The organism is Arthrobacter sp. ISL-65, from assembly GCF_018613795.1.
Classification (GTDB): domain Bacteria; phylum Actinomycetota; class Actinomycetes; order Actinomycetales; family Micrococcaceae; genus Arthrobacter.
In genome coordinates this window covers 1-56,662 of record NZ_JAGGPN010000061.1, presented here as the reverse complement: position 1 = coordinate 56,662, position 56,662 = coordinate 1, and the positions used below count along the sequence as shown (strand labels likewise).

Annotated in this window: 52 protein-coding genes and 2 pseudogenes; 38 read left to right on the top strand and 16 right to left on the bottom strand. The window is 67.4% G+C overall.

All coding sequences use genetic code 11. The features are described from left to right. Positions 1-40 precede the first annotated feature (40 nt). A complete protein-coding gene (locus J7I85_RS23020) occupies positions 41-589 on the top strand; it encodes a hypothetical protein (protein ID WP_214857751.1) in 549 nt (182 codons plus the stop codon). A gap of 147 nt (positions 590-736) precedes the next feature. Here the strand turns inward: J7I85_RS23020 and J7I85_RS23015 are convergent, their stop codons facing one another. After that, the gene (locus J7I85_RS23015; RefSeq protein WP_214857749.1) at positions 737-2,089 is read right to left on the bottom strand and encodes a uracil-xanthine permease family protein; all 1,353 of its coding nucleotides are present in this window, start codon (positions 2,087-2,089) and stop codon (positions 737-739) included. 266 nt (positions 2,090-2,355) lie between these two features. On the opposite strand from J7I85_RS23015, the gene J7I85_RS23010 reads away from it, so the two are divergent. After that, positions 2,356-2,961, top strand: a complete 606-nt coding sequence (locus J7I85_RS23010; protein WP_214857747.1) for a malonic semialdehyde reductase — start codon at positions 2,356-2,358, stop codon at positions 2,959-2,961. 267 nt (positions 2,962-3,228) lie between these two features. Here J7I85_RS23010 and pgm read toward each other — a convergent pair whose 3' ends face one another. Continuing rightward, complete coding sequence (gene pgm / locus J7I85_RS23005) at positions 3,229-4,878, bottom strand: phosphoglucomutase (alpha-D-glucose-1,6-bisphosphate-dependent) (RefSeq protein WP_214857745.1); 1,650 nt, start codon at positions 4,876-4,878, stop codon at positions 3,229-3,231. A 403-nt stretch (positions 4,879-5,281) separates the two neighbouring features. Here pgm and J7I85_RS23000 point away from each other — a divergent pair, with 403 nt between their 5' ends. After that, positions 5,282-6,247 carry an NERD domain-containing protein gene (locus J7I85_RS23000; protein WP_214857743.1) on the top strand — a complete coding sequence of 322 codons (966 nt, stop codon included), beginning with the start codon at positions 5,282-5,284 and terminating at the stop codon, positions 6,245-6,247. An 89-nt stretch (positions 6,248-6,336) separates the two neighbouring features. Continuing rightward, positions 6,337-6,891 carry a DUF4190 domain-containing protein gene (locus J7I85_RS22995; RefSeq protein WP_214857741.1) on the top strand — a complete coding sequence of 185 codons (555 nt, stop codon included), beginning with the start codon at positions 6,337-6,339 and terminating at the stop codon, positions 6,889-6,891. Between the two features lie 39 nt (positions 6,892-6,930). Here J7I85_RS22995 and J7I85_RS22990 read toward each other — a convergent pair whose 3' ends face one another. Then, positions 6,931-8,376 (bottom strand): amidase, encoded by a 1,446-nt coding sequence (locus J7I85_RS22990; protein ID WP_214857785.1) that lies wholly within the window; start codon positions 8,374-8,376, stop codon positions 6,931-6,933. Between the two features lie 140 nt (positions 8,377-8,516). On the opposite strand from J7I85_RS22990, the gene J7I85_RS22985 reads away from it, so the two are divergent. The 3 genes from J7I85_RS22985 to J7I85_RS22975 all read left to right on the top strand — a co-directional run bounded on the left by J7I85_RS22985 (position 8,517) and on the right by J7I85_RS22975 (position 10,188). Further along, on the top strand, positions 8,517-8,843 hold the full coding sequence (locus tag J7I85_RS22985) for a rhodanese-like domain-containing protein (protein ID WP_214857737.1): 327 nt from the start codon (positions 8,517-8,519) through the stop codon (positions 8,841-8,843). Positions 8,844-8,899: 56 nt separating this feature from the next. Continuing rightward, positions 8,900-9,880 (top strand): prephenate dehydratase, encoded by a 981-nt coding sequence (gene pheA, locus J7I85_RS22980; RefSeq protein WP_214857735.1) that lies wholly within the window; start codon positions 8,900-8,902, stop codon positions 9,878-9,880. A gap of 92 nt (positions 9,881-9,972) precedes the next feature. Further along, positions 9,973-10,188, top strand: a complete 216-nt coding sequence (locus J7I85_RS22975) for a hypothetical protein (RefSeq protein WP_214857733.1) — start codon at positions 9,973-9,975, stop codon at positions 10,186-10,188. On the opposite strand, the pseudogene J7I85_RS26065 reads toward J7I85_RS22975, so the two are convergent. Then, a pseudogene (locus J7I85_RS26065) lies at positions 10,185-10,244 on the bottom strand (hypothetical protein); the annotation flags it as partial. The gene J7I85_RS22975 and the pseudogene J7I85_RS26065 overlap by 4 nt on opposite strands. Then, a pseudogene (locus J7I85_RS22970) lies at positions 10,231-11,277 on the bottom strand (diacylglycerol kinase family protein); the annotation flags it as partial. The pseudogenes J7I85_RS26065 and J7I85_RS22970, both read right to left, overlap by 14 nt. A gap of 55 nt (positions 11,278-11,332) precedes the next feature. On the opposite strand from J7I85_RS22970, the gene serS reads away from it, so the two are divergent. Both serS and J7I85_RS22960 read left to right on the top strand, forming a co-directional pair. Next, positions 11,333-12,613, top strand: coding sequence for a serine--tRNA ligase (gene serS / locus J7I85_RS22965; RefSeq protein WP_214857729.1), 1,281 nt, complete (start codon positions 11,333-11,335; stop codon positions 12,611-12,613). A 125-nt stretch (positions 12,614-12,738) separates the two neighbouring features. After that, positions 12,739-13,584, top strand: coding sequence for an HAD family hydrolase (locus J7I85_RS22960; RefSeq protein ID WP_214857727.1), 846 nt, complete (start codon positions 12,739-12,741; stop codon positions 13,582-13,584). 76 nt (positions 13,585-13,660) lie between these two features. On the opposite strand, the gene J7I85_RS22955 is transcribed toward J7I85_RS22960, so the two are convergent. Together J7I85_RS22955 and J7I85_RS22950 are read right to left on the bottom strand one after the other, a co-directional pair. Continuing rightward, positions 13,661-14,260, bottom strand: a complete 600-nt coding sequence (locus tag J7I85_RS22955) for a hypothetical protein (protein WP_214857725.1) — start codon at positions 14,258-14,260, stop codon at positions 13,661-13,663. A 207-nt stretch (positions 14,261-14,467) separates the two neighbouring features. After that, complete coding sequence (locus J7I85_RS22950; protein WP_078027434.1) at positions 14,468-14,956, bottom strand: inorganic diphosphatase; 489 nt, start codon at positions 14,954-14,956, stop codon at positions 14,468-14,470. Between the two features lie 154 nt (positions 14,957-15,110). On the opposite strand from J7I85_RS22950, the gene dacB reads away from it, so the two are divergent. The 15 genes from dacB (at position 15,111) to J7I85_RS22875 (ending at position 30,783) form a co-directional block, all read left to right on the top strand. Continuing rightward, positions 15,111-16,616 (top strand): D-alanyl-D-alanine carboxypeptidase/D-alanyl-D-alanine-endopeptidase, encoded by a 1,506-nt coding sequence (gene dacB / locus J7I85_RS22945; protein ID WP_214857723.1) that lies wholly within the window; start codon positions 15,111-15,113, stop codon positions 16,614-16,616. A gap of 92 nt (positions 16,617-16,708) precedes the next feature. Further along, positions 16,709-17,827: a zinc-dependent metalloprotease gene (locus tag J7I85_RS22940; RefSeq protein WP_214857721.1), complete on the top strand. Its 1,119-nt coding sequence runs from the start codon at positions 16,709-16,711 to the stop codon at positions 17,825-17,827. Between the two features lie 144 nt (positions 17,828-17,971). Beyond that, on the top strand, positions 17,972-19,021 hold the full coding sequence (tilS, locus tag J7I85_RS22935; RefSeq protein ID WP_214857783.1) for a tRNA lysidine(34) synthetase TilS: 1,050 nt from the start codon (positions 17,972-17,974) through the stop codon (positions 19,019-19,021). A gap of 29 nt (positions 19,022-19,050) precedes the next feature. After that, positions 19,051-19,602, top strand: coding sequence for a hypoxanthine phosphoribosyltransferase (gene hpt, locus J7I85_RS22930; protein ID WP_190605665.1), 552 nt, complete (start codon positions 19,051-19,053; stop codon positions 19,600-19,602). Between the two features lie 457 nt (positions 19,603-20,059). After that, positions 20,060-22,126 (top strand): ATP-dependent zinc metalloprotease FtsH, encoded by a 2,067-nt coding sequence (ftsH, locus tag J7I85_RS22925; RefSeq protein ID WP_214857719.1) that lies wholly within the window; start codon positions 20,060-20,062, stop codon positions 22,124-22,126. A gap of 10 nt (positions 22,127-22,136) precedes the next feature. Further along, positions 22,137-22,775: a GTP cyclohydrolase I FolE gene (gene folE, locus J7I85_RS22920; protein WP_214857717.1), complete on the top strand. Its 639-nt coding sequence runs from the start codon at positions 22,137-22,139 to the stop codon at positions 22,773-22,775. 10 nt (positions 22,776-22,785) lie between these two features. Next, complete coding sequence (folP, locus tag J7I85_RS22915; protein WP_214857715.1) at positions 22,786-23,706, top strand: dihydropteroate synthase; 921 nt, start codon at positions 22,786-22,788, stop codon at positions 23,704-23,706. Positions 23,707-23,731: 25 nt separating this feature from the next. Next, positions 23,732-24,091: a dihydroneopterin aldolase gene (gene folB / locus J7I85_RS22910; protein ID WP_102973367.1), complete on the top strand. Its 360-nt coding sequence runs from the start codon at positions 23,732-23,734 to the stop codon at positions 24,089-24,091. Next, positions 24,088-24,687, top strand: a complete 600-nt coding sequence (gene folK, locus J7I85_RS22905) for a 2-amino-4-hydroxy-6-hydroxymethyldihydropteridine diphosphokinase (protein WP_251024734.1) — start codon at positions 24,088-24,090, stop codon at positions 24,685-24,687. The genes folB and folK overlap by 4 nt, the downstream gene beginning before the upstream one ends. Then, a complete protein-coding gene (locus J7I85_RS22900) occupies positions 24,684-25,211 on the top strand; it encodes a DUF3180 domain-containing protein (protein WP_214857707.1) in 528 nt (175 codons plus the stop codon). Before folK ends, J7I85_RS22900 begins: the two co-directional genes overlap by 4 nt. After that, positions 25,192-25,704 (top strand): PH domain-containing protein, encoded by a 513-nt coding sequence (locus J7I85_RS22895; protein ID WP_214857705.1) that lies wholly within the window; start codon positions 25,192-25,194, stop codon positions 25,702-25,704. Before J7I85_RS22900 ends, J7I85_RS22895 begins: the two co-directional genes overlap by 20 nt. Then, on the top strand, positions 25,701-27,239 hold the full coding sequence (locus J7I85_RS22890; protein ID WP_214857703.1) for a PH domain-containing protein: 1,539 nt from the start codon (positions 25,701-25,703) through the stop codon (positions 27,237-27,239). The genes J7I85_RS22895 and J7I85_RS22890 overlap by 4 nt, the downstream gene beginning before the upstream one ends. Next, positions 27,232-28,152, top strand: a complete 921-nt coding sequence (locus tag J7I85_RS22885; protein WP_214857700.1) for a Rossmann-like and DUF2520 domain-containing protein — start codon at positions 27,232-27,234, stop codon at positions 28,150-28,152. Before J7I85_RS22890 ends, J7I85_RS22885 begins: the two co-directional genes overlap by 8 nt. Positions 28,153-28,185: 33 nt before the next feature. Next, entirely contained in the window at positions 28,186-29,115 is a 930-nt protein-coding gene (locus J7I85_RS22880; RefSeq protein ID WP_214857698.1) for a pantoate--beta-alanine ligase, read from the top strand. A gap of 150 nt (positions 29,116-29,265) precedes the next feature. Continuing rightward, entirely contained in the window at positions 29,266-30,783 is a 1,518-nt protein-coding gene (locus tag J7I85_RS22875) for a DHA2 family efflux MFS transporter permease subunit (RefSeq protein ID WP_214857696.1), read from the top strand. A 48-nt stretch (positions 30,784-30,831) separates the two neighbouring features. Here the strand turns inward: J7I85_RS22875 and J7I85_RS22870 are convergent, their stop codons facing one another. Further along, positions 30,832-31,668 (bottom strand): alpha/beta fold hydrolase, encoded by an 837-nt coding sequence (locus J7I85_RS22870; protein WP_214857694.1) that lies wholly within the window; start codon positions 31,666-31,668, stop codon positions 30,832-30,834. A 60-nt stretch (positions 31,669-31,728) separates the two neighbouring features. Next, positions 31,729-32,682 carry an alpha/beta fold hydrolase gene (locus J7I85_RS22865; protein WP_214857692.1) on the bottom strand — a complete coding sequence of 318 codons (954 nt, stop codon included), beginning with the start codon at positions 32,680-32,682 and terminating at the stop codon, positions 31,729-31,731. 138 nt (positions 32,683-32,820) lie between these two features. Between J7I85_RS22865 and lysS the strand changes: the two genes are divergently transcribed. The 9 genes from lysS (at position 32,821) to dhaM (ending at position 43,467) form a co-directional block, all read left to right on the top strand. Next, complete coding sequence (gene lysS, locus J7I85_RS22860) at positions 32,821-34,359, top strand: lysine--tRNA ligase (RefSeq protein ID WP_214857690.1); 1,539 nt, start codon at positions 32,821-32,823, stop codon at positions 34,357-34,359. Between the two features lie 2 nt (positions 34,360-34,361). Next, positions 34,362-34,547 carry a hypothetical protein gene (locus J7I85_RS22855; RefSeq protein WP_214857686.1) on the top strand — a complete coding sequence of 62 codons (186 nt, stop codon included), beginning with the start codon at positions 34,362-34,364 and terminating at the stop codon, positions 34,545-34,547. Positions 34,548-34,684: 137 nt separating this feature from the next. After that, on the top strand, positions 34,685-35,011 hold the full coding sequence (locus tag J7I85_RS22850; protein ID WP_214857685.1) for an Lsr2 family protein: 327 nt from the start codon (positions 34,685-34,687) through the stop codon (positions 35,009-35,011). 492 nt (positions 35,012-35,503) lie between these two features. Then, positions 35,504-37,996, top strand: coding sequence for an ATP-dependent Clp protease ATP-binding subunit (locus tag J7I85_RS22845; RefSeq protein WP_214857683.1), 2,493 nt, complete (start codon positions 35,504-35,506; stop codon positions 37,994-37,996). Between the two features lie 199 nt (positions 37,997-38,195). Beyond that, positions 38,196-40,316, top strand: coding sequence for a prolyl oligopeptidase family serine peptidase (locus J7I85_RS22840; RefSeq protein WP_214857681.1), 2,121 nt, complete (start codon positions 38,196-38,198; stop codon positions 40,314-40,316). A gap of 46 nt (positions 40,317-40,362) precedes the next feature. Continuing rightward, positions 40,363-40,872, top strand: coding sequence for an amino-acid N-acetyltransferase (locus tag J7I85_RS22835; protein WP_102973408.1), 510 nt, complete (start codon positions 40,363-40,365; stop codon positions 40,870-40,872). Positions 40,873-41,108: 236 nt separating this feature from the next. After that, positions 41,109-42,110, top strand: a complete 1,002-nt coding sequence (dhaK, locus tag J7I85_RS22830; protein ID WP_214857679.1) for a dihydroxyacetone kinase subunit DhaK — start codon at positions 41,109-41,111, stop codon at positions 42,108-42,110. Between the two features lie 2 nt (positions 42,111-42,112). Then, positions 42,113-42,739 carry a dihydroxyacetone kinase subunit DhaL gene (gene dhaL, locus J7I85_RS22825; RefSeq protein ID WP_214857779.1) on the top strand — a complete coding sequence of 209 codons (627 nt, stop codon included), beginning with the start codon at positions 42,113-42,115 and terminating at the stop codon, positions 42,737-42,739. Next, entirely contained in the window at positions 42,736-43,467 is a 732-nt protein-coding gene (gene dhaM / locus J7I85_RS22820; protein WP_214857677.1) for a dihydroxyacetone kinase phosphoryl donor subunit DhaM, read from the top strand. The genes dhaL and dhaM overlap by 4 nt, the downstream gene beginning before the upstream one ends. 16 nt (positions 43,468-43,483) lie before the next feature. On the opposite strand, the gene J7I85_RS22815 is transcribed toward dhaM, so the two are convergent. The 3 genes from J7I85_RS22815 to J7I85_RS22805 all read right to left on the bottom strand — a co-directional run bounded on the left by J7I85_RS22815 (position 43,484) and on the right by J7I85_RS22805 (position 45,567). After that, positions 43,484-43,981, bottom strand: a complete 498-nt coding sequence (locus tag J7I85_RS22815; protein ID WP_214857675.1) for a hypothetical protein — start codon at positions 43,979-43,981, stop codon at positions 43,484-43,486. Positions 43,982-44,114: 133 nt separating this feature from the next. Further along, positions 44,115-44,933: an A/G-specific adenine glycosylase gene (locus J7I85_RS22810; RefSeq protein WP_251024732.1), complete on the bottom strand. Its 819-nt coding sequence runs from the start codon at positions 44,931-44,933 to the stop codon at positions 44,115-44,117. 184 nt (positions 44,934-45,117) lie between these two features. Then, positions 45,118-45,567, bottom strand: coding sequence for a hypothetical protein (locus J7I85_RS22805; protein WP_214857666.1), 450 nt, complete (start codon positions 45,565-45,567; stop codon positions 45,118-45,120). Between the two features lie 161 nt (positions 45,568-45,728). Between J7I85_RS22805 and J7I85_RS22800 the strand changes: the two genes are divergently transcribed. Then, positions 45,729-46,454 carry a hypothetical protein gene (locus tag J7I85_RS22800; RefSeq protein WP_214857664.1) on the top strand — a complete coding sequence of 242 codons (726 nt, stop codon included), beginning with the start codon at positions 45,729-45,731 and terminating at the stop codon, positions 46,452-46,454. Between the two features lie 13 nt (positions 46,455-46,467). Here J7I85_RS22800 and disA read toward each other — a convergent pair whose 3' ends face one another. Continuing rightward, a complete protein-coding gene (gene disA, locus J7I85_RS22795; protein WP_214857662.1) occupies positions 46,468-47,544 on the bottom strand; it encodes a DNA integrity scanning diadenylate cyclase DisA in 1,077 nt (358 codons plus the stop codon). A gap of 398 nt (positions 47,545-47,942) precedes the next feature. Between disA and J7I85_RS22790 the strand changes: the two genes are divergently transcribed. Together J7I85_RS22790 and J7I85_RS22785 are read left to right on the top strand one after the other, a co-directional pair. Further along, positions 47,943-49,556, top strand: a complete 1,614-nt coding sequence (locus tag J7I85_RS22790; protein ID WP_214857660.1) for a peptide chain release factor 3 — start codon at positions 47,943-47,945, stop codon at positions 49,554-49,556. A gap of 128 nt (positions 49,557-49,684) precedes the next feature. Continuing rightward, on the top strand, positions 49,685-50,869 hold the full coding sequence (locus tag J7I85_RS22785) for a beta-ketoacyl-[acyl-carrier-protein] synthase family protein (protein ID WP_251024741.1): 1,185 nt from the start codon (positions 49,685-49,687) through the stop codon (positions 50,867-50,869). A 3-nt stretch (positions 50,870-50,872) separates the two neighbouring features. Here J7I85_RS22785 and J7I85_RS22780 read toward each other — a convergent pair whose 3' ends face one another. Next, entirely contained in the window at positions 50,873-51,664 is a 792-nt protein-coding gene (locus tag J7I85_RS22780) for a YcnI family protein (RefSeq protein WP_214857658.1), read from the bottom strand. Positions 51,665-52,315: 651 nt separating this feature from the next. Between J7I85_RS22780 and J7I85_RS22775 the strand changes: the two genes are divergently transcribed. Beyond that, positions 52,316-52,957, top strand: coding sequence for a hypothetical protein (locus J7I85_RS22775; protein WP_214857656.1), 642 nt, complete (start codon positions 52,316-52,318; stop codon positions 52,955-52,957). Positions 52,958-53,098: 141 nt separating this feature from the next. Then, positions 53,099-53,872, top strand: a complete 774-nt coding sequence (locus J7I85_RS22770) for a YcnI family protein (RefSeq protein ID WP_214857654.1) — start codon at positions 53,099-53,101, stop codon at positions 53,870-53,872. Positions 53,873-53,981: 109 nt separating this feature from the next. Here J7I85_RS22770 and radA read toward each other — a convergent pair whose 3' ends face one another. After that, positions 53,982-55,361 carry a DNA repair protein RadA gene (radA, locus tag J7I85_RS22765; RefSeq protein WP_214857652.1) on the bottom strand — a complete coding sequence of 460 codons (1,380 nt, stop codon included), beginning with the start codon at positions 55,359-55,361 and terminating at the stop codon, positions 53,982-53,984. 48 nt (positions 55,362-55,409) lie between these two features. Beyond that, positions 55,410-56,534, bottom strand: coding sequence for an aromatic acid exporter family protein (locus J7I85_RS22760; RefSeq protein ID WP_214857643.1), 1,125 nt, complete (start codon positions 56,532-56,534; stop codon positions 55,410-55,412). Positions 56,535-56,662 lie beyond the last annotated feature (128 nt).

Sequence of the window (56,662 nt, the reverse complement as noted above, 5' to 3'; positions counted from 1 at the left end):
ACTTCCCAGCCAAACAATTCCCACCAAGCAGGAGGAACAGATGAGCCAGGACAACCAGCACGCAGCCCCTGAAGAGGAAGCGGGAGGCTACGGCACCCCCACCGCGGAGCAGGAAGCCGGCGGCCAGCAGTTTGCCCAGCCCCGCGAGGAGGAAGACTTCGACGCTGCGGGCCTGAACCAGAACAGCCCCGAGGGAGAGACCTTCCAGACCGGCACGCCGAACCTCAGCCACTTCGCCGAGGAGGACCAGGACAGCTCGGGCGAACCCGGGGCCGGTCGCTTCGGCGGAACCGACGACCAGCTCCACGCCGAGGGTGAAAGCGGCGTGGCAGGCTTTGACCCGCTCCCCGGTGAGTCACCGCTGCCGCGCGATCCGGACGCCTCACCCGGGGCCGGCGCGGAGGACGGGGACACGGCCGTGCCCTCGGCGGACGCCGAGATAGACGAAGGCAACGCTGACGAATCCGGCGCCGGGCAGTTTTCCTCGGAGCCCGGGCAGGAGGCGGCGGGCATTCCGGACGGCAGCGGCAACGACCTGCCGAAGGAAAAGTCACCCAACGACGACGACGAAACCTTCGACGCCGGGTAAGCCCGCGGTCTTTCCCCCGGAGTGCGCGCGCATATTTGCACCACTATGGAGACGGCAAGGCCCTGGCGCCCCTGGAAATCCGGGGAGCCAGGGCCTTTTGCCTGCCCGAAGCGGAGCAGAATGCGCCGGGTGGGGCCGGCGGGAGCGCTAACGCTTCTTGGGCTGCCTCTTTGCTGCGGCATTGATGGCTGCCTTGGCGGCGGGCGGCAGGCCCTGCTGCTCGGTCTCGGGCTCGGCAGCGGTGCCGCGGGCCTTCGCGATGGCCTTCATGCCGTGGTAGATCACGAGGGCCGCGGCGGACCCGAGCGCGATGCCCGTGAACTTCAGGTCCCCCACGGTCCAGGTGTAGTCCGCGATGCCGATGATGAGGGAAACTGCGGCCGTGGTCAGGTTGACCGGGTTCGAAAAGTTAACCTTGTTCTGGACCCAGATCTTCACGCCGAGGATGCCGATCATGCCGTAAAGCATGGTTGCGGCGCCGCCCAGCACGCCCGGCGGTACAGTGGCGATCAGTTCGCCGAACTTCGGCGAGAAGCTCAGCAGGATGGCGAAGATGCCGGCCACCCAGTAGGCCGCAGTGGAGTAGACCTTGGTGGCCGCCATGACGCCGATGTTTTCCGCATACGTCGTTGTGCCCGAACCGCCGCCGAAGCCGGCGAGCACCGTGGCGGCACCGTCGGCCAACAGGGCGCGGCCGGAAACCCCGTCCAGGTTCTGGCCGGTCATGGCGGACACCGACTTCACGTGGCCGATATTCTCGGCCACCAGCACCAGGACCACCGGCACGAACAGGCCCAGCACGCCAATGTGGAACTCTGGCGTCTGGAACTGCGGCAGGCCCACCCAGGCGGCGGCGTCCACCTTGTCGTAGCTCACCTCGCCGCGGAGCATGGCCACCAGGTAGCCCACCAGCACGCCCACCAGGATGCTGAGGCGGCCAATGATCCCGCGGAACAGGACGCTCACCACGATGATGGTCGCCAGCGTGATCACTGCCGTCACGGGGGCGGCGTCGAAGTTGTTCTTGGCGGCAGGAGCCAGGTTAAGCCCGATCAGGGCCACGATGGCGCCCGTGACAATCGGCGGCATCAGTCGGTTGATCCAGCCGGCGCCGAACTTCTGCACGATCGCGCCGATCACGGCGAGGCCGGCTCCGGCCAGCACCACGCCGCCCAACGCCCCGGGCACACCGAACTGCTGCTGGGACGCCGTGATGGGTGCGATGAACGCAAAGCTCGAGCCAAGGTAGCTGGGAACGCGGCCCTGGGTGATCACGAGGAACAGGAGTGTGCCGATGCCGGAGAAGAAGAGCGTGGTGGCCGGCGGCATTCCGGTGATGATCGGCACCAGGAATGTGGCGCCGAACATGGCCACAACGTGCTGCATGCCCACGCCGATCGTAATGGGCCACGCGAGCCGTTCGCCGGGAGCGACCACCTCGCCCGGACGTACGGCCTTGCCGTTGCCGTGCAGCTTCCATTTGATTCCGAGCATGCTCATTGGCGGGGCCTTTCGGAGGGGGAGTTTGCCCGCTCGTCGGGCTGGATCTTCAGGAGCAAGAATACCCCGCCGGACGCGGGCGCGAGAGGGCTTCCGGCCAACAGCCGGTGCAGCCAGGATTGGACGCCGTCGTGTGTCAAACGTCACGACGCCGATTTGGCCGTTCCGGGAAGAGCAGGCCTCTGAATCCGGTTGAACCCAAACGAAAGCAAGCAGGATTACCCGACGCCGCCCGCAGGGATCTCGGCCTAGTGAAAGGGGCGCGAATGACAATCGCCCATGAAGAAGCAGTCATCGATTCCGCCGCCGTGGATGCCATCTTTGCCGAAGCCCGCACCGCCAACGCGTTCACCGGCGAGGTGAGCGAGCAGCAGGCCCGCGCCATCTACGAACTGACCAAGTTCGGCCCCACGGCCTTCAACTCCCAGCCGCTGCGCGTCACCTACGTGCGCTCGGAGGAGGCCCGCGCCAAGCTCGTGGCCACGCTGTCCTCGGGGAACCGGGCCAAGACGGCCTCGGCACCCCTGGTGGCAATCCTTAGCTACGACACGGCCTGGCAGGAGCACTGGGACAACTTCCTCCCCGGCTACAACGCCCCCAAGGCCATGTACGACGCCGCACCGGACTTGGCCACCTCCACGGGCAACAACAACGCCCACCTGCAGGCCGGTTACTTCATCCTGGCCGTCCGCTCGCTCGGTTTCGCCGCCGGCCCGATGACCGGCGCAGACTTCCCCGCCATCGACGCGGAGTTCTTCCCGGCAGGCGACCAGAAGAGTTTCCTGGTGGTGAACATCGGCCAGCCCGGCCCCGAGGCCTGGGGTGACGCGAAGCCAAAGTTCGCCTACGAGGACGTGGTCCGCACGGTCTAACGGCCGGGTTGCGGACAGCCTCCGGACACGGAATGCCTCCGGCAATATGGGGGACATTCCGGAGGCATTCTGGACAGTATTTCTGCAGTCAAAAACTGCAAGGCATGCATCCGGGCCACTTCCAATGTTAGTCCTGTTTGGACTTCTTGAGCCCGCCGCTTTGAGCCGGTCCGTCTTGCCGCAACATGCGCCTGACAGCAGCAAGAAAGCGCCGGATGGCCAACAGCCATCCGGCGCTTTCTTGTTCCTCGGGAATCCAGTAAATTCCTAGGAGATGACCCCGTCCACCAGCGCCTTGGCTTCGGCCTGGACCTGCTTGAGGTGGTCGGCGCCCTTGAAGGACTCCGCGTAGATCTTGTAGACGTCCTCGGTGCCGGAGGGGCGGGCCGCAAACCACGCGTTCTCGGTGACCACCTTCAGGCCGCCGATGGATGCGCCGTTGCCCGGCGCCTCGGTCAGCTTCGCCGTGATTGCTTCGCCCGCCAGCTCCGTCGCAGTGACGTCCGACGACGACAACTTGCCCAGCGCCGCCTTCTGGTCCCGCGTCGCTGCGGCGTCGATCCGTGCATAGACCGGCGCACCGAACTGGTCCGTGAGGCCTTTGTAGAGCTGCGACGGCGACTTGCCGGTGACAGCGGTGATCTCCGAGGCCAGCAGCGCCAGCAGGATGCCGTCCTTGTCCGTGGTCCAGACGCTGCCGTCGCGCTTGTTGAACGAGGCGCCGGCGGATTCCTCGCCGCCGAATGCACCCTCGCCGGAGAGCAGACCGGGGACGAACCACTTGAAGCCCACGGGCACCTCCACGAGCTTGCGGCCCAGGCCGCCCGCCACGCGGTCGATGATCGAGGAGGACACCAAGGTCTTGCCCACAACGGAGTTCGGGTTCCAGCCGCTGCGGTTGCGGTACAGGTAGTCGATGGCCACCGCGAGGTAGTGGTTGGGGTTCATCAGGCCGCCGTCAGGGGTAACGATGCCGTGCCGGTCGGCGTCGGCGTCATTCCCGGTGGCGACATCGAACGAGGCGCCTTCGGACATCCGGTTGATGAGCGAGGCCATGGCCGACGGCGAAGAGCAGTCCATCCGGATCTTCTCGTCCCAGTCCAGGGTCATGAAGGCCCACTGCGGGTCCACGGTGGGGTTGACCACCGTGAGGTTCAGCTGGTGGCGTTCGCCGATCTCACCCCAGTAATCCACGGACGCGCCGCCCATGGGGTCGGCCCCGATCCGGACGCCGGCGTCGCGGATGGCGTCCAAGTCCAGGACCGAGGGCAGATCGTCCACATAGCTGCTCAGGAAATCGAACTTTCCGGTGGTTTCGGCCTCGAGGGCCTGGGCCAGCGGAATCCGCTTCACGCCACGGAGCCCATTCTCCAACAGTTCGTTGGCGCGGTTGGCGATCCAGCCCGTGGCGTCGGTGTCGGCCGGGCCGCCGTGCGGAGGGTTGTACTTGAAGCCGCCGTCGCCCGGGGGGTTGTGGCTAGGGGTGACAACAATGCCGTCAGCCTGCGGTGCTCCGGCGGGGGCGTTGCGGTTGTACGTAAGGATGGCGTGGCTCAGCGCCGGGGTGGGGGTGTAGCCGTGCCGCGCGTCGATGAGGACGTTCACGCCGTTTGCGGCCAGCACCTCAAGGGCGGAGTTCTGCGCCGGTTCGCTCAGTCCGTGGGTGTCCTTGGCCAGGAACAGCGGGCCGGTGATGCCCTGTCCGGCGCGGTACTCCACGATCGCCTGCGTGATCGCCACGATGTGACCCTCGTTGAAGGACGCCTTCAAGCTTGAGCCGCGGTGCCCGGAGGTTCCGAATGCCACGCGCTGGCCGGGATCCCCCAGGTCAGGCTCGACGTCGTAGTACGCGTCCAGCAGTGCGGTCAGGTCAACAAGGTCTTGGGGTTGGGCAACTGTGCCCGCTCGGCTAGCCATGGCACCAGCATGCCAGACGACAGCGAAGGGAAACACGGAGTGTCCGGAATCCGGCCCCTGTGACGCAAAATGTCACCAATTTTCCGGGCTACTTGCATTTATCCGGAACAAAAAACTGAGTAGTGCGGGAAAAGTACTTATATACCCGCCCCTGAGGGGGCTGTTACGTTCAAACGGCAGGACCACCCGGTGTCATGTACGACGCCGGGCGTCCGGACCAGCGGAAACGTCCCGGAAGCCTGTGGCTGAATTCCAGCCGTGCCACTGCGGGAGGGGAATTCCGCCCGTTGGGGCCGGCAATTTGTCCGGCTTTTGGGCCGGGAAAAATTTACGGCCGGGTGATTTGGTTCGATTGAATTGGGCCGGTCATTTGGAAGACGAGCGAGCAATGCAGAGGTGAACAATGGGGGCTGGAGATGCAGCATTCGAACGGACGAGGCTCGCCTCCGAACGGATCGCGCGACTGAAGCGCGACCTCGCGCCCCGCGGCGGGGGCTCCGTTGAGGGCGCGGGCTTCGGTCCCGCCGGCCAGTTTGGAGCGGTCCCGGTTGGTGCTGGCTCTCTTGGTGCCGGCCCTCTTGGTGCCGGCCCTCTTGGTGCGGGCGCTGTGGGTGCGGAGCAAAGCAGCCACCTGATGGCCGAAAGGCTTGCCCAGCTGGGGCCTTACGGCTGGTTTCTCCTGCACGACGTTCATTGGCCCGGCCGCCCGCTGGCCCGGCTGGAGCATGTCCTGGTGGGGCCCGGCGGTGTGGTGGTGGTCAGCGCCAAGACCTGGTCCGGGCACGTCGACGTCGTGGATGGCGCGCTCCGGCAGAACGGTCATGACCGGTTCCCGGCGGTGGAGACGGCGCTGGCGCAGGCAGCCGCGGTGGCCGCGGTCCTGCCGGCACCGTGGCGGAGGCTGGTCCGCTCGCTGATCTGTCTGACAGCCCAGCCGGAACTGCGGGGCACCACCGGTTCGGGCATCGAGGTGCGGGGGATCGACTGCATGGCGGCCGCCGTAACCAGCCTGCCGGACGTGCTGGATGCACCTTCGGCCCTGTTGCTCTACGCACAACTCGGGCAACTCCTCACCCGTCCGCAGGTGCTGGAGGCCGGCACCGTTCGGAACCCTGCGTACCGCCCAGCCACGGGCGGCCCCGGCACCCGGGGAACGGAGGACCCGAACACGTCCAGGGCAGCGCTTCGGCGCCCGGCCCACAAGCGGCCGGCCCACAAGCGTCCGGCCCCAACGCACTACCGGTATGGCATGGATCGCCGGCCGGTTACCGTGCTGCGGGTGGTGGGAAGGTCGCTCGTCGCGGGTCTCGTTTCAGCGGCACTGCTGGCGCCGCCCCTGTGGCTGTTGTGGGAGCTGCTGCCCAAGTAAGGCCACGAGTGCCCGGGATCAGAAATCCCCGGCATAAATGTCCGGGGACAGCGGTAATGTTCTGTTGAGGACAGGATGAGGGGATTTCCATGACAGAGCAGCGTCCCGGAACCGGCGACGAGCCGAAACCGGACACCCACCAGCAACCGCCGTTCGGTCAACAGCAGGGTTCGGACATTCCGGCCCCGCCGTTGTACAACCCGCCGCTGTATACCCCGCCTGGCCAGCAGGTTGGCGGGCAGCACAGTGACGCGGGCGCCGGCGGTGCCTACGGCCAGCCGGTGAGCCCCTACAGCCAGCAGTATGGCCAGCAGTACGGGCAACAATATGGCCAGCAATATAATCAGCAGTATTCCAGCCCGTACGGCCAGCCGTCGTACTACGGTGCAGCGCCCCAGCCGAAGGGCCTCAGCATTGCCAGCCTGTGCTGTGGCATCGCCGTTTACCTCGGCTTCGGGGTCTTCTTACTGCCGCAGTTGGCCGCCGTGATCCTGGGCCACATGGCGCTGCGGCGTGAACCGTCAGGCCGCGGCTTCGCCATTGCCGGTCTGGTGATGGGGTATCTCGGCCTCGCCCTGACGGTCCTTGCGATTGTGGGGCTGGCCATCCTGGCGAGCGTCGCGAGCACGTCCAGCACTATCTGAACGAAGGCTAGCGCGGGCAACGGGAGCCCGAGGATGCGCTCAGAACCCCAGCTGGGCTGCCACCTGCAGGAGCAGCGACTCCGAGCCGGGCCGGCCAATCAGCTGGATGCCCATCGGCAGCCCCTCTCCCGGAATGCCCCCGGTCCAGTGCACGGGGATACTGACGGCCGGAAGGCCGCACACGTTGACCATGGATGACCATGGCGCGAACTCGCACTGCCTGCGGTAGTCGCCGTCGGCGTCGCCCGCCCATTCCGGGGAGGGCCACCGGCCGTCCCCGTGCCCCGACCCGGTGAACCAGCCCACCGGGCGCGGTGTCTGGGCCAGTGCAGGCGTCAGGATCAGGTCCCAGGCTGAGTACTGCGCCAGAGTGTCGCGCTCGAATTGCCGCAGGAACGCGAGGCATTCGTTGAGTTTGGCGGCGCTCCGCTGCTGCGCGCGCCGCCGGAATGTGCGCGTCAGCGGCGTTAGCAGGGCCTCGCGGTGCGGCGCGATCCGGGCCGCACCCACTCCTGCCGTCCAAGCGGTGGTGAACGCGTCGGGGTAACGGTTGTCGTACCGGATCTCAGCCTCGGCGACGTCGTGCCCGGCACCGGTGAGCAGCCGGACGCCGGCGTCCAGCGCGTCCAGTGCCTCCGGATCCGGAGTGAACGGGAAGATCCCGCCCCATGGGCTGTCCAGGCTGACACCGATCCGCAGCGAAGCAGGCGCTCGGTCCACGGCATCCAGGTAACCCGCTCCGTCCGGGTTTCCCGCGCTGTTCGGGGCCGGGCCGTTAGGGGCCAGGACATCCAGCAGCAGCGCGGCATCGGCCGCAGAGCGCGCCAGCGGTCCGGCCACCACCAGCCCCGCGGGATCCCCGCTGCTTTCACCCGCGCGGACAACGCCCCTGCCGGGTTTCAGGCCAAGAAGGCCGCATGCCGCCGCCGGGATCCGGATCGACCCGCCGCCGTCGGTCCCGGGCACGAACGGCACCAGTCCCGCCGCCACGGCAGCGGCGCTGCCGCCGGAGGAACCGCCCGAGCTCCTGCTCAGAGCGTACGGATTGCGCGACGGCGGTGCGATGCGGTTTTCGCTGTAGGCCGTCAGCCCGAACTCAGGAACCTGCGTCTTGCCGAGGGAGATGGCACCGGCGCCCCGGAGAGCCGCGGCGAGGGCGCCGTCGGCCGGTGCCGGACGGCGGTCCAGCGCTGCGCTGCCGTGGGTGGTGACCACCCCGGCAACATCGGTGAGGTCCTTGAAGGCGACCGGCATCCCGTGCAGCGGCGGGAGCGGCTGGTCCGGGTGACGCCGGGCGAACAGAGCGTCTGCGGCGGCGGCCTCGGCCATCGCCCTCGGCCCGGTCGCGGTGATGAAGGCCCCCAGCCTCGGGTTCGATTCCTCGATCCGCGCCAGGAAATGGGCCGTGACTTCGCGGGCGGAGAGCTCTCCGGAACGCAGCGCTGCCCTCAGTTGCACTGCCGGCAGGTGGTGGATGTCAGCCAGGCGGTTTGGGGCGGACACTGTGCTCCTTTGCGGCGGCTCGCGGGCTTCGGACCAGCGTAACCTGTGCCGGCCGAAGGGTACGGGGTGCTGCGCTGGCGATACGCTGGAACTGAGAGCTTGAGGCCAAGGAGAGGACTCCCATGAGCGACTTCGATACCGTCACCGTGAAGAACGTCCCCGCGGACGCCACCATCCTGGACGTGCGGGAGGACTACGAATGGGTAGCCGGGCACGCTGAAGGTGCCCTGCACATCCCCCTAGACCAGCTGCCCGGCAAGCTGGACGACCTCAACCCGGACGAGGACCTGTATGTCATCTGCCGGACCGGCGGGCGTTCCTTCCGCGCAGCCCAGTGGCTAGTGGGCCAGGGCTACACGGCGGTCAACGTGGCCGGCGGCATGGACCAGTGGCTGGAATCCGGCAAGCCACTGGTGTCCGACAACGGCCTCAAGCCCGTGGTTCTGTAGGCCGGTCCGCCGACCCGCCGTCGCTCTGCCCTTCCCATACCCGCAAAGGAATACCCATGCCCGCCGCCCGCCGCACCTACACCTTCCTCGGCCCCGAGGGCACGTTCACGGAGGCGGCGCTCCTGCAGGTTCCGGATGCTGCCGAAGCCGTGCGCATCCCGTCCTCCAACGTCAACGCGGCGCTGGACAGGGTGCGGGACGGATCGGCCGATGCTGCGATGGTGCCCATCGAGAACTCGGTGGAGGGCGGCGTCACGGCCACCCTGGACGCCATTGCCACCGGACAGGAACTGCGGATCATCCGGGAGGCCCTCGTGCCCATCAGCTTCGTGCTGGTAGCGAGGCCCGGCGTCGAACTTTCCCAGATCCGCCGGATCTCCACTCACGGGCACGCCTGGGCACAGTGCCGGCTTTGGGTGGACGATCATATTCCCGGCGCCGAATACATTCCCGGTTCCTCCACGGCCGCTGCTGCCATGGGGCTGCTGGAGGACGACGCGCACTACGACGCCGCCATCTGCGCGCCCATAGTCGCCGCGGAGCAGCCGGGGCTGCACGTGCTGGCCGAGAACATCGGTGACAATCCCGGCGCCGTGACCCGGTTCATCCTGGTCAGCCGTCCGGGCATCCTGCCGGCCCCGACCGGCGCGGACAAGACGACGGTCGTGGTGCCACTTCCCGAGGACCGGCCGGGTGCCCTGATGGAAATCCTGGACCAGTTCGCCACCCGCGGCGTCAACCTGAGCCGCATCGAGTCCCGGCCCACCGGGCAGTACCTGGGGCACTACTTCTTCAGCATCGACGCCGACGGACACGTGGGCGATGCGCGGGTGGCCGACGCCCTCGCCGGCCTGCACCGCATCAGCCCCGCCACGCGGTTCCTCGGTTCCTATGGCCGTGCCGATGCGCAGGCGCCCGTGGTGCCGGAGCACACGTCCGACGAGGCATTCCAGGCTGCGCATGCATGGGTCAAAGGGATACTCGGCGGCGGACCCCTGGGCTCGGAGTTGCCGGTGGCAGCTTCGCCGTCAGCGTAGATAAATGCCCCTCGGGGCACTTCCCTGCCTCTGTTGCTGTGCGTATGCTTGCTTGATCAACAAAGGGATGGCCCCAACGAAAGGAGCGGGTCATGTCGGACAAGAATGACAATGACGGCCAGGGAATGATCGTCAATCCCAAGCCCACGGCTGAGAACCAGGACTGGGACGGGGACGAGGCCGACCGTGCGGACCGCCTGCGCTTTGAAGAGGAGCAGGCCATGATCCGCGAACAGTCCGAGGCCCGGGCAGCCGCTAAGGCCGCTGCCGAGGCCGCCAAGCACGCCGGCTCCGCGCAGTCAGCCTAGGGCGCAGTCAGCCTAGCCGGGCGTTCCCAGGCGCGCGGTTTCTTCCCTGACCCGCACCAGCAGAGATCCTGGCTCCACCTGGACCGTCACCTTCGTGGCGTTCCCCGACGTGTCGCCGTCGAGCTGGGTGGGCATGGGTTCCGGGCACCTGATGACCACCTTGCCGGAGCGGTACACGCTCATGACGGGCAGATGCCGCTTGTGCTTGAACAGGATCTTGGCGTACATCGCCAGCCAGCCCACGGCGCTGCGGGGGCTCATGACCACCACGTCCAGCATCCCGTCGTCGATCATGGCCTGCGGGATGAGATCGATGCCGCCCGGCACCAGGCCGCAATTGGCAAACAGGACGCTGCGGATCTTCCTCGACTGGTCAGGCTGGTCATCCAGGGAGATGGCCACCTTCTTCCTGCGCCCGGGAAGATGGCGGACTCCTGCTTCCGTGTAGGCAAGCCAGCCGACCGCGCGCTTGAGGCCATCGTTCGTGTCACCCACCACCTCGGCGTCCATGCCGATGCCGGCCATGACGAGGAACGAGTGGCTTGAGGAGTGGCCGGTTATCGAGTTCTCGATTTCCATCCGCGCCGTGTCGATGAACCGCTGGTGGCCGAAAAGCGCCGTCTGGACGTTGCCGTGCAGGTCGTAGACGTTCAGGTCCACGTTGCGGGCCAGCAGGTTGCCGGTGCCGAGGGGGATCAGGCCCATGGCCACCCCGGTGTGCGCAAGGGCCTCAGCCGCCACGCGCACGGTACCGTCGCCGCCGCCCACAAGAACGACGTCGGCCCCGTACTCCAGCGCAGCCCGGACCTGCGAGTGGCCCGGGTCCTCCACCGTCGTTTCGAAGAAGCGGGGTTCCTCCCAGCCGGCAGTCAGGCAGGCGCGCTGGATGGTGGCGCGGGCTTCATCGGCCTTGGCCTTGATGGGGTTGAGGATGACGGCGACGCGCTGGCGTTCCAGGCCGTGTTCGTGGGCCACTTCCCCCACGGCGCTGCGGACATGCAGGGCCTTCAGCTTGCGCACGCCCCACCAGCTGGAGACGGCGAAGGCCAGGGCTGCAGCGATCAGGACGTAAAGAAGCAGGTCGCTCATGGTGCTCCAACACTATCCCGCCCGGAGTGTCCCGCAGATTCGATACCCTTGTCTGGTGATCGACGTAAAAGACCTCAGCGAAAATCCGGACAAGTTCCGCGCCAGCCAGCGCGCCCGCGGTGCGGACGAAACCCTGGTGGACGCGATCATCGACGCAGACGCCGCGCGCCGCACAGCACTCATCAGCTTCGAGAACCTCCGCGCCGAACAGAACGTGTTCGGCAAGAAGGTGGCGCAGGCCAAGGGCGAGGAAAAGCAGGCGTTGCTCGCCGAAGTCCGCGAACTTGCGGGTGCGGTGAAGGCTGCCTCGGCCGAGGCCGACGCAGCGCAGGCCAAGCAGGAAGAACTGCTGCGCACCATCCCCAACCTCATTGAAGACGGCGTGCCGGCAGGGGGCGAGGACGACTACGTTGTGGTCAAGACCGTGGGCACGCCGCGCGAATTCCCTGACTTCGAGCCCCGCGACCACCTCGAAATCGGCGAGCTGATCGGCGCGATAGACATGGAGCGCGGCGCGAAGGTCTCTGGGGCACGCTTCTACTTCCTCCGCGGCGTGGGTGCCCGGCTGGAAATGGCCCTGCTGCAGATGGCCATGGAACAGGCCATCGAGGCCGGTTTCATCCCCATGATCACCCCCACGCTTGTCCGCCCCGAGACCATGCAGGGCACCGGATTCGACGTAAAGCACGACGCCGAGATCTACCGTCTCGCCGAGGACGACCTTTACCTGGTGGGCACCTCCGAGGTGCCGCTCGCCGGGTACCACGCGGACGAGATCCTGGATCTCTCCACCGGCCCCATCCGTTTCGCCGGCCAAAGCTCCTGCTACCGCCGTGAGGCCGGCTCGCACGGCAAGGACACCCGCGGGATCATCCGCGTCCACCAGTTCAACAAGGTGGAGATGTTCATCTACACCACGGCGGAAGAGGCCGCAGCCGAACATGAGCGCCTGCTGGCCTGGGAAGAGCAGATGCTGGCCAAGTGCGAGCTGCCCTACCGTGTGATCGACACCGCCGCCGGCGACCTCGGCATGTCCGCGGCCCGCAAGTTCGACTGCGAAGCCTGGGTCCCTACCCAGGGCGCGTACCGCGAGCTGACCTCCACGTCCAACTGCACCACCTTCCAGGCGCGCCGCCTCAACATCCGTGAGCGCGTGTTCACCGAGGACGGCAGCCCCAAGGGCACCCGCGCTGTGGCCACACTCAACGGCACGCTGGCAACCACGCGCTGGATCGTCGCCCTCCTGGAACACCACCAGAACGCCGACGGCTCGGTCAACGTGCCCGCGGCCCTGCAGAAGTACCTCGGCGGACTCCAGGTTTTCCCGGTTCTCTAACCGGAACTCCGCCCAGCGGGTAAATACTCACACGGGGGATAACCTGTGGGTATTTACCCGCTGTTCATACGCTGCTGTGGTCTGCGTCCTAGCTGGTATCAGGGGCGTCTGGTCTACTAGGAAGCATGACTACACTGACTGAATCCTCAGCCGCCGGCACCGATGACCGGCCAAAACCGCAACAGAAACTCATGATCGCCCTGGACGTGGACGGCACTCTGGTCGACCACGATGGCCACATGTCCGCTCCAGTCCGCGAGGCCGCACAAGCGGTGGTCGCGGTCGGGCACGAGGTAATGATCGCCACCGGGCGTTCGCTCAACGCCACGCTCCCGATCATCGAACAGATCGGCCTGGACCGCGGTTACGCCGTCTGCTGCAACGGCGGCGTGACACTGCGCCTGGACCCCGGGCTGCCCAACGGCTACGACATCATCCACAAGGCCACCTTTGATCCCGGCCCGGCGCTCCGCGCCCTCCGCAAGCGCCTGCCGGCAGCGAAATATGCGCTGGAGGATGAGGACGGGAACTTCCTCTCCACCGAGCGCTTCCAGGACGCAAGCTTCGGTGTCGAGGCCATAGGCGTTGACTTCCAGACCATGCTCGAGGCCACGGCCGTCCGCGTCGTCGTCTTCAGCGCGGAGAACACGCCGGAGGAGTTCAATGAAGCCATCGAACACATCGGCCTTGCCGGTGTGACCTATTCCGTCGGCTGGACCGCGTGGCTGGATATCGCCGCGGCCGGCGTCACCAAGGCCAGCGCACTGGAGAATCTCCGCAGCCGCCTCGGCGTCGATCCGGCCGCCACGGTTGCCATCGGCGACGGCCGCAACGACATCGAGATGCTCACCTGGGCGGGCCGCGGGGTGGCCATGGGACAGGCTCCGGAGGAAGTGGTCGCCGCCGCGGACGAGGTCACCAAATCGGTATACGACGACGGCGCAGCCCACGTGCTGCGCGGCCTTTTGTAAGGAGTTCCCTGTAACGGCCGGCCCCCTGTCGGGGCCGGTTTAATCGCACTGGGCCGGGTTATCGCACTGGGCCGGTTTACCGTACGTCGAGGATCATCGAGAGGAGCCTGGCCGCTGCCGGCCGGGCTGCGTGCTCCTCGTTCCACTGCGACCTCGCCACAGCCTTGCTGACCGCCTGGGACGTGATGCCGAGTTCGGCGGCCACGGTCTTCTGCTGGCCGCGTACCCCCGGGGTCATCAGGTCAAGCACGCGCCACTCGGCGTCGCTCCTGTCCCGGACTATGTGGCCGAGCAGGCGAAGAACCGACTCGGACTCCGCCGCGACCTCCGTCAGGGGACCCTCCACGGCCACAGGGATGCGCTCTTTGCTGTTGCGGAGGCGATCCACGGCACGGCGGGCGTAGATGAGGCCGTGCCCGCTGGCGTCCTTGATCTGGTTCGGCAGCGGCTCGTTTACCGGGCCCACGCCGATCCCCACATACCAGCTCCCGCAGCGAAGCGCGATCAGGGCGGCATCCACCGCCTGATGCGGGCAATCCACGATGCCCTGCACCTCGTCCTCCACAGAGCGGTCAAAGTCCAGTCGCGCAGGGATATGCCGTAGGTCCTTGAGGAGATGCGGGACCCGGTCGCCGTCGCGCCGGCTGTCTGTTTGATTGATAGTCAGCGTGAACATGGTGGACATCAGACTACCGGGTGGCAAGCCCGAGGCAAGCTGGGAGCCTACGGGACGTTACGGATCTCACGGTGGGGCGAACAGTAGAAAACAACGACGGCTGGGCCCACGCCGCCAGGGTTCCCTGGGCGAGCGCAGCGAGGCTAGGGAGGCGGTGGGGCTGGTGCCGTTCGCTAGGAACCGCACCGACCGCCGTCGGAAGTAAAGTCAGTGTGCTGCGGGCACGTAACGCTTGATGGAAGCCTCAAGTTCGGCTTCGGCAGCGGCGCGGTCGGCCCAACCTTCGGCCTTGACCCACTTGCCGGGCTCCAGGTCCTTGTAACGGGTGAAGAAGTGCTCGATCTCCTTGATCAGGAACTCGCTGACATCGCTGATTTCCTGGATGTGGTCGAACCGCGGGTCGGCCGGAACGCAGAGGACCTTGGCGTCTCCGCCGCCGTCGTCGGTCATGTTGAAGACGCCGATCGGACGGGCTTCGACGATGACGCCCGGGTGCAGATCGAAGTCCTGCAGGAGCACCAGTGCGTCCAGCGGGTCGCCGTCTTCGCCGAGCGTGTTCTCGAAGAAGCCGTAGTGGGTGGGGTACTGCATGGAAGTGAAGAGGACACGGTCCAGGCGGACTCGGCCGGTCTCGTGGTCGACTTCGTACTTGACGCGCGATCCCTTGGGGATCTCGATGGTCACGTCATGCTTCATGGAATGCTCCTCGACGATTGCTTGGTGTTCGCGGCACACGCGATGATCAACCAAAAATGGACTGTCGGTGCCGCCGACTACTATTGAGGATATAGCGAGAGGCCCAGGTTTCAGGAACTAATGGGGTAATTTCAGGACTTTGAGGACCAGCAGCATGAGCGGCACCAGGGGCACGGCGAGCGGCCGCGGCAGGCTTTCCACAGTGGTCCGGAACTGGCCTACGCTCCTGCTCACGGTGCTCCTCCTGGCGCTGGCCCTTCCCGCGGGGCTGCTCATTTCGCCCGCGCTGACCGGCCCGGCCCGGTCCACGGCCCAGCCTGCCCAGACCCCCGCCTGGCAGCTGGTCCCGGAACGCCTGTCCGTGCCGCAGGGCATCGACCCGCTCAGCTACGCGGCGCCGGTGCCGGTTCCCGCAGGCGTGGCGGCCCGGCTGGATCCCGTCCTCAAGACCGACGGCGGTGGCTCCTTCACGGCCGTGGTCCAGGACGCCGCCACCGGCAAGGTCCTCTATGACCGGGAAGGCGCCGCCACTAGGATCCCCGCCTCCAACATGAAGCTCCTCACCGCCGTGGCCGCTTTGCGGGGGATCGGCCCCGAGGAACGGTTCAGCACCAGGGTGGTCGCCGAACCGGCTGCAGCGGCAACACCGGGTGCTGCTGCCGCCACGAGGTCCGTGGTGCTGGTGGGCGGCGGCGACGTCCTGCTCGGTGCCGGCGAATCTGCCGAGGACAAAGTCCTGGGCCATGCCGGGCTCGGCACGCTGGCCAAACTGACTGCGGACTCACTGCGGAAGGGCGGTTTCAAGGGGCAGGTCCAAGTGCTTGTGGATGATTCCCTCTTCACCGGGCCGGCGCTGAACCCGGCCTGGAGCCCGGATGACGTTGCCGCCGGCGAGACTGCCCCGCTGTTTCCGCTCGCCCTGAACGCGGCACGGTTTGATCCTGCAGACACCACGGCACCCCGGCCGCAGGACTCCGCCATCGCCGCGGGGGAGGCGTTCGCTGCCAGCCTTAAAGCGGCCGGTGCGGCCGCGGGCCTCACGGTGGCACCCGCCGTCGTACGTCTTGACGGAAAGCCGACGGCGGACGCGAAAGTCCTCGCCGAAGTGCAGTCTGCGACGGTCAGCCAGCAGGTGGACCTCATGCTCCAGACCTCGGACAACTACCTCGCCGAAACCCTTGGCCGCATGACCGCGGTGGCGGGTGGCCAGCCGGCGACCAATGACTCCGCCAGGGCCGCCGTTCTGGGGCAGCTCTCCGGCCTGGGCATTCCCACGGAAGGGATGGTCGCGGCCGACGTTTCCGGCCTGGCCCTTGCCAACCAGGTATCCGCCCGCCAGTTCTCGGAAGTGGTGCGCGCCATCACCAACGGCACCGACACCCGGCTCAGGGCCGCGCTGGCGGGGTTCCCGGTGGCGGGGCTGACGGGCACGCTCGGCGACAGATATATCGACGAGTCAACGGCCGAGGGCGCCGGCCTGGTGCGGGCCAAAACGGGAACCCTGAACACTGTCATCGCGCTGAGCGGGTACGTGGTGGACGCCGACGGCCGGCTCCTGGTGTTCTCCTTCATTGGCAACGGGCTGACACCGGGAGCCGAGGGCAACAAGCCGGCCCTGGACACGGCGGCCACGGCGCTGGCTGGCTGCGGCTGCAGCTAGGGCTGCCTCCGGCTTCCGCGGCAGTCCCGTGCCGGTTCGCCGGTCAGCGAACTTAAGGCGCGCTGACGGGCGTGTATGTTCTGATGGAGCGTATGGAGTCCACTGCAAGCCAGTCATCCGCCCCGGCCCAGGCCCTCATCAACTGGGACCTTGCCGCGTCCGCCGCAGCACGGCTGGCTCCGCCGGGTCCGTCGCTGACTGCCGCCGAGATCGGGGACGCCGTCTCCCAGCTGCGCGAGCTGGCGGATGCCTCCGTTGCACACGTTCACAAGATCACCGGGCTGGAAGCCGCACGCGATCTCCGTGACTCATCAGTCCTGGTGGTGGACCGCGCCTCCTGGGCAAAGGCCAACACGCAGAGCTTCGCGGTGATGCTGAAGCCCGCCATCGAAAAGATGCTGGAGAGCCGCCGCGGCACCGTCAGCCCCGGAGCCGCCACCGTCAGCGGCGCCATCACCGGCGGCCAGCTCGGCGCCGTGCTGGCATTCCTCTCCAGCAAGGTCCTGGGCCAGTACGATCCTTTCGCTGCCCTCGCCGAAGGATCGCACGCGCCGTCGGGCGGCCGCCTGCTGCTCGTCGCGCCCAACATCATCGCCGTAGAGCGTGAGCTTAATGTCAATCCCACGGATTTCCGGCTCTGGGTGTGCCTGCATGAGCAGACGCACCGGGTGCAGTTCGCCGCGGCACCCTGGCTCCGGCACCACATGCTGAACGAGATCGACAACCTCAGTGGGCACCTGCTGGGCAACGTGGACTCCCTGATGGAACGCGCTTCAGCAGCCGCACGCTCGCTTAAGGACCGCGCCGCCTCCGGGTCCACTCCGGGCCGCGGCGCCATCCTTGATCTCCTGCAGGACCCCGAGGAGAAGGCCTCGCTGTCCCACCTCACGGCGGTCATGAGCCTGCTCGAAGGCCACGCCAACGTGGTGATGGACGCCGTGGACGCCAGCATCGTCCCGTCCGTGAAGACCATCCGGCAGCGGTTCAACGCCCGCGGCAAGGACCGGGGAGTCATCGAGAAATTTATCCGCAGCCTGCTGGGCCTCGACGCCAAGATGAAGCAGTACAGCGACGGCGCCAAGTTCGTCCGGGCCGTGGTGGACGTGGCCGGGATGGACGGCTTTAACCGGGTCTGGGAGGCTCCGGCGAACCTGCCCACCGAGGAGGAGATCCACAACTCCAGGATCTGGCTCGACAGGATGGGTTTCTAGGTTTCCGTGCAGCACCTCCCCAACACTGCTGGCGGCCCTGTTCCCGGCGGACCTGTTCCCAGCGGCCCTCCCGCCGAAAAGCCGGTTCCCCGCGGCAGGCGGCGGCCGGGCCGGCTGGCTCCGGTTCTCGGCACGGCACGGAGAATGCTGCAGGCTGCCCTGGCTGAAGCGGGTTACCCGGAACGGGTCCTGGTGGCCTGCAGCGGGGGCCCCGATTCCCTGGCCCTGGCCGCTGTGGCCGCCTACTTCGCCCGGCGCGGCCACGTTGACGGCCGGCCGGTTGCCGTCGGCGCGGTGGTCGTGGACCACCAACTGCAGGCCGGTTCCTCCGATGTTGCCGCTAGAACCGCTGAGGCCCTGCGGGAGCTCGGCCTGGACCCGGTGCAGATCCGCACGGTCGATGTCGCCTCCACCGGTTTCGGACCGGAAGCCGCAGCCCGCGATGCCCGCCACGCCGCGCTCGACGCGGCGGCGGGGGAGTGGGGGGCCGGTGCCGTCCTCCTGGGGCACACGCTCGACGACCAGGCGGAGCAGGTGCTGCTGGGCCTGGCCCGCGGCTCGGGCACACGGTCCCTGGCCGGGATGCGCCCTTCGCGGGGGAAGCTGCTCCGGCCGTTCCTTGGCCTGCGCAGGGCAGACACCCTGGACATTTGCCGTGCAGAGGAGCTAGACGCTTGGCACGACCCCAGCAACGCCGATCCCGCCTTCGCCCGCTCGCGGACCAGGGTGGAGGTCATGCCGGTGCTGGAGGAAAAACTCGGCCCGGGGGTGGCCGAATCCCTGGCACGCACGGCCGCCATCCTGCAGCTGGATGCCGACTATCTGGAGGACGTGGCCAACAGCACGTACACCTCGCTCGTTGAGCACGACGGCCCGGACGCCAGCCTCCCGGAGGCTGCCCTGACTGAACTGGCCCCGGCCATCAGGTTCCGGGTGATCGCAAAGGCGGCTGCCGGCGTCGGCGGCCAACAGCCCAGTTATCAGCGCCTTTTGGCGGCGGAAGCACTGCTGCGGCGGAAGGGCTCGGCCGGTCCCGTGGAACTGCCCGGCGGGGTCAGCGTGTTCCGTCTTTCGCTTGCCGAGCTGCAGGACCGGGAGCGCGCCCGGGGGCAGGGCGGGGCGGAGGGCGTTCCCCGCGAGGCCGCCCGCTGTGGGAAGCTTGTATTCTGGCTTCATAAACCGTCCCGCAAATAGTCGCACCCGCATCTACACAGGAGCAATTGGTGGATTCATCCGACGTCCAGGCAGACCTCAAGCACGTTCTCTACACCAAGGAACAGATCCAGCAGCGCATCACCGAGCTCGCGGCCCAGATCGACAAGGACTACGAAGGGCGCGACCTGCTCATCGTCGGTGTGCTGAAGGGCGCTGTCATGGTGATGGCTGACCTCGCGCGGGCACTCCACAGCCACGTTTCCATGGACTGGATGGCTGTTTCCTCCTATGGCTCCGGCACGCAGTCCTCCGGCGTGGTGCGTATCCTCAAGGACCTCGACACGGACCTGATGGGCAAGGACGTGCTCATCGTTGAGGACATCATCGACTCCGGCCTCACGCTGTCCTGGCTGAAGACCAACCTCGAATCCCGCGGCACCGCCTCGGTGGAAATCTGCGCCGCCTTCCGCAAGCCCACCGCCGCCAAGGTGGAGATCGACGTCAAGTACGTCGGCTACGACATCCCCAACGAGTTCGTGGTGGGCTATGGCCTGGACTACGCCGAAAAGTACCGCAACCTGGACTTTGTGGGCACCCTCGCCCCGCACGTCTACGAGTAAACGCCTGCCGCGCAAGCCGGCCCGCATTCCTGTACCGCTTTCGCCGACCGCGCCGCCGTCGAGCCCTGAACCCACGGGCTCGACGGCGGCGCGTGCTGCTTAAAGCGGTGCAGAAAAGTCCGCCGGGCCGATTAGCAGGGCGTCCGCGGGCGCGTGGCAAGGGTCCATCTTGCAGGCATTTCTGCGCCACTTTCGCGGCACAATGCGTGGCCTGGACCGGCAATGCCGCGGGGGCGTTTTCCGGGCAGGCCTGAAAGCGGTGCAGAAATGCCGACGGCCGGTCCAATAGCGACGCGACCCCGGCCCCACCAGCCACTACGCCCAGAGGGAACTTTTGTATTACACCGTGCGTGAATTACTCCTGACGGTGTATAGCTAGAAACGACGCAGCACCACACGCGCGCAGTCCTCGCGCCGTGCAGCACTACCAGGAGGGACGGGGCCAGCCCCCGAACAGATGAAAGCTAAGAGTTTCTTCAAGGGCCCGGGCATTTGGATCATTGTGGTGGTCGGCATGCTCCTGCTGGCCTTTGCAACGTTGGCTCCGGGTGGCTCGACGCGCATCGACACGCAGCCGGGCCTCGAGCTCCTCGCCCAGAGCGGCAAGGTGGAACAGGCCAAGATCTTCGACGGCGAAAACCGCGTCGACCTGGTGCTGAAAGACAACCTCGTCGTCGATGGCCAGGACAAGGGCAAGAACGTCCAGTTCTTCTTCGTCAATGACCGCGGCCCGGACGTCGTCAAGGCAGTGACCGCTGCCAACCCCTCCAAGGGCTACACGGACCAGCCGATCGAGAGTAACTGGCTCTCGGGGCTCTTCTCGCTGCTGGTGCCGGTGCTGCTGCTCGGCGTCCTGTTCTGGTTCCTGCTCTCCCGCATGCAGGGCGGCGGCTCCAAGGTCATGCAGTTCGGCAAGTCCAAGGCCAAGATGGTCAGCAAGGACATGCCGCAGGTAACCTTCGCGGACGTCGCTGGCGCTGACGAAGCCGTCGAGGAGCTCCAGGAGATCAAGGAATTCCTTGCAGAGCCGGCAAAGTTCCAGGCCGTAGGCGCCAAGATCCCCAAGGGGGTGCTGCTCTACGGCCCTCCGGGCACCGGCAAAACCCTGCTGGCGCGCGCCGTCGCAGGCGAGGCCGGCGTCCCGTTCTTCTCCATCTCCGGCTCCGACTTCGTGGAAATGTTCGTCGGTGTGGGTGCTTCCCGCGTCCGCGACCTGTTCGAGCAGGCCAAGTCCAACGCACCCGCCATCATCTTTGTCGACGAAATCGACGCCGTCGGCCGCCACCGTGGTGCCGGCATCGGCGGCGGCAACGATGAACGCGAGCAGACCCTCAACCAGCTCCTGGTCGAGATGGACGGCTTCGATGTCAAGACCAACGTCATCCTGATCGCGGCCACCAACCGGCCCGACGTGCTGGACCCGGCGCTGCTGCGCCCAGGGCGCTTCGACCGCCAGGTTTCCGTGGAAGCCCCGGACCTGATCGGGCGCGACCAGATCCTCCAGGTCCACGCCAAGGGCAAGCCGATCGCGCAGGGCGTGGACCTCAAGGCCGTGGCCAAGAAGACCCCCGGCTACACCGGTGCTGACCTGGCCAACGTGCTGAACGAAGCTGCGCTGCTGACAGCCCGCTCCAACGCCAACCTGATCGACGACCGCGCACTGGACGAAGCCATTGACCGCGTCATGGCCGGCCCGCAAAAGCGCAGCCGCGTCATGAAGGAGCACGAGCGCAAGATCACGGCCTACCACGAAGGCGGCCACGCCCTGGTTGCCGCGGCGCTGCGTAACTCCGCCCCGGTCACCAAGATCACCATCCTCCCCCGCGGCCGCGCACTGGGCTACACAATGGTGGTCCCGGAGAACGACAAGTACTCCATCACCCGCAACGAGCTCCTGGACCAGATGGCGTACGCCATGGGCGGCCGCGTGGCCGAGGAAATCGTCTTCCACGATCCGTCCACGGGCGCCTCCAACGACATCGAAAAGGCCACCTCCACGGCCCGCCAGATGGTCACGCAGTACGGTATGAGCGAGCGTGTGGGCGCCGTGCGCCTGGGCCAGGGCGGTGGCGAGCCGTTCCTCGGCCGGGATGCGAGCCACGAGCGGAACTACTCCGACCAGATCGCCTACATCGTGGATGAGGAGGTCCGCCGCCTGATCGATCAGGCCCACGACGAGGCCTACGCCATCCTCACCGAAAACCGGGACGTCCTGGACCGGTTGGCTCTGGAACTCCTGGAACGGGAAACGCTGAATCAGTCGGAGATCGCCGACATCTTCCGCGACATCCGCAAGCGCGACTTCCGCGAGGTCTGGCTGTCCAAGGAAACCCGTCCGGTGCAGTCTGCCGGTCCTGTGGAGTCCCGTCAGGAACGTGCCGAACGCGAGGCCCAGGAAGAAGCCAAGGAAGCCCGCCTCGAGGAACCGCTGGACGCGATTCCGCCGCACCCTCAGGGAGTTCCGGAGGATGCCTCCTTCCAGGGCGGAGTAACGGAAGCGGGATCAGACGGCCACCACGGCTAAGCTCTTTGGTGTGACTCACTTCGACGACGACGACCTCACCGCCACCGCCGACCATTCGGCGGTGGGCGGATCAGGCCACCACCACAAGGTGGACAGGCCCCGGATTGAAGCAGCCGTGCGGGAAATCCTGCTGGCCATAGGCGAGGACCCGGACCGCGGCGGGCTGCTGGACACGCCCAAGCGCGTGGCCAAGGCGTATGCCGAGATGTTTGCCGGCCTGCACCAGGATCCGGGCAGCGTGCTCGGCACCACGTTCGAGCTCGACCACGAGGAACTCGTGCTGGTGAAGGACATCCCGTTCTACTCCACCTGCGAGCACCACCTGGTGCCGTTCCACGGCGTCGCGCACGTGGGGTACATCCCCTCGCACGACGGCAGGGTGACAGGCCTGAGCAAGCTGGCACGCCTGGTGGACATCTATGCCCGCCGCCCGCAGGTGCAGGAGCGCCTCACAACCCAGATCGTCGAAGCGCTGGTCACATTCCTCAAGCCGCGCGGAGCCATCGTGGTGGTGGAATGCGAACACATGTGCATGTCCATGCGCGGCATCCGCAAGCCCGGAGCCAAAACCGTCACAAGCGCGGTTCGCGGGCAACTTCATGACCCGGCCACCCGTGCCGAGGCCATGAGCCTCATACTCGGAAGGTAAAAAACAGACTATGGATTCCCTAGCTGCAGCACCTGGAACCGGACCCGCAACATCACCCCTGCCCATCCTGCGCAAACCGCGGCCGGCAGCCAAGTTCGACGACCTGCCCACCGACCGCACGCTCGTCATGGGCATCCTCAACGTCACCCCCGATTCGTTCAGCGACGGCGGCAAGCACGCGACGGCAGACACCGCCATCGCCGCGGGCCTCCGGATGTTCTACGCGGGAGCCGACATCATCGACGTCGGCGGCGAATCCACCCGCCCCGGCGCGGAGGAGGTCAGCCCGGAGGAGGAGCAGCGGCGGGTGGTGCCTGTCATCGCAGCCCTCGTGAAGGCCGGTGCGCTGGTCAGCATCGACACCACCCACGTCTCCACCGCCGAGGCCGCGCTGAATGCCGGCGCGAAGATCATCAATGACATCTCCGGCCTAACCATCGAACCCGGCATGGCCGAGCTCGTGGCGAAGACCAAGGTGCCGTATGTCCTGACCCACCGCCGCGGCGATGCCAAGACCATGACTTCCCTGACGGAGTATGAGGACGTCGCGAACGACGTCGTCTCCGAGCTGAACGGCGTCCGCGACAAGCTGTATGCGGCCGGCGTCCTGCCCGAGCAGATCATCGTGGACCCGGGCATCGGGTTCTCGAAAACTGATGTGCAGAACTGGGAACTGCTGCGGAACCTGGACCGGCTCGATGCCATGGGCCACAAGGTGCTGGTGGGCGCGTCCCGCAAGCGCTTCCTGGGCACGCTCCTGACGGTTGCCGGCAAGTCGGCGCTCCCGGAAGAGCGCGACGGCGCCACGGCCGCCATTACCGCCATCAGCGCCGCCCGCGGCGCCTGGGCTGTGCGCGTGCACGACGTCGGACCCAGCCTTGACGCCGTCAAGGTGGCCGCCCGCATGGCGGCCCCGGACCACTGCCGCTGACCAGGAAGGGCCGAGCAGAACCGCCATGGACAGGATCTCGCTGACCGGTGTCACCGCCACCGGCTACCACGGGGTGTTCGATTTTGAGCGCCGCGAAGGCCAGCCGTTTGTTGTGGACGCCGTGCTGCACCTGGATTTCAGCCAGGCTGCGGCGTCGGACGATGTCCGCGACACCGCCCACTACGGCGAGGTGGCCGGACGGATCACCGACTGGATCACCGGCGAGCCCCTGAACCTGATAGAAGGACTGGCGGTGCGGATGGCCGAGGGCCTGCTCCAGGAATTCAAAATCCAGGCCGTGGAGATCACGGTGCACAAGCCGAAAGCTCCCATCGAGGTTCCCTTCGGCGACGTCGCCGTCAGCGTCTACCGGGAGCGGACATGAATCCGGCACCCGCACTGCATGAGAATCCGGTCCATGAGAAGCCAGCACCGGCGAAGACCAGCTATTCGCGCGCGGTACTGGCCCTGGGCAGTAACCTCGGGGCGCGGAACGAGACGCTGTCCGAGGCCGTGGCGGACCTTGTGGACCGCCCGGAGGTGCGGCTCCTGGCCGTCTCGCCGATAGTGCAGACCAAGGCCGTCGGCGGCCCCGCCGGGCAGCCGGACTTCCTCAACATGGTGATTTCGGTCGAAACATCGCTGGAACCGCTCGACCTGCTCCGGCACTGCCAGTCGGTGGAGAACAAGCACCACCGAGTTCGTGAGATCCACTGGGGTCCGCGCACGCTCGACGTCGATGTGATCGTCTACGGGGACATCGAAAGTTCCGATCCTGTGCTGACCCTGCCTCACCCGTTCGCCGCAGCGCGGGCCTTCGTGCTCTATCCCTGGTCCCAGATGGACCCCTCGGCCACCCTGAACGGGCAGCCGGTGGGGGAGTTGGCCGCCAAGGCCGCCGACTTCCCGGACCTGTTGCCATTCGACGGCTTCGGGGACTTCGACGGCGTGCCCGACGGCGGGGCGGTGGAGCAGCCGTGAAACCCGTGAGCCCGCTGCTGCTCGCAGTCGTGGGCCTTGCCCTGGCCATCGCCGGCTGGTCCGCTGCCGTCCTGACCGTCCGCTACGGCATGGCCACGCCGGTCCTGCCGGCCACGGCGCTGGTCAGCATGGGCGTGATCGTCGCCCTGACCCTGGTGCTGGGCATCCGCGTGCTGCGCTGGAGGAACGGCAAAAAGAAGAAAATGCTGAACCCCCTCCTGGCGGCGTGGACGCTGGTCCTCGCCCAGGCCTGTGCCTACACCGGCACGATGCTGCTGGGCTGGCACGCCGGGATCTTCCTGGACCAGTTGCGGTTCTGGAGCATTCGCAGCGGGCTGGACGTCACCTGGCTCGCCCTCGGCATGGCCGGTGGCGGGCTGGTCATGATCGTGGTGGGGCTCGTCGTCGAACGCTTCTGCAAGATCCCGCCGGAGGACGGCGAGACGGACACTGCAGAGGGCTTGCCGGGCCATGGCCGGGGCAAGGCCAAGGGGGAAGGCGAGTATGCCTACCGCGGCGATTGATCCTCCCGGGATCACCTGGCTGCGCGTGTCCCCGAAGTACGTCACGGTCCGGCTCGTGGAGTGGGCCCTCGGCAACCTGGTGATGGTGACCGTGCTCAGCTTGCCGCTGGTGTTTGTCCGGCTCGGCTGGTGGCGGTGGCCGCCGCTCTGGCTGGCCATCGGCCTTCCGGCTTTTATGCTGTTGCTGGCGCTGTGGCGTCTGGTCCTGATCCCGCGGCAGGTGCGGGCCATCGGCTACGCCGAGCGCGAGGACGACCTCCTCATCCGCGGCGGCATCTTCTTCCAGCGCGTCATGGTGGTGCCGTACGGCCGCATGCAGTACGTGGACATCAGCGCCGGCCCGGTGGAACGCGGGCTGGGCCTGTGCACCCTGAAGCTGCATACGGCATCGGCCGGCACCAACGCCGGCATTCCCGGCCTTCCCACCGAGGAAGGCGCCCGGCTCAGGGAACAGCTCTCGGCGCGCGGCGAAGCCAGGCTGGCCGGGCTGTGAGCGCCGGCGGCCTCGCTTCCGGAAAGCCCGACGGCGAGTGGCTGCGCGTGCACCCGGCGACACCGTTTGTTCGGGGCTGGGTTGCGCTGGCCGCCATCGGCTACTTCTTCGGGCGTGACAGTTTTGAACGGATGCTGCAGGGCCAGCCGCTGATCGATGACCGCTTCGCGGGGCGCGCCCCATGGCTCCTGGGCGCCGGGGCATTGATGCTGGTGCTGGCGGTCCTAAGCTTCATCCTGTCCTGGTATTTCACCCGGTACCAGGTGGCGGAGGGCTACGTCCGTGTCAACACCGGCTTCCTGTTCAAGCAGCAGCGGCAGGCGAGGCTGGACCGGGTTCAGGCCATCGATATCGTTCAGCCGCTGCTCGCCAGGATCTTCGGCCTCGCGGAACTGAAGTTCGAAGTTGCCGACGCCGGCGAGTCAGCCGTTCGCCTGGCCTACCTGCGCATTGGCGATGCCCGCCAGTTGCGCGCCACCATCCTCGCCCGCGCGTCGGGCGTCCGGCTGGATCCCGCGCAGCCCGAAGCAGCCGCTCCCGAGGCGCCGGAGCAGCAGGTCCTGCAGGTCCCGCCGTCGCGCCTGTTCGGCTCGCTCCTGCTCAGCGAGCAGACAGTGTTCATTGTCCTGGGTGCCGCGGCGTCCGTGGTGCTGTCCGCGCTCACCGAAAACAGGGCTTTCTTCCTTTATCTGATTCCGGCGGCGCTTGGTTTCGTCGCCGCATACTGGAGCGCGTTCAACAAGGGCTACAACTTCACGGCGGCCATCTCCCCGGACGGCATCCGGCTCCGGTACGGGCTTCTCGACACGCAGGCGCAGACACTGCCGCCGGGCCGAATCCAGGCGCTGAAGGTGGCGCAGCCGCCCCTGTGGCGCCTCTTCGGCTGGTACCGGATGCAGGTCAACGCCGCCGGTTACGGGGCCGGGGCGAACAACGGCGAGGGAGGCTCCCGCACCACGCTGCTGCCGGTGGGAAAGATGGATGACGTCCTGAACATGATGGCTCTCGTGCTGCCGGACCCGGGAACGGCTGATCCGCTGGGCGTTTTCCAGCAGGGTGTGAATGGACTGGATTCCGACGGCGGCTTTGTCACCACGCCGCGCCGGGCGTGGCTGCTTGCGCCGCTGGGCTGGCGGCGCAACGCCTTCGCGGCCACGGACACCGCGCTGCTCATGCGGTCGGGCCGCTGGTGGAGGCAGCTTGTGGTGGTCCCGCACCAGCGGACGCAGTCGATTGCGCTGCAGCAGGGACCTCTGGCGCGCCGGTTCGGGCTGGCCGACCTCGTGCTGCACACCACTGCAGGGCCGGTCGCTCCGCGGGTGATCCAGGCGGACATCCGGGAGGCGCAGGCACTCTTCGACGCGCAGGCAGCCCGCGCGAGGGCGGCCCGGCGGCGGCAGACGAGTGAACAGTGGCTGGCCCAAGTGGCGCCGGCCTCAACTCCGCTGGTTGAGCGGCCGGGGAGCGAAACCGAGCCCGCCGAAACCCGTCCGACTACCCAAGCACCCCAACAGGAAGGCCAGCAACGTGGCTAAGCCAGGACGCCTCGGCGTCGGAATCATCGGTGCCGGCAAAGTGGGTGCTGTCCTCGGTGCGGCGCTCCGCGCAGCCGAGCACGCCGTCGTCGGGGTTTCCGCCGTCTCCGACGCGAGCAGGGAACGGGCCGAAACCCTGCTGCCCGGCGTTCCCGTCCTGGAGATCCAGGACATCGTGGAACGCTCGGAACTGGTGCTCCTGGCCGTTCCGGATGATGCCCTCGGCGGGCTGGTGGAGGGGCTCGCCAAGCTCGGTGCGTGGCAGCCCGGCCAGCTCGTGGCGCACACATCGGGCCGGTTCGGCGTCGGCGTGCTGCATCCGGTCCGGGCGGCCGGTGCCGTGCCGCTGGCGCTGCACCCGGCCATGACCTTCACCGGCATGAGCCTCGACCTGACCCGGCTGCTGGACTGCACGTTCGGTGTCACGGCGGACGCCGCCATGCTTCCCATCGCCCAGGCGCTCGTCGTCGAGATGGGGGCCGAACCCGTGGTGATCGCCGAGGGCGACCGCACCATCTACCACGCGGCCCTGGCCCACGGTTCCAACCACATGGTCACGCTGGTGGCGCAGGCGTCGCAGCTGCTGGCCGAGGTGGGTGTCGAGGCGCCGGACCGCATGCTCGGGCCGCTGCTGCGGGCGACCCTGGAGAATGCGCTCGCCTCCGGCGAGTCGGCCCTGACGGGCCCGGTGGCGCGGGGGGACGCCGGAACGGTGAAGGCGCACGCCCACGCGCTGCGGGAGCACGACGGCGGGACCGGCGGCGACGTCCTCGCGGCGTACCTCGCCATGGCTCAGGCTACCGCCAGGCGCGCTGAAGGGCGGGGCCTGCTGAAGCCGGATCAGGCGGACAATATCCGCACCGCACTTGAGGGCACAGACGACGACGACGGCCAGAATGGCGGCCGTGCATGAAACCGGCCACGGGGCCCAAGGGAGGACACTGACATGGCAATCCGACTCGTAACGACGGCGGACTCCCTCCGTGCGCAAAGCCGACTGCTGCTGACGCAAAAGAACGGTTCCTCCCTGGGCCTCGTGCCCACCATGGGCGCCCTGCATGCCGGCCACGGGCGGCTGGCGCGAACCGCCGCCGAACAGAACGACGTAGTGGTGGCCTCCATCTTTGTGAACCCGCTGCAGTTCGGAGAGGCGCAGGACCTGGACCGGTATCCGCGGACCCTCGAGGCGGACATGGCGCTGCTCGAGGAGCAGGGCGTGGATCTGGTCTTCGCGCCGTCGGTCGAGGAGATGTATCCCGACGGGCCGCCGATGGTCAGGATCACTTCCGGCCCGCTCGGGGAGAAATGGGAGGGCGCATCACGGCCCGGCCACTTCGACGGCGCGCTAACCGTCGTGGCCAAGCTGCTGCACCTGGGCATCCCCGGGACCGGCCTTCCCGGCGGCCGCGCCTTCGTTGCCGGCTCCGGCGGCGGGCTGCCAGCGTACCGCGCCTACTTCGGGCAGAAGGACGCCCAGCAACTGGTCCTGGTTCGCCGCATGGTGGCCGACCTGAATTTCCCCGTGGAGATCGTTGCCGTGCCAACCGCCCGCGACACCGATGGGCTGGCGCTGTCCAGCCGGAACCGCTTCCTTTCCGACGAGGAGCGCGAGGCAGCGCTGGTCCTGTCCCGCGCGTTGCGCCTCATTGAGGAGCGGGCGAACGCGAACGAGCCGCTTGATGTCGGTTCGGCCAGGGCCCTGATCGAGTCCCAGCCCCTGGTCCGGCTCGACTACCTCGACGTCGTCGATCCCGTCGCGCTGGAGCCGCTCGCCGAGAACTGCCACGAGACACCCTTCCGCGGTGAAGGGCTGGCACTGGTTGCCGCGAAGGTGGGCGCCGTGCGGTTGATCGACAACGTGCCGCTCAACTCCTGACGGATAAGGTGCCCGGCGCTCAATTCCCGGGTGACTTGGATCTCGGCTGGCTAAATCACGTGTACGGGAATGGGTCCGGCCACTACACTGTTGGAGTCTGCAGCGGCGCTGACCGCCAGCCACCAATTCCAACACCCTGAGGGCCTCGCCATGTCTACCAAAGTCACGTCCAATTCGTCTGGCGAACCTGCCCAGGAGCCGGCCGCTCCCGTTGCATCCCCGGCCGCAGCACCGGCGCCGGCAGCAGCACGGCCCTCGGACAGGATGTCCCGCGAGTCCGTGACGGTGATCGTCACTCTGCTGGTGGCCACCTTCGTGGTGATCCTGAACGAAACCATCATGAATGTTGCCCTGCAGCGGCTCATGGTGGACCTGCGCGTGGATGCCCCCACCGTCCAGTGGCTCTCCACCGGGTTCATGCTGACCATGGCGGTGGTGATTCCGACTACCGGGTTCATCCTCCAGCGGCTTTCGACGCGCGCCGTCTTCCTCCTGGCGATGGGCCTGTTCGCTGGCGGCACCGCGCTGGCCGCAGCGGCGCCCGGCTATGAGATCCTCCTGCTGGCCAGGATCATCCAGGCCGGCGGCACGGCAATCATGCTTCCGCTGCTGATGACCACCATCCTCACGCTGGTGCCGCTGGCCCGCCGCGGCGCCGTGATGGGCAACGTCAGCATCGCCATCTCCGTTGCACCGGCCATGGGGCCCACCGTCTCCGGATTCATACTGCAGCACTTCTCCTGGCGCTTCATGTTCATCTTCGTGCTGCCCATCGCACTGGCAGCGCTGGCCATCGGCGCAAAGTTCCTGACCAACGTCGGCGAGACCGAGAAATCCCGGCTCGACTTCCTCTCCGTGGTGCTGACCGTCCCTGCCTTCGGCGGCCTTGTCTACGGCTTCAGCCAAATCGGCGGCGGCCACGGCGGCAGCAGCGGCCCGAGCACGCTTGCCGTGGTGGCGCTGGTTCTTGGCGTCGCCGGCCTTGCCGCGTTCACGTTCCGCCAGCTCCGGCTGCAGAAGTCCGAGGCCCCGCTGCTGGACCTGCGGGCGTTCAACTTCCGGATGTTCACGGTCTCCGTGCTGCTGATGGTGGTGGCCATGGTGGCGCTGTTCGGCGCCGTGATCCTGCTGCCGCTGTACCTCCAGGAAATCCGCGGCCTGCAGTCCCTCGAGACCGGCCTGGCCCTGCTGCCCGGCGGCCTGGCCATGGGCCTGCTCGGCCCGGTGATCGGCCGGCTGTTCGACAAGGTGGGACCGCTGCCGCTCACTGTCACCGGATCTTCGCTGATGGTCCTGACCCTGTGGCAGTTCGCGATGCTCGACGCCGGCACTCCGGTTTGGTGGATCGTCACCCTGCACGTCGGGCTCAGCTTCGGGCTGGCGCTGCTCTTTACGCCCGCGTTCACCACGGGCCTGAACCCGCTGCCGCCGCACCTGTACTCGCACGGCTCGGCCATTATGAGTACCCTGCAGCAGGTGGCCGGCGCGGCGGGCACGGCGCTGCTCGTGTCCATCTTCGCCCTCGTTTCGGCGGACTCCGGCCTCGTTGCGGGCATGAACGCAGCGTTCCTGACGGCGACCGTCATCGCCGTTGCCGCCGTCGTCCTCTCCACGATGATGCGGAAGACAGCAGGCGCCGAAGCACCCCAGGGCGCCCCCACCCACTAAGCGCAGCCCTCCAGGCGGCGGCGGGCTGAGGGGAGCCCGGGGCGGGCCTTAGCCGGCGAAGAAGTCGCTGAGCTCGGTGATGAGCCTGTCCGGGGCGCGGTTGACGCCGTCGTGCCCGAAGCCGGGCAGGATGGTGTAGCTGGAGCCGGAGAGGACGTCGTGGATCTGGCCGCAGGCCACGCCGAAGTAGGCCGGGCTTTTTTCGCCGACGATGATGAGCGTCTCCAGCGGCAGCGCCAGGAACGGTTCGGCCGGCATGTCCGCGGCAATGATTGCCTTGATCTCCCGGACGCCGGTGCGCATCATTTCGCGCATCTGCTTGCCCACCGTGGTTCCCGCCGTAAGCTTGTTGGCGAGGGTCATCATGGACAGCGGCATGCGGGAGGAGAAGGCGCTTTCGGCCTCAAGCCCACGGAGCAGGACGGCGAGGGCGCGGTCGTCGTCTCCGGTCGCCGTCGCCCGTTCGTATTCGGTGGTCCAGCCCGCCGTGACGCTGTGGTTGACGGAGACCGCGGGGTCGTACACGGCGAGCCGTTCCACTGGCAGGGTCCTGGCCGCGTGCAGGGCCACGGCCCCGCCAAAGCTGTGGCCGAAGACGTCGGTGCTGTCCGTGTGCTTCATGACCGTATCGAGGTCGCGGATGTCAACGTCCAGGGTGTAGTCGCCGGCCTGCTCGGAGGACGCGCCCCGGCCGCGGCGGTTGAACGTGTGCACCGGCCGGCCGAGGGAGGCGCTGAGCTTCTGCGCGAAGCGGGTGTAGTCCGCCGCCGTCACCATGGAGGCCGTAACCACAACCACGCCGGAGCCGGCCGTGGCCAGCTCAGCGCCCGTGCTGAACAGCTCGAGCTTGCCGCCGTCGGGTGTGCTGATGATCTCGCGAGTCATGCCCCGAGCCTATCGGAGGCCGGCGTGTGCCGACAGCCGGCCATGCCCGACAGCCGGCGGCTACCCGCGCCGGCGCTTCTTGCTCTGGGGAGTGATGGTCCCGTCGGTGCCGTTCAGGAAGCGGGCAATCCGAATGGCCAGGCGTTTGCCCGGCCGGATCGGCCCCTCGTGCAGCTGGCCCGGAACTACCGCGAAGTCGATCGCCGGCACGGCCGACGCCAGCTGCCGGCCGGTGTCGGCGAAGTATCCCGGGCTCCAGCCGCCGCTGAGCATGAGCGTGGGGGTGGCCAGTTCCGTGAAATCCGCAAGCTCCGCGTCGGCGTCGAGCACGGCCCGCATTTCCTTGACGGCCGTGGGCAGCAGCTCCCGCATTTCCGCGCCGACGTTGGTCCGGGCTGACATGATGCTGAGCATCCGCAGCGCGCCAAGGGGCAGGTACGACAGCGGGCCGGCCGTGGCCAGCCCCTGCACCAGATGCGCCCAGGCATGGTTGAGCTGCCCGTCCGTCACGGCCTGCTCCAGTTCCGGCCGCCAACGGTGGTGGAGGTTGCCGGAAAGGGACACCGCGGCGTCGTACGTGACGAGCCTGCGCAGAGGCATGTCGCGTGCCGCCTTGAGTGCCACGAAGCCGCCGAAGCTGTGCGCCACCACATCCTCCGAGCCCGTCGCTTTCATCACGGCGGCCAGGTCCCGGATCTCGGTGTCGACGGAGTAGTCGTCCGGCTGGGGTGCGGATCCTGCCCGGCCGCGGCGGTTGTAGCAGTGCACCGGCCGGCTCAGCAGGAGGCTCAGGTTCCGGGCGAACGGCCGGTACAGCGCGTCGGTCACCAGTGTTCCGTGAATAACGACGACGCCGGGGGCCGTGACCGGGGCCGGGTCACCTTTCGCGGAGGTGCTGCCGCCAGTGCTGCCGGCAGAATCTCTTCCTTCGGCACTGGTGGGTGCGGCGGGCCTGAAGGAGTGCACCTCAAGCCGGCTGCCGTCGTCGTCCGTCTCAACTGTCCAGGTCTCCACAGCCCGAGTCTATGCCCCGCCTGTCCGGAGTTTTTGTACAGATACCGCGCCTAAATGGCCCCGGAAGTCCGAATATCTGGACAAAAACTCCAAGGTGGGAAGTCCCGAACTCCGAGGCGGGAAGTCCCGGTAAACTTGATGACTGTGACTTCCCAAAACACCCCCGCCCCCAAGAACGCCCCAGAACCGCTCGACGCCAGCGAACAGATGCGCATCCGCATGGACAAGCGCGCCAAGCTGATCGAACGCGGGTCGGAGGCGTACCCGGTGGGTGTTGAGCGCACGCACTCGCTCAGCGAGATCCGCGAAAAGTACGCCCACCTGCAGGCCGACGAGACCACCGGCGACGTCGTCGGCGTCACCGGCCGCGTGGTGTTTGTCCGGAACACCGGCAAGCTGTGCTTCGCCACGCTGCAGGAAGGCGGCACCGACGGCAAGGGCACCCGGCTGCAGGCCATGCTCAGCCTGGCGAACGTGGGCGAAGAGGCCCTCGCCGATTGGAAGGCCCTGGTTGACCTGGGCGACCACGTTTTCATCAGGGGCGAAGTCATCTCCTCCCGCCGCGGTGAACTCTCCGTCATGGCCGAATCGTGGTCCATGGCTTCCAAGGCGCTCCGCCCGCTGCCGGTGCTGCACGCCGAACTCAACGAGGAAACCCGCGTCCGCCAGCGCTATGTGGACCTGATGGTCCGCGACGAAGCGCGCGAGATGGTCTACACCCGCGCCGCCATCACCCGCTCCATTCGCGAGACCCTGTTCCGCCACACCTACGTCGAGGTGGAAACGCCCATCCTGCAGCTGGTCCACGGCGGCGCCCTGGCCCGGCCGTTCGAGACGCACATGAACGCGTTCGACCAGAAGATGACGCTGCGCATCGCCACCGAGCTGTACCTCAAGCGCGCCGTCGTGGGCGGCATCGACCGCGTCTACGACATGGGGCGCGTGTTCCGGAACGAGGGCGTGGACTCGACCCACAGCCCGGAGTTCACCACGCTTGAGTGCTACGAGGCCTGGGCGGACCAGTTCGTCATGGCGGAGCGCATCAAAGAGATCATCCTGGACGCCGCGGACGCCGTGGGTGTGGGACGGGTGCTCCAGACCGAAGCCGGGGAGATTAACCTCGACGGCGACTGGGCCTGGGTGGCCGTGTACCCGGGGCTTTCCGAGGCAGTGGGCCAGGAGATCACCCCGGACACCACGGTCGAGGAGCTGCGCGTCGTCGCCGAGAAGTACGATGTCAAGGTCGATCCCAAGTGGGACGCGGAGAAGCTGGCCGTGGAACTCTTCGGCGAAATCGTGGAACCCACCCTGCTGAACCCTACGTTTGTCTACGACTACCCGCCGTCCGCCCAGCCGCTGGCCCGCCCGCACCGGGAAGACGGCCGCCTGATCGAGGCCTGGGACCTGATCATCGGCGGCATGGAACGCGGCACCGCGTTCTCCGAGCTCATTGACCCGGTCATCCAGCGCGAACGCCTCACCGAGCAGTCCATGCATGCAGCAGCCGGCGACGTCGAGGCAATGCAGCTGGACGAGGACTTCCTGCGCGCCCTGGAATACGGTGCGCCCCCCATGGGCGGCATTGGCCTGGGCATCGACCGCTTGGTCATGCTGTTTACCGGTGCCGGCATCCGCGAAACGATTCTCTTCCCCCTCCTCAAGCCCGAAGGCCACTGATTATGGATTATGTCGCCGTGCTGCTGCCCTCGCTGGTGGTTGGCCTGCTCTTTTGGTTTGCCATGAAGTCGATCTTTAACGCGGACAAGGCCGAACGCCAGGCCGAAGCCCGCGCACAGGCTGAAGCCGACGCGCAGGCGGCAGCCGGAGATGATTCCTCCGAGCCGCCGACTAAATCAGACAAATAACAGGCCACTTTCAATACCGCCCGGTTATCCCCAAGGAACCATTGCGCGTTTTGACGCGTTGCCTTATTGGGGGACATACTTCAGGTAGAAACATCCGCTTTTCTGATTACACGTCCTTTCCAAAAGAGAGATTCTTGATGGCACAGAAAGTCAATATCGTCCTCGTGGATGATCTGGATGGGGGATCTGCGGACGAAACCGTTCGCTTCGGCCTGGATGGCGTCGGTTATGAAATTGACCTGTCCTCAGCCAACGCTTCAGAACTGCGGTCGTCACTGGAACGCTTTGTTTCAGCCGGCCGCAAAACGTCCGGCGGCCGGCCTGCCCGCGCCAAGGCATCGGGTGGACGCAACCAGGACTCTGCCCAGATACGCCAGTGGGCGCGGGATCACGGTTACACCGTCAACGCGCGGGGCCGTATTCAGGCGGAAATCCAGGAAGCCTACCAAAAGGCCAATTCTTAGCCTGGTGCCCTGACGACCAGTTGGGGCACAAAACGTTCTGAACATATGTGTGGCGCCCCCGGTTGACGGGGGCGCTGCGCTTTAACCGGCGGGTGCCACCCTCATTAATAAGAACCGCCGTTAACCGGAACCGGCGGCCAGGCAGGAAATCGACTCCTCCGGTCAGCGGAATCCGACAATGCTCTCCCGCGGGGAATCATGCCCCGCGGCAATCCGGCCGCTTTTACGTGAGCGGTGCGCAAGCTAATCCGGGTCCCTTTGGAACATTCCGCCCCGGGTGATTTCCAACACCCCGTCGGGGGAAACAGTAAATGCCGCCCCGGTGGCACCCAGATACTATTCAGGCCCTCTCCGGCATCGCGGCCGCACGGCTGGTACGGCAGCTGCGTGGACCTATGCAAGGCCCCCGGTTTCCCCTGTGGCGAACAAGCTCCCCAAGTCAGGCTTCCCCCACGTAGCATCAAAGTACGTCGTAGCTAGGAGTGTGGCGAAATGTTTGAGCGATTTACGGACCGTGCCCGTCGCGTAGTTGTGCTTGCCCAAGAAGAGGCACGCATGCTGAACCACAATTACATTGGTACCGAACACATCCTCTTGGGTCTGATCCATGAGGGTGAGGGTGTTGCCGCCAAAGCTCTTGAGTCCTTGAGCATTTCGCTCGACGGCGTCCGTGAGCAGGTGCAGGAGATCATCGGCCAGGGCCAGCAGGCTCCCTCCGGCCATATCCCCTTCACGCCGCGTGCAAAGAAGGTGCTGGAGCTTTCGCTGCGCGAAGCCCTGCAGCTCGGCCACAACTACATCGGCACGGAGCACATCCTGCTGGGACTCATCCGCGAGGGTGAGGGCGTGGCAGCCCAGGTGCTGGTGAAGCTCGGTGCCGACCTGAACCGGGTCCGCCAGCAGGTCATCCAGCTGCTCTCCGGCTACCAGGGCAAAGAGACCACCGGCGCCGGCGTCGGCCAGAGCCAGGCAGAGGGTACCCCCGCCGGCTCTGTCGTGCTGGACCAGTTCGGCCGGAACCTCACGCAGGCTGCCCGCGAGAACAAGCTGGACCCTGTGATCGGACGCGAGCAGGAAATGGAACGCGTCATGCAGGTCCTTTCCCGCCGCACCAAGAACAACCCCGTGCTGATCGGCGAGCCCGGCGTCGGCAAGACCGCCGTCGTCGAGGGCCTGGCCCAGGCGATCGTGCGCGGCGATGTGCCCGAGACCATCAAGGACAAGCAGCTCTACACGCTGGACCTTGGCTCCCTCGTGGCCGGCTCCCGCTACCGTGGTGACTTCGAAGAGCGCCTGAAGAAGGTCCTCAAGGAAATCCGCACCCGCGGCGACATCATCCTCTTCATTGACGAAATCCACACCCTCGTGGGTGCCGGTGCCGCCGAAGGTGCCATCGACGCGGCCTCGATCCTGAAGCCGATGCTGGCCCGCGGCGAGCTGCAGACTATCGGTGCCACCACGCTGGACGAGTACCGCAAGCACATCGAGAAGGATGCCGCCCTCGAGCGCCGCTTCCAGCCCATCCAGGTCAAGGAGCCTTCGGTTGCGCACGCAATCGAGATCCTCAAGGGCCTGCGGGACCGCTACGAGGCGCACCACCGCGTCACCATCACCGACGGCGCCCTCGCCTCGGCCGCGAACCTCTCCGAACGCTACATCTCGGACCGGTTCCTGCCGGACAAGGCGATCGACCTCATCGACGAAGCCGGCGCCCGGCTCCGCATCCGCCGCATGACCGCTCCGCCTGAGCTCAAGGAGATGGACGAGCGCATCTCCGAGCTGAAGATGGAGAAGGAGTCCGCGATTGACGCGCAGGACTTCGAAGGTGCTGCCGCGCTGCGCGACAAGGAGCAGAAGCTCATCACCGAGCGCTCCGAGAAGGAACGCCACTGGAAGACCGGCGGCATGGACGACATCTCCGAGGTGGACGAGGACCTGATCGCCGAAGTCCTCGCGAACTCCACGGGTATTCCGGTCTTCAAGCTGACCGAGGAAGAGTCCTCGCGCCTGCTGAAGATGGAAGACGAGCTGCACAAGCGCGTCGTCGGCCAGAACGAGGCCATCAAGGCGCTGTCCCAGGCCATCCGCCGCACCCGTGCAGGCCTGAAGGACCCGAAGCGTCCGGGCGGCTCGTTCATCTTCGCCGGCCCCACCGGCGTCGGCAAGACCGAGCTCGCCAAGGCCCTCGCGGAGTTCCTGTTCGGTGAAGAGGACGCCCTCATCACCCTGGACATGTCCGAGTACTCCGAGAAGCACACGGTTTCGCGCCTCTTCGGTGCCCCTCCGGGCTACGTCGGGTACGAAGAAGGCGGACAGCTGACCGAAAAGGTCCGCCGCCGTCCGTTCTCCGTGGTGCTGTTCGACGAAGTGGAGAAGGCCCACGCGGACCTCTTCAATTCACTGCTGCAGATTCTGGAAGACGGCCGGCTGACCGACTCCCAGGGCCGCGTGGTGGACTTCAAGAACACCGTGATCATCATGACCACGAACCTCGGAACCCGGGACATCTCCAAGAGCGTCGCCACCGGTTTCCAGTCCGGCACGGACACCCAGACCGGCTACAACCGGATGCGCGCCCGGGTCACGGAGGAGCTCAAGCAGCACTTCCGCCCCGAGTTCCTCAACCGTGTTGACGACGTCGTGGTGTTCCCGCAGCTGACGCAGGACGAGATCATCGAGATCGTGGACCTGTTCGTTGGCCGCCTGGAGAAGCGGCTTAAGGACAAGGACATGGGCATCGAGCTCACCACGGCTGCCAAGGTGCTCCTGGCCACCCGCGGTTACGATCCCGCCATGGGTGCCCGGCCGCTGCGCCGCACCATCCAGCGCGAGATCGAGGACCAGCTCTCCGAGAAGATCCTCTTCGGCGAGATCCACGCCGGCGACATCGTGGTGGTGGATGTGGACGGCGAAGGCGACGACGCCAAGTTCACCTTCGCCGGCAACGCCAAGCCGCGCATCCCGGAAATCGCCCCTAGCGCCTAGCGCTGGGCGCCTAACCGCCAGCCGCACTCCAGCGCCAAGAGGCCCCGCCAGCCCCCGAAAGGGGGGCAGGCGGGGCCTCTTGCTTGCGCTCCCGCTGGCAAAACTTGCGCTCCCGCCGGCAAAAGAGGTTTGGAATGTGCTGGTTCACTGATAGTGAACCCTTCTGTGATCCAGGGCACAGGGGGTGTTGAATCGGCACATGTCTTCTGATGATGCAGCGATCCTGCGTGGGCAACCGGCGACCCCTTTCCACGACCTCGACCACTACCTGGCGATCCCGCGTGTCAGTGGCCTGGCCTTCAGCCCAGACGGCCAGCGGCTGGTAACGACGGTCGCCACCCTCAACAGCAAGGGCACCGATTACGGCACGGCGCTGTGGGAGCTGGACCCCGCGGGCGAGAAGCAGGCCCGCAGGATCACCCGCAGCGCCAAGGGCGAAGCCGGCGCCGTGTTCGCGGCCAACGGAGACGTGTACTTCACGTCCGCGCGGCCGGATCCGGACAGGGAGGCCGACGGCGATCCGGTCAGTGCGCTCTGGGTGCTCCCCGCAGATGGCGGCGAGGCCCGCGTGGTGCTGTCGCGGGCTGGCGGCGTGGACAAGGTCATGGCGGCCAGGGACGCAAACGCGGCCTTCGTCACCGCGTCCGTTCTTGCCGGCTCCAGCGACGAGGAGGCCGACGCCGAGCGCCGCAAGAGCCGCAAGGACAACAAGGTGGCGGCCATCCTGCACAGCGAGTATCCGGTGCGGTACTGGGACGCGGACCTCGGCCCTGCCCAGCCGCGGCTCTTCGCAGTGGAGCCGGGGCCCGAGCCGGAACCCGGCAAGCCCGCCACCGTGGACAGCGCCGCGCCCCTTACCCTGCGCAACCTCACCCCGGCGGCGGGCTCCCGCCTCCGGGAGGCCGTCTCGGTGGTCAGCCCGGACGGAAAGACCATCTACACGAGCATGGTGAAGCCGCTGCCGAAGGCGGACCTGCGGTCGGTCCTCGTGGCCGTTGACGTCGCCACCGGCACTCAGCGGGTCCTCCTCGACGAGGAGGGCCTCAACTTCTTTCCCGGCCCGGTCAGCCCCGACGGCGGCCTGCTCGCCGTAGTCAGTGAAAGCGATACAGCGCCGCAGCAGGCGCCGCAGGTCAGGCTGCATCTCCTCGATGTCTCCGGGGAAGCCGGTCCGGAGGACCTGCAGCCCCTGGCGCAAGAATGGGACCGCTGGCCCCACCCGGAAGCGTGGCTCCCGGACGGCTCTGCCCTCCTGGTCACGGCAGACGACGACGGCGCGTCGCCGGTTTTCAGCCTCAGCGTTGCGGAAGCTGCCGTCCGGGGGAGTGTCACCCGGGTGACGCCGGACACGGCGGCCTACACCGACGTCGTCGTTTCACCCGATGGCCGCAGCGCCTATGCGCTGCGGAGTTCGTACGAGTTCCCCGCCGAGCCTGTCCGGATCGACCTCGCCAGCGGGGACGTGATGCGGCTGCCGTCCCCGGCGGAACGGCCGCAAACCGGGGGGTCGTTGGAGCGGGTGGAGGCGACGGCGGCCGACGGCACCCGCGTGCCCGCCTACCTGGCCCTGCCGGCCGGTGCCTCCCCCGGGAGCCCTGCGCCGCTGCTGCTGTGGATCCACGGCGGCCCGCTGGGATCCTGGAATGCCTGGACCTGGCGCTGGAACCCGTGGCTGCTCACGGCCCGGGGCTATGCTGTCCTGCTGCCGGACCCTGCCCTGTCCACGGGCTACGGCCAGGAATACATCCAGCGGGGCTGGGGTGGCTGGGGCAAGGCGCCGTTCACGGATCTTATGGCCATCACGGATGCGGTGGTGCAGCGGCCGGACATCGACGAAAGCCGCATGGCCGCGATGGGCGGCTCCTTCGGCGGCTACATGGCCAACTGGGTGGCCGGGCAGACGGACCGCTTCAAGGCGATCGTCACCCATGCCAGCCTGTGGGCGCTGGACCAGTTCGTGCCCACCACCGACGCGTCGCAGTACTGGCTCAAGGAGATGACGGCGGAAATGGCGCTGGAGAACTCCCCGCACCTGCACGTCGAGAAGATCCGGACGCCCATGCTGGTCATCCACGGCGACAAGGACTACCGGGTACCCATTGGGGAGGGCCTGCGGCTCTGGTACGAACTGCTCTCCAAGTCTCAGCTCGCGTCCGACGAGAACGGGCAGACGAGCCACCGGTTCCTCTTCTACCCTGACGAGAGCCACTGGATCCTGCAGCCGCAGCACGCCAAGGTCTGGTACGGCGTGGTTGAACACTTCCTGGCCAGGAACGTCCTCGGCAAGGACATCCAGCTGCCCGCGGATCTGGGCCTCTGACCTCCGAGCCGGAGGCGGCCGCGGCCGCCGCCGTAAGATGGGGGCTGTGACTGACTCCTTCACCGTTCGCCCTGCCCGGACCAGCGATGTGGCTGCCATCAAGAAACTGGTGGCGCCGCTGGCGGAAGAGCGAATACTGATGGCCAAGGAGACGGTGGCCTATTACGAGAGCCTGCAGGAGTTCCTGATAGCCGAGTCGGCGGCCGGCGAGGTCATCGGCTGCGGCGCCCTGCACGTCATGTGGGAGGATCTCGCAGAAGTCCGCACCCTTGCCGCCTCGGATGCCTGGCGCGGCAGGGGAGTGGGGCACGTCCTCGTCGAGAGTCTCCTGAAGCAGGCCGCGGCGCTGGGCGTATCGCGGGTGTTCTGCCTGACCTTCGAGGTGGACTTCTTCAAGCGGCACGGCTTCGAGGTCATGGCGGACCAGTCGGCAGTGGATCCGCAGGTGTACTCCGAGCTGCTGCGCTCGCATGACGAAGGCGTGGCGGAGTTCCTGGACCTTGCGCGCGTGAAGCCCAACACGCTGGGCAACACGCGGATGATCAAGGCTCTCTAGAGCCCGCCCCGATCTCCGCGGGGCTGGACTCGGCCGGCTGGATCCCGTTCAAAGTCGCCGCGTAACACTCCTTTCCTTTTATAAATTTGCTGGATAAACTCTTGTGAACCGGAAGGGACAGCATTGGGGGCTGTCCCTTCCGCCGTTTCCGACCTACCGCGCAGCAGGTACCGGTAGTAGGGTCAAAGCACATCCTGACCGATGTCAATGAAGCACCGAGAGCCCAGGAGCCGGCCGTGAAAAAGCTCATCAATGACCCCCGCGCTGTTGTGGATGAATCCGTGGAGGGATTCGGTCTAGCCCATGCAGACCTAGTGACCGTCAGCGCCGATCCAAAGTACGTCACCCGCAAGGACGCCCCCGTTGCCGGCAAAGTCGGCCTGGTGTCCGGCGGCGGCAGCGGGCATGAACCGCTCCACGCCGGCTTTGTGGGACGCGGCATGCTCGACGCCGCCGTGCCCGGCGCCGTCTTTACCTCCCCGACCCCCGACCAGATTATTCCGGCCACGCTCGCCGTGAACTCCGGCGCCGGGGTGGTCCACATCGTGAAGAACTACACCGGCGACGTCCTGAACTTCGAGACGGCGGCCGAGATGGCCCAGGCCGAGGGCGTGGACGTCCGCACCGTGCTGGTCAATGACGACGTCGCGGTGGAGGACTCGCTGTACACCGCCGGCCGCAGGGGGGTGGGCGGCACAGTCCTGGTGGAGAAGATTGCCGGGGCCGCAGCCGAGCGCGGCGACGACCTCGACGCGGTGGCGGCCATCGGTGACCGCGTGAACCAGAATGTGCGGACCATGGGCGTTGCGCTCTCGGCCTGCACGGTGCCCCATGCCGGTTCTCCGAGCTTCGACCTCGAGGACGACGAGATCGAAATCGGCATCGGGATCCATGGCGAGCCGGGGCGGCACAAGATCGCCATGGAAAACGCCGACGGCATCACCAGCCGCCTGCTGGAACCGATCCTCAGCGACCTCGGAGCGGCGTCGGGCGAGAAAGTGCTCCTGTTCGTCAACGGCATGGGTGGAACGCCGCTGAGCGAGCTGTACATCGTCTACCGCCGGGCAGCCCAGATCCTGGCGGAGCGGGGCCTCACGGTGGAGCGTTCCCTGGTGGGGAACTACATCACATCCCTCGAGATGCAGGGCTGTTCCATCTCGGTACTGCGGCTTGACGACGAGATGACGGCCCTCTGGGATGCGCCTGTGCACACGCCGGCCCTGCGATGGGGCGTGTAGCGGTGGGGCTGGACGTGACCTGGGCCGTCAAATGGCTGACGCTGTCGGCCCAGGCGATGGCGGAGCACAGGGTGGAGCTCATCGAGCTGGACAGGGCCATCGGCGACTCTGACCACGGCGAAAACATGGACCGCGGCTTCCAGGCGGTGCTCGATAAGCTCGCCGAAAGTCCTCCCGAGACCCCCGGCGCAGCGCTCAAGCTGACAGCCATGGCTTTGATGTCGAAGGTCGGCGGGGCTGCGGGTCCGCTCTACGGCACGGCATTCCTGCGGGCCGCAACCACGCTGGGCGATGCCGCGTACATCGACGCCGCAGCGCTCGCTGCAGCACTCGCAGCGGCGCGGGACGGCATCGTGGCAAGGGGGAAGGCCGAGGCGGGCGACAAGACGATGGTTGATGCCTGGACGCCTGCCGTTGACGCAGCTGCAGCGGCAGCGGCAGATGGCGACACGCTGGCAGTCCTGATCGCCGCGGCGGAGGCCGCCGAGGCCGGTGCCGTGGCCACTGATCCGCTGGTGGCGCGCAAGGGCAGGGCCAGCTACCTCGGGGAGCGAAGCGCCGGTCACCGGGACCCCGGGGCCGCCTCAAGTGCCCTCATCCTCCGCGCCGCTGCGGGAGCCGCGGCATGACGGTGCGGATCGTGGTGGTTTCGCACAGTGACAAGATTGCCGACGGCGCCGTGGAACTCGCGGCCCAGATGGCGCCGGACGTGATGATGGTTCCGGCCGGTGGAACGTCCGACGGCCGGATCGGCACCAGCATGGAAAAGGTGATGGCAGCCTTGGAAACCGCTGCCGGAGGCGACGGCGTGGTGGTGCTGACCGATCTGGGCTCGGCTGTGATGACCGCGGAATCGGCAATGGAATTCGCCGAAGGCAGCGGCACCGTGCTCCTCGCTGACGCCCCGATCATCGAGGGCCTCGTGGCGGCAGCGGTGGCGGCCCAGGGGGGAGCCAGCGTTCATGCTGTCCGGCGTGCAGCCGAGGCCACCCATGGCTATCCCGCGTCGCGGGCCAAGCCAGAGGATCACATGGCTGTTGCAACTGCCGGAGAGGAGCCCGGAATGCAGCCCGGGGGACAACCGGCAGATTTGGCCGCCCCGGATGCCAGCGCCGACTTCGAGCTCGTAAACCTCGCAGGCATGCATGCCCGGCCAGCCGCCAAGATAGCAGGCGGCCTGTCGGGGCTGGACGCGGACGTGACCGTGAACGGAGTGGACGGCGCCTCCATGACGGGGCTGATGACACTGGGAGCCGGCAAGGGATCGGTACTGCACGTGGAAGCGTACGGACCCGACGCCGAGCGCGCCGTGGCGTATGTGGCGGGGCTGGTCAGGGACGGTTTCGGGGAACCCTGAGCCGGTTCAGGCCAGGCTACTTGTCCTGCCTGAGGCCCGCCGCATCCAGCACCACCGACGCCGAGACAAACCGTCCGCACTGCTCGCCAAACGGGTAGCTGGCCTTGGGGGCGAAGCTCAGCGTTCGCACGGGCAACGGCTTGCCGTTGACGTACCGCCCGCTGGCCGTGACGTCGATCGGGGACTCGCCCAGCGTGTCCAGATTCAGCATTCCCCGCTGCGTGCCGTCCGGCCTGGACGTTGCCGAACACACGGCATCGGGCCTGGAATCATCGGCGCAGCCCAGATCAACCGGCACTGAGCCCGCTACGAGCTCGAGGGTGTCCTCTTTGCACTTGCCGTCCTGGCAGGCCTTCAATTGAAGCGTCTTCACCTCGGGCGCGTAGCCTGCGGCCACCGTGACCGCGACCCCTGACGCCTGGGCAATTGCCGGACACGCCGCCTCGAAAGCATGGCATCCCGAAAGGAGTGCCGTCGTCGTGATTGTGGCCAAAAGTACCCCTGTCTTGCCCATACCTCAGCGTAGATCCGGCGTCCCGAAGGGGACCCGGCCGGGCCAAACTGGCGCCCTCATCGTTATCCGGACACGCTGGAGGGTGCCAAATTGAGACCAAAAATCCGTGCGGGGGCGACCTGGACGGGGCCGCTCAGGCGGGCAGCCGGTACCCGCCCTGGTGCAGTTCGGCCAGGCCGTCCTCCAGGAGGCCCGCCAGCGCCCGTTCCAGCTGCTCCGGCGCGCAGTTCAGCCGGTGCAGGGCGGCCAGCGGCACGCCGATGCCGGCGGCTTCGAACCCGAGGTCGGCGGGGGCCTGCTGGAACATCTCCGCCGGCACCGGCGCGTCCGCCAGCCGGAGGACGGCCATCACGCCGCCGCGGACCTGGCGGTCTGTGCCGTGCCATGCCTGGCCCTTGGGCGTGTATAACGGCGGCGGCTCGCCGGCGGCGAGCCAGGCGCACCGGTCGCGCACGGGGCAGGCGGCGCACTTGGGTGCCCGGGCCGTGCACACGAGCGCCCCCAGCTCCATGACCGAAGCGTTCCAGCGGACGGATCTGCCGGTGTCGGACGGCAGCAGTTTCGCGGCAAGTCGCATCTCCGCGGCCGTCAGGGCCGGGGCGGGAAGGGCGGAGCCGGAAAAGAGCCGCGCGTGGACGCGGCGGATGTTGGTGTCCACCACCGTCTCGCGGCGCCCAAAGGCGAAAGCGGCGACAGCGGCCGCCGTGTAGCTGCCCACGCCCGGCAGTCCGAGCAGCTCGGCGTAGTCCTGCGGGACCCTGCCGCCGTGGTCGCGTTCGATGGCGACTGCAGCACCATGCAGCCTGAGCGCGCGCCGCGGATAGCCCAGCCGGCCCCAGGCGCGGACCGCCTCACCGGCGGGTTCCCGTGCCAGCGCTGCAGGCTCCGGCCAACGTCGCAGCCACTCTTCCCAGACCGGCAGCACACGAACCACAGGGGTCTGCTGCAGCATGATCTCACTGACCAGCACGCCCCAAGGCGGGCAGTCGGGCGAGCGCCACGGCAAATCCCGGGCTTCGGCGTCGAACCAGTCCTCCAGCGAGGAGTGGACGTCTGTCAGGTCGGGGTAGTCGGCTATGGTTTTGATGCCAACACTCTAGTTGAAAACCCCGACGGCGGTTCCCTGCCGGATGCCGTCAGCTGGCCTGCTGCTCGCTGGGCGGCAGCCCTTCCCGCCGGGCAGGCAACCGCCGCACATGGCCGTGTACGGTTTCACCGCCGCGGCCGTTGGCTGCCGGAACGGCCAGGGCCACGACGAAGCTGGCGCTGTCAGGGTCATCAACGGAGCGGATGGTCAGGCTGCGTGTTCCTTCCGGTATTGAGGGCGCAAAGAACTGCAGCTGGCGGGAGCCGACGGTGGCCACCTCATCCAGCTTGTACTCTGTGCCGAAGTGGTCATGGACGACGATTTCGGGGTTGTGCGGCACGTCTTCATTGACTGATGCGAGGTGCAGGTTCACCACTATGCCGGTGTTCCAGATCTCAACCGCAAGCACCGTGAACTCGGTCCCCTGGCTCTGATGTGTGCCAAACGTCAGCGGCAGAAGAACGCGTTCGAGGTGACCGCCAGACAAGTGATCTACCATCAGTGGTCCTCTCCAACTCGGCCCGGTAAGTGGTAACCGGAATTCAATTTTAGTAAGTGTGCTGACAGTTGTCACCCGAATTTGAGTCACGAATTGGACATGGTGGGGCCGGGGCGGCGTGGTGGGGCCGCAGAAAGCCCCCTGTTACTTAGCCTAGAAGGATGGGCAGGCAAGACACTCCGAACTCCGGCGCGGGCCGGGACCGGTCACCGAAACCGGCGGCACAGAAAACAGCAGCCGGCAAAACGGCGCCCCGCGCAGGGCGCAAGCCGAGCCCGGCCGTGTACCGCCGCCGTCGGCTCTTTGCCGGAGTGGCGCTGCTGCTGGTCCTGGGCCTGATCGCCGGCGGGGTCGCAACAGTTACCAGCCTCCTCGGCGGCGCCCAGCGGGTCTCCGCAGAGGACTCCACGCAGGGTTCCTCAACGCAGGGCACCGGCACCGCGCAGCCTGGGGCAACGCCGTCGGCAAGCCCTTCTGCAACTCCCTCCGCATCGCCCACGTGCGAACAGAAGCTCGTGACGGTCAAGGCGGCCACGAACAAGACGTCCTATGCCGCAGACGAAAAGCCGGTGCTGAGCCTCACGGTCACCAACGGCGGAAAGCTTCCCTGCAAGGTGAACATCGGCACGTCGCAGATGGACTTCCTGGTCACCAGCGGCTCGGACCGCGTCTTCTCATCCGCCGATTGCCAGGCTGCCAGCACTGACCTGGTCAAGACCATCGCGCCCGGCAAGAGCGAAACGGCGAACTTCCCGTGGCTGCGAAACCGTTCGGTGCAGGGCTGCGAGCAGGTGCCGGACGGTTCGGTTGCCGGCAGCGGGTACTACGTGTTCATCGCGAAGCTTGGCGCCAAGGTCAGCCCGCCGACAGTCTTCCAGCTCAGCTGACGCTGCCTGGGAATTAGAGGAACCGGTCCAGCAGGCTGGCTTCGGCCATGCGGCTGAGGCCCTCGCGGACCGTCCGGGCCCGCTGGTCGCCGATGCCGTCCACGGTCATCAGGTCGTCAATGGTCGCAGCCATGAGGTACTGCAGCCCGCCGAAGTGGTCCACCAGCCTGTCCGCGACAGCTTTCGGAACGGCCTTGAGTCCGGACAGGAGCCGGTAGCCCCGCGGCTGCACCACGGCGTCGAGGGTGTCCACGCCGCCGGCGAAGCCGATGATCCCCGCGATCTTGCTGAGGTCGATCAGTTCGGTGGGGCCAAGGTTGAGGAGCGCGCTGACCGCGCGGTCGATGTCCTCGGGAGATGCGTTCGGCCCGGCATAGTCGCGGATGATGATGTCGCTGCCCGGGCCGCGGCCCACCGTGAGCTCGTCCAGTTGGAGGGACAGCAGCCTGCCGTCCTCGCCGAGCTCCAGCACATATTGCGAGATTTCCTCGGAGATCCGGCGCACCATCTCCTGGCGCTGCAGGGTCACGGCCACATCGCGGACCGTCACCATGGCCTCAATCTCCAGGGCTGAGAGCGAGCTGGTCACCTGGTCCAGCCGCGAACGGTAGCGTTCCAGCGTGGCCAGGGCCTGGTTGGCGCGGGCCAGGACCTTTTCGGAGCCCTCGAGCACATGCCGCAGCCCGTTGACGTACAGGGCGATGATCTGCATGGACTGGCTCACCGAGATCACCGGCACGCCGGTCTGGATCGCGACGCGTTCGGCGGTCCGGTGGCGGGTGCCGGATTCCTGGGTTTCGATGCTTGGGTCCGGCACCAGCTGGACGGCCGCCCGCAGGATGTTGCCGGCGTCCCTGTCGCAGATGATGGCGCCGTCCATCTTGGCCAGTTCGCGGAGCCTGGTGGGCGAGAAGTCGATGCCGATGTCGAAGCCGCCGGAACAGATCGAGTCGATGGTCCGGTCCGAGCCCAACACGATCAGCGCGCCGGTGCGTCCGCGGAGAATGCGTTCCAGGCCGTCCCGCAACGCGGTCCCCGGGGCCACCCTCCCCAAAGTCGCTTTGAGCGATTCTTCAGGGCTGCGAGCCATAGATATTCCCTTCAAAGGTGCAGGCGGGCCTGCAGGTTTGCCGGTTTTCGATAGTGCGCCGGCAGGATCAAAAGTACTCGGTTTCCCGCATGCACCATCCTAGAGGTAGATTACCCCAGCAACCGCACGGGCAAGCCTCAAAGTGCCCCGTCGGGGGCCTGCGGAACACGCATCCCGAGTGCGTCCGACGGCGGCAGTCGGAGGGGCACTTTTGGCCCGGCTTCGGTGCGGATTACGCCCCTGCGATAAACTTGAAGCCTTGGCTGGCAGGTTCCGCCGCCACCCGGCCGCCGGATTTTCGGAGCATCTGATGTCGCCATCTGATGCAACGGAGACTTTTCAGGCCGTTCCAGATTTTCCAACCAGGATCCCCCGCGGATCGCAGTGAAAGTAGCACCGTGTCCCAAGAAGTGCAGAGCCCCGCCCGAGTGCACGAGATCCACAAGCAGGCCTCCCGCCGCCGGACGTTTGCCGTCATCTCCCACCCGGACGCCGGCAAGTCCACGCTTACCGAGGCCCTCGCCCTGCACGCCAAGGTGATCGGTACCGCTGGCGCTTCCAGCGGCAAGGCCAACCGCAAGGAGACGGTCTCGGACTGGATGCAGATGGAGAAGGACCGCGGCATCTCCATCAGCTCGGCCGCCCTGCAGTTCTCCTACCGGGACACCGTGATCAACCTGCTGGACACCCCCGGGCACGCCGACTTCTCCGAGGACACCTACCGCGTGCTCGCCGCCGTCGACTGCGCCGTGATGCTCGTGGACGCGGCCAAGGGCCTTGAGACGCAGACCATGAAGCTGTTCGAGGTCTGCAAGCAGCGGAACCTCCCCATCATCACGGTCATCAACAAGTGGGACCGCCCGGGCCTGGACGCACTGGCCCTCATAGACGAGATCACGGAGCGCACCGGGCTGCAGCCCATGCCCCTGACCTGGGCCGTGGGCATCTCCGGCGATTTCCGCGGCGTGTGGGACCTGCGCAACGACAGGTTCGCGCGCTTCCAGCGGAACAGCGCGGGCGCCAGCATCGCCCTCACCGAGTACTTCACTCCCGAAGAGGCGGCCGAAAGCCAGGGCCGCAACTGGACGGACGCCGTCGACGAGGCTGGCTTGGTTATCGAGTCCAACCTCGGCTTCGACGTCGAGAGCTTCCACGCCGGCAAGGCCACCCCCATCCTGTTCAGCTCCGCGGCGCTGAACTTTGGCGTCAAGGAACTGCTGGACGCCCTGGTGGACTTCGCCCCGCCGGCTGCGCCCCGGCCTGACATCGAGGGCACCCCGCGTGCCGTCGAGTCGCCGTTCTCCGGCTTCGTCTTCAAGGTCCAGGCAGGCATGAACAAGGCCCACCGCGACCACGTTGCCTTTATCCGCGTCTGCTCCGGCGTGTTCGAGCGCGGCATGGTGGTCACCCAGACCCGCACCGGAAAGTCGTTCGCCACGAAGTACGCGCAGCAGGTTTTCGGCCGGGAACGCGAGGTCATCGACGAGGCCTACCCGGGCGACGTCGTGGGCCTGGTCAACGCGTCCTCGCTGCGCGTGGGCGACAGCCTGTTCCTTGAGGAAGCCGTGGAGTTCCCGGCCATTCCGCTGTTCGCTCCGGAGCACTTCCAGGTTGCCCGTTCCAAGGACCCCAGCCGCTTCAAGCAGTTCCGCCGCGGCATCGAGCAGCTTGAGCACGAGGGCGTCATCCAGGTGCTGCGCTCCGACGTCCGCGGTGACCAGGCGCCCGTGCTTGCCGCCGTCGGACCCATGCAGTTCGAAGTGGTGGAGGACCGCATGGCGCACGACTTCAGCGCGCCGATGCGCCTGGAACGCCTCCCGTACTCCATGGCCAGGATCTCGACGGCGGACGCCATGCCGGCGCTGGCCAACGTGCCGGGCGCCGAGGTGCTGCTGCGGTCCGACGGCGAATACCTGGCCCTCTTCAATGACGTTTGGGCCCTGCGCCGCATCGAGAAGAACCATCCGGACCTCACGCTGGTACCTATCGGGACGCACAACCCCGCTAAGTAACTGTGCCAACGCGGGGCTCCGGTTCCCGAACGGTCTCCCAACCAACGAAGCAAGGTATCGCCGTGACCACAAACCAGCCGTCTGCCGTAACACCTGTTACAGGATCAACCAGTGTCGTCGTGACCGGCATGGGTTCGATGAACCCGCTCGGGGCCACCGTGGCAGAGACGTGGGAAGCGATGCTGGCCGGGCGCTCGGGCATCGCGGCGCTGCAGGACGGCTGGGCTGAAGCCTTGCCGGTGCGCATCGCCGGCCGGGTCACGGCCGACCTGGGCGCGTTCCTGAGCACCCGCGAGCTGAAGCGGATGGACCGCTGCGGGCAGTTGGCACTCGTTGCCTCCCGCGAAGCCTGGGAGCAGGCGGGGAAGCCGAGCGTCGGACCGGAGCGGTTCGCCGTCGTGATCGGCTCGGCCTACGGCGGCATGGATACCGTTCTCGCCCAGGTCAGGGAGCTGGACAACGGCGGCCCGCGCAAGGTTTCCCCGCACACCCTGACCAGGCTCATGGTGAACGGACCGTCCGCGTGGGTTTCGATCGACCTCGGCGCCAAGGGCGGGGCACTCACTCCCGTCAGCGCCTGTGCGTCCGGCGCTGAAGCGATCGCCCAAGGCACCGAAATGATCAGGTCCGGGGCGGCCGACGTCGTCATAGCCGGCGGCGTCGATGCCTGCGTCAACGACCTCATCATCAGCGGTTTTTCCCAGATCCGGGCACTCTCCACGCGCAACGACGATCCGGAGCGGGCCTCGCGGCCGTTCGACCGGGACCGCGACGGGTTCGTCCTGTCCGAGGGTGCGGGGATCGTGGTGCTGGAAAGCGAGGACCACGCACGTGCCCGGGGCGCGGAATTGCTCGGCGTCATAGCCGGGGCAGCCGTGACCTCGGACGCGAACGACATCGTGGCAGCCGATCCGGACATGCAGGTGCGGGTCATGGAGAAGGCCCTTGCCTCCGCCGGCCTCCGCGGGACGGACATCGGATTCGTGCATGCGCACGCCACCTCGACGCCCGTGGGCGACCGGCTGGAGGCGCAGGCCATCAAGACCATTGCCGGTGACCAGGTCCCGGTGACCTCCACGAAGTCGCTCACCGGGCACCTGCTCGGCGGAGCAGGAGCACTTGCCACCATCGCTACGCTGCAGGCCCTCCGGACCGGCGACCTGCCCGGCACCTACAACGTGGACGCCCTTGACCCCGAGGTGGACCTCAACGTCATCACCGGTACCGTCAGCGGCAGCACCGCGACGGCGGGACTCGTCAATGCCTTCGGGTTCGGCGGGCACAGCGCGGCGCTCGTGGTCACCCGCGCCTAAACCTCACGGCTTCCTGGTCCGCACCAGTGCCGCGGTCCCGGCAGCCAGGCCGAGCAGGCCCGCGCCGAGGCCGACGATGCCGAACGTGTTGTCAGGCGTGGCCGCGACCGGGGTGGTCGACGCTGCCGCCGACGTGGCTGCGGTTGTCCTGCCTGCGGCGGGGGCCGCAGTTGGGCTGCCTGCGGCGGGAGCAGCGGAGGCTGCCGGTGCCGCATGCGAGTGTTCGTCCGCCGCAGCGGTGGTGACGAACGAGGGGACCGGGTGCTCGGACTCGGGCTGGCCGGAGGTTACGGGCTGGTTCCAGTTCACCACTGTTCCGTCCGAGTAGGTCTGTGCCGCGGGCAGGGCCACGGTGGTCCCGGCCTCCGGAAGCCGGCCGACCGAGATGGAGAACGTCTGGTACTCATGCGGGCCGAGCTGGTGGGTTGCATCGGCTGTCCAGGTGACTGTGGCGGCGGCCTTGGTGACCTTGGCCTCTTCCACGGTGACGGGTGCGGGCAGGGCCGCCTCGGTGATCTTCGCCGTCCAACCGTCCATGGGCTTGACCGAGACGGACGTGAACGGCGTCGCTGCGGGCAGCGTGACCGCGACCTTGGTGGTCTTGGCGGTAGCGGACTCGTTGGGCACCCTGAAGGTCAGCTGCGAGAAGCCGCCAGCCGAGGTAGAGGCCGGGTCCACGTGGACGTGGGCGGATGCTGAGCCCACCCCCAGGACCATGAGGCCGGCAGCCGCCGCTGCGACGGTGACGGTTTTCGGGGCTCGGGACTTCACAGCACCGCTTGTTGAGGTGGTCATGACAGGGCCTTTCGCGGGTGCTGCCGCGCTCACGCCGAGGGCAGCTGGGTGATGGATGATCAGGCAGCGTCCCGGCACCCCCCGCAGGCTCGTTGGCCGTGCGCGGCCTCGCCCCGCCGCAACAGCCAGGCGGCGGCCAGCATGGCGAGGAGGTGGCCTGCCAACATGGCGGGCAAATTGGCGCCGTCATTCATGGGGACGGCTCCGGCATTGGCCGTGCAGTTCAGGCTCCCATGCCCGTAGTGCGCCAAACTGCCGGACAGCGAACGACAGTTGCCGCCGCGCGAGCCAGGCGGCCGGGGCCAACAGAACCGCGGCCGTCACGGCCAATGTCCCGGTGTCCGGAAGCTGCCCGCCACCCAGAACGTGGCCGGCGGCGGCCAGAGAGACCGCCACCGCGGTGACCAGGGCCGCCGGAAGAGGCGCAGGGGACCTTGGAGTTCCATCGGTGCCTCCCTCCACAAGGCCCGGAGCTGCTGTGACACCTCCGACCGTAAACACGGCAGCGTGGGAAAACCTTGGGCCCAGCGCCGGCGTGTTACAGGTCTGGGCGGCCCGGAATGGTGGTCCCGTAGCAGCAGCGGCAGGGGCCGGCCCGTAGAATTGCTGTGACTTCCGCTCTGCCCGTCCATCTTCCGGAAAGGACCGCTGATGATGCCCTGTGCTTCGTTCAGGCTTTTCCGCACCGGGCTGATCGGCTCGCTCGTTATCGGGTTTGCCGCGGGCGGGCACCTTGCGGGCGGCGGCCAGCTTCCCTCTGCGTCCATCCTGGCGGCGCTGTTCGCTGTGACACTGGTTCCGGTCGCCGCGCTGACGCGGTTCCGGCTCTCGTTCCCTGCCCTGGCGGCCCTGCTGGGTGCCAGTCAGTTCTGGCTGCACTGGGCTCTCAACGCGCTGGGCGGCGCGGGTGCGGCCGCACCGGAGTCCGCGGCGCTGATGCCGGGCCACGCCGGCCATTCGGGTGCTTTAGATCCGGGTGCCATAACTCCAGACGCGCTGGCCGCCGCAGGGTCGGCGGCCGCCGGAAGTGGCCATTCCGCGGCATCCGATGCCGTCATGTTCGTCGCGCACGTCGTGGCCACGCTGTGCACCGCAGTCCTGCTGGCCCGCGGGGAACGCGTGCTGTCAGCACTTGCTTCCTGGCTGCAGCCGCTTATCCGCCAGCCCGAACCGGCAGCTATCCTTCCTGCCCGCATCCCCGTGCCTTTTCCGGCCCCGGCGCTCCTCCCGCGGACGCGCCTGGGCGTCCGGCTGCCAACCCGGCGCGGGCCGCCGGTGCCTTTGGCCGCCTAGACGGGTTCCTTACAGAACGGGCCGGACCTTTACGGACGGTTCCGCTTTCCAGCCAGGGTCCGACGGCGGCGCGTAGCTACCTGCCCGTGTCGCATCGATGGCGCATGGGCCCTGACTGATTTTCCTGAAAGGAACCACCTCATGAGCACCTCCATTCGCCGTACCCTCAAGACCGCAGCAGCCGCCTCCCTCACAGCCGGCCTCCTGGCCGCCGGTGCCGCCGCCGCCTCCGCGCACGTCACGGTCGACCCCTCCGCAACCGCCGAGGGCGGCTTCACCAAGCTGACGTTCAGCGTGCCCAACGAATCCGAGACGGCCAAGACCAACCGGCTGGAGGTCAAGCTCCCCACCGACACCCCGCTGACCTCGGTCTCCGTGAAGCCGATGGACGGCTGGAAGGCGCAGGTGGTCACCACCACCCTGCCGAAGCCGGTGGAAATTGCGGGCGCAACAGTCACCAAGGCCCCAACCAGCGTGATCTGGACCGCTGACGCGGCCCACCAGATCGGGCAGAAGGAATTCCAGACCTTCACTCTGTCCGTCGGCCGGCTCCCGGCAGCCGGCACCACCCTGATGCTGCCCGCGGCCCAGGGCTACACCGACGGCACCACAGCCAACTGGGCCGACGCGGCCGAGGGTGAGCACAGCAACCCGTCCGCAACATCCTCCGACGCAGCTTCTGCTCCGGCCGCTGAAGCGAAGGAGTACCACCCCGCGCCCTCGTTCGTCGTCACCGCGGCGGAAGCCGTTGATGGTTCCGCAACGGCCACGCCGGATGCCGCGCCCGCATCGGAAACGCAGGCAACAGGTTCCAACGGCGGCCAGGCCGCGGGCTGGATCGGGCTGGTCGCGGGTCTTCTTGGCCTCGCCGCGGGCGCCACGGCCCTGGTCCGCACCCGAGCGGTCAAGAAGTAGCCCAAGGGCCGCATCGAACTGCAGCGGCCCGCGCCATCTCCTGGGGCTGCCAGGGGACGGCGCGGGCCGCTTTTGCTGAACGGCGAACAGACCTCAGGCCAACAGTGGGTCAGGGCTTAGTGATGAGCAGTTCCAAGACCTCTGTCAGGTGGCCCACTTCCTTCACGGTAAAGCCTGCCGGGACCGGGCCGGGACCGGTGGGGCTGGCGGGAACGACGGCGTGCGTGAACCCCAGCCGGTGGGCCTCGTGGATACGCTGGTTGATACCGGGGACCGGGCGCACCTCGCCGGCCAGGCCCACCTCGCCGAAGGCGATCAGGCGCTGCGGCAGGGGTTTCTTGTGCTTCGCGGACGCCACTGCCAGCGCTACAGCGAGGTCGGTGGCCGGCTCGCTGAGCTTCACGCCGCCCACCGTGGCCACGTAGGAATCGTCCTTTTGCAGCTGGCACCCGGCACGCTGCTGCAGCACCGCCAGAAGCATGGCCACCCGCGAACTATCCAAGCCGCTGGTTGCCCGGCGCGGCTGTGAGTTCTGGGTGTCGGCGAGCAGGGACTGCACCTCGGCAAGCAGCGGCCTGCGGCCCTCCATAGTGACGGTGATGCAGGTGCCGGATACCGGGTCCTTGGTGCGGGTGACGAACAGTCCGCTTGGATCGGCGAGGCCCAGGATGCCGTCCTCGGTGAGGTCGAAGCAGCCCACGTCATCGGTGGGCCCGTAGCGGTTCTTGACCGCCCGGAGCAGGCGGAGGCGGGAGTGGCGCTCGCCCTCGAACTGGCACACGACGTCCACCAGGTGCTCCAGCAGGCGGGGCCCTGCGATGGAGCCGTCCTTTGTCACATGCCCCACCAGCAGCGTGGTCATGTTCCGGCGCTTGGCCGCGGAAATGATCGAGGCGGCGACCTCACGGACCTGGGAGACGCCGCCGGAACTGCCCTCCACGTCCGCGCTGCTGAGCGTCTGCACGGAGTCCACCACCAGCAGCTTCGGTTCCACCTTCTCCACCTGGCCCAGCGCCTGGCCAAGGTCGGTCTCCGCTGAGAGGTAGAGGGTGTCCGCGATCGCGCTGATCCGCTCCGCCCGCAGTTTCACCTGGGCCGCCGATTCCTCGCCCGTCACATACAGGACGTTCTGCCCGGTCCGGGCGAACTTGGCAGCCACGTCCAGGAGCAGGGTGGACTTTCCCACGCCGGGCTCGCCCGCGAGCAGGATGACGGCGCCGGGGACCACTCCGCCGCCGAGGACGCGGTCCAGTTCGTCCACGCCGGTGGGCAGGTAGGCGGCAGTGGTGGCGTCAATATCGGCAATGGGGCGGGCGGGCTCCAGAACTGTAGTGGCCGCCGTCGTACGTGCCACCGCGGCGCCGGTTTCCTCAACGGTGCCCCATGCCTGGCACTCACCGCACCGGCCCACCCACTTGACCGTGGTCCAGCCGCATTCCGCGCATTTATAGCCCGGCGCCTTGGAAACCCGGGAAGTCTTTGTAGCCATTGCTCCACACTAACCGGGGGCTGTGACATTTTTGTCCGGCCCGACCGCCTACAGCGGGGGCAGGAGGTCGCGCGCTTCGCGGGAATCGATGCCGGTGGCTTCCAGCAGGTCCACCATGAGCGGCCGGAACAGCATCACCACGGTCTCGCCCTCGAGCTTCTGAACCTTCAACATCCTGGGGTGCAGCCGTCCGGCGATCTCGCCCAGGTCCTGCCGCGCGCTGCGCAGGTGGGCATGGCGGGCGCCCTCCTGCACTTCAGCGAGGCCGAGCGAGAGCTCTTCCACGGCCGCCCCTGTCTCCAGCAGCACCTCGGCGATGTTCTCGGTGGCTTCGTCGGACAGTGCGGCGTGATTGATGGAGCTGGTGAGCCGGCGCGCGAAGACGCGGCTGTTGCGCAGGGCAAGGTCGATGTATTCGAGCGACTGCTCCAGCCGGTCCAGTTCTTCCCGGTGGCGCCGGTAGGCGGGCGCCAGCGTGGCCACCTCGCCGGACGCCCGCAGCGAGTGCCGCATGGCATCCACCAGAGGCTGGCTGTTCCGGCCCCGGACCAGAGCATGCCAGGCCCGGGTGGAATCGCTCTCAACCAGGGCTGCGGCGCATTCCCGGAGCACTTCCGCGAGTTCATGGAGCAGCTTCTGGACGTCCTTGCGCGGTTCCCGGCGGGGATCCTTGGGCGCCAGGATGGTGACCAGCAGCGCGACCACGCCGCCCACCACGGCGTCGATGCTGCGGGTAAAGGGGCCGCCGGCAGGCGCCGGCAGCAGCACCACCAGCAGAGATTGCAGCGCCAGCTGGGTGGTGAAGATGTTGCCGCTGTCCAGGAAGCGGGCCAGCAGGATGGAGACCAAAAGCACGACGGCGGCCTGCCAGATCCCGGCCCCGAGCCAGTGGAGCAGCATGTCGCCCACGGCGATGCCAATGGTGCAGCCCAGGCCCACCTCCATCACCCTCCGCATGCGCAGATCGCGGGAGAATCCGAGGGCGATCAGGGCGGACGTGGCGGCGAACAGCGGGCCTGTATGGCCTAGGACGTACTCGGCAAAGGCATAGGCTCCCACGGCGCCGAAGGTCATCTGTATCCCGGGGACCAATGAATTCCGGCTCCGGACCATCCCAGTCCTGATCCGGCCGCGAAGGAAGCGTCTGCTGGCGGAGAGTCCGGTCTGGGGCATGGCTTCAGTCTATGGCCGGAGCCGCTGCGGACCGGGAACCGGCGGACCGGTTACAAGCCGCCGGGCGACCCGGCCCCGGAACCGCAAAAGGTAGGGCCGCCGTCGCGATGCAGCGACGGCGGCCCTCG

Bases quoted from the DNA above. Each gene is read 5' to 3' on its own strand.
- J7I85_RS23020 (WP_214857751.1), top strand. From the start codon at position 41: ATGAGCCAGGACAACCAGCACGCAGCCCCTGAAGAGGAAGCGGGAGGC.
- J7I85_RS23015 (WP_214857749.1), bottom strand. From the start codon at position 2,089: ATGAGCATGCTCGGAATCAAATGGAAGCTGCACGGCAACGGCAAGGCC.
- J7I85_RS23010 (WP_214857747.1), top strand. From the start codon at position 2,356: ATGACAATCGCCCATGAAGAAGCAGTCATCGATTCCGCCGCCGTGGAT.
- pgm (WP_214857745.1), bottom strand. From the start codon at position 4,878: ATGGCTAGCCGAGCGGGCACAGTTGCCCAACCCCAAGACCTTGTTGAC.
- J7I85_RS23000 (WP_214857743.1), top strand. From the start codon at position 5,282: ATGGGGGCTGGAGATGCAGCATTCGAACGGACGAGGCTCGCCTCCGAA.
- J7I85_RS22995 (WP_214857741.1), top strand. From the start codon at position 6,337: ATGACAGAGCAGCGTCCCGGAACCGGCGACGAGCCGAAACCGGACACC.
- J7I85_RS22985 (WP_214857737.1), top strand. From the start codon at position 8,517: ATGAGCGACTTCGATACCGTCACCGTGAAGAACGTCCCCGCGGACGCC.
- pheA (WP_214857735.1), top strand. From the start codon at position 8,900: ATGCCCGCCGCCCGCCGCACCTACACCTTCCTCGGCCCCGAGGGCACG.
- J7I85_RS22975 (WP_214857733.1), top strand. From the start codon at position 9,973: ATGTCGGACAAGAATGACAATGACGGCCAGGGAATGATCGTCAATCCC.
- J7I85_RS22960 (WP_214857727.1), top strand. From the start codon at position 12,739: ATGACTACACTGACTGAATCCTCAGCCGCCGGCACCGATGACCGGCCA.
- J7I85_RS22955 (WP_214857725.1), bottom strand. From the start codon at position 14,260: ATGTTCACGCTGACTATCAATCAAACAGACAGCCGGCGCGACGGCGAC.
- J7I85_RS22950 (WP_078027434.1), bottom strand. From the start codon at position 14,956: ATGAAGCATGACGTGACCATCGAGATCCCCAAGGGATCGCGCGTCAAG.
- dacB (WP_214857723.1), top strand. From the start codon at position 15,111: ATGAGCGGCACCAGGGGCACGGCGAGCGGCCGCGGCAGGCTTTCCACA.
- J7I85_RS22940 (WP_214857721.1), top strand. From the start codon at position 16,709: ATGGAGTCCACTGCAAGCCAGTCATCCGCCCCGGCCCAGGCCCTCATC.
- tilS (WP_214857783.1), top strand. From the start codon at position 17,972: ATGCTGCAGGCTGCCCTGGCTGAAGCGGGTTACCCGGAACGGGTCCTG.
- ftsH (WP_214857719.1), top strand. From the start codon at position 20,060: ATGAAAGCTAAGAGTTTCTTCAAGGGCCCGGGCATTTGGATCATTGTG.
- folP (WP_214857715.1), top strand. From the start codon at position 22,786: ATGGATTCCCTAGCTGCAGCACCTGGAACCGGACCCGCAACATCACCC.
- folB (WP_102973367.1), top strand. From the start codon at position 23,732: ATGGACAGGATCTCGCTGACCGGTGTCACCGCCACCGGCTACCACGGG.
- folK (WP_251024734.1), top strand. From the start codon at position 24,088: ATGAATCCGGCACCCGCACTGCATGAGAATCCGGTCCATGAGAAGCCA.
- J7I85_RS22895 (WP_214857705.1), top strand. From the start codon at position 25,192: ATGCCTACCGCGGCGATTGATCCTCCCGGGATCACCTGGCTGCGCGTG.
- J7I85_RS22880 (WP_214857698.1), top strand. From the start codon at position 28,186: ATGGCAATCCGACTCGTAACGACGGCGGACTCCCTCCGTGCGCAAAGC.
- J7I85_RS22875 (WP_214857696.1), top strand. From the start codon at position 29,266: ATGTCTACCAAAGTCACGTCCAATTCGTCTGGCGAACCTGCCCAGGAG.
- J7I85_RS22870 (WP_214857694.1), bottom strand. From the start codon at position 31,668: ATGACTCGCGAGATCATCAGCACACCCGACGGCGGCAAGCTCGAGCTG.
- lysS (WP_214857690.1), top strand. From the start codon at position 32,821: ATGACTGTGACTTCCCAAAACACCCCCGCCCCCAAGAACGCCCCAGAA.
- J7I85_RS22855 (WP_214857686.1), top strand. From the start codon at position 34,362: ATGGATTATGTCGCCGTGCTGCTGCCCTCGCTGGTGGTTGGCCTGCTC.
- J7I85_RS22850 (WP_214857685.1), top strand. From the start codon at position 34,685: ATGGCACAGAAAGTCAATATCGTCCTCGTGGATGATCTGGATGGGGGA.
- J7I85_RS22845 (WP_214857683.1), top strand. From the start codon at position 35,504: ATGTTTGAGCGATTTACGGACCGTGCCCGTCGCGTAGTTGTGCTTGCC.
- J7I85_RS22840 (WP_214857681.1), top strand. From the start codon at position 38,196: ATGTCTTCTGATGATGCAGCGATCCTGCGTGGGCAACCGGCGACCCCT.
- dhaM (WP_214857677.1), top strand. From the start codon at position 42,736: ATGACGGTGCGGATCGTGGTGGTTTCGCACAGTGACAAGATTGCCGAC.
- J7I85_RS22815 (WP_214857675.1), bottom strand. From the start codon at position 43,981: ATGGGCAAGACAGGGGTACTTTTGGCCACAATCACGACGACGGCACTC.
- J7I85_RS22810 (WP_251024732.1), bottom strand. From the start codon at position 44,933: ATGCTGCAGCAGACCCCTGTGGTTCGTGTGCTGCCGGTCTGGGAAGAG.
- J7I85_RS22805 (WP_214857666.1), bottom strand. From the start codon at position 45,567: ATGGTAGATCACTTGTCTGGCGGTCACCTCGAACGCGTTCTTCTGCCG.
- J7I85_RS22800 (WP_214857664.1), top strand. From the start codon at position 45,729: ATGGGCAGGCAAGACACTCCGAACTCCGGCGCGGGCCGGGACCGGTCA.
- disA (WP_214857662.1), bottom strand. From the start codon at position 47,544: ATGGCTCGCAGCCCTGAAGAATCGCTCAAAGCGACTTTGGGGAGGGTG.
- J7I85_RS22785 (WP_251024741.1), top strand. From the start codon at position 49,685: ATGGGTTCGATGAACCCGCTCGGGGCCACCGTGGCAGAGACGTGGGAA.
- J7I85_RS22780 (WP_214857658.1), bottom strand. From the start codon at position 51,664: ATGACCACCTCAACAAGCGGTGCTGTGAAGTCCCGAGCCCCGAAAACC.
- J7I85_RS22775 (WP_214857656.1), top strand. From the start codon at position 52,316: ATGATGCCCTGTGCTTCGTTCAGGCTTTTCCGCACCGGGCTGATCGGC.
- J7I85_RS22770 (WP_214857654.1), top strand. From the start codon at position 53,099: ATGAGCACCTCCATTCGCCGTACCCTCAAGACCGCAGCAGCCGCCTCC.
- radA (WP_214857652.1), bottom strand. From the start codon at position 55,361: ATGGCTACAAAGACTTCCCGGGTTTCCAAGGCGCCGGGCTATAAATGC.
- J7I85_RS22760 (WP_214857643.1), bottom strand. From the start codon at position 56,534: ATGCCCCAGACCGGACTCTCCGCCAGCAGACGCTTCCTTCGCGGCCGG.